At 35.2% G+C, this 57,671-nt stretch carries 53 protein-coding genes, 1 tRNA gene and 1 pseudogene (1 of these 55 running past the window's edge); 26 read left to right on the top strand and 29 right to left on the bottom strand.

Going from position 1 to position 57,671, the window contains the following annotated elements; all coding sequences use genetic code 11:
• A protein-coding gene (locus tag VK161_RS00730) for a YfbK domain-containing protein (protein WP_324212826.1) crosses the window boundary here: on the top strand, nt 1-1,911 show its 3' portion. It extends 279 nt beyond the left edge of the window; only the last 1,911 of its 2,190 coding nucleotides appear in the window; the start codon falls outside the window, past its left edge; the stop codon is at nt 1,909-1,911.
• Nucleotides 1,912-1,914: 3 nt separating this feature from the next.
• Entirely contained in the window at nt 1,915-2,277 is a 363-nt protein-coding gene (locus VK161_RS00725; protein ID WP_324212825.1) for a hypothetical protein, read from the top strand.
• Between the two features lie 71 nt (nt 2,278-2,348).
• On the opposite strand, the gene VK161_RS00720 is transcribed toward VK161_RS00725, so the two are convergent.
• From VK161_RS00720 to VK161_RS00710, 3 genes are all read right to left on the bottom strand, one after another.
• Nucleotides 2,349-2,666: a hypothetical protein gene (locus VK161_RS00720; RefSeq protein ID WP_324212824.1), complete on the bottom strand. Its 318-nt coding sequence runs from the start codon at nt 2,664-2,666 to the stop codon at nt 2,349-2,351.
• A 14-nt stretch (nt 2,667-2,680) separates the two neighbouring features.
• Nucleotides 2,681-6,157, bottom strand: a complete 3,477-nt coding sequence (locus VK161_RS00715; RefSeq protein WP_324212823.1) for a T9SS type A sorting domain-containing protein — start codon at nt 6,155-6,157, stop codon at nt 2,681-2,683.
• 67 nt (nt 6,158-6,224) lie between these two features.
• Nucleotides 6,225-7,856, bottom strand: a complete 1,632-nt coding sequence (locus tag VK161_RS00710; protein WP_324212822.1) for an ABC-F family ATP-binding cassette domain-containing protein — start codon at nt 7,854-7,856, stop codon at nt 6,225-6,227.
• A 237-nt stretch (nt 7,857-8,093) separates the two neighbouring features.
• On the opposite strand from VK161_RS00710, the gene VK161_RS00705 reads away from it, so the two are divergent.
• Entirely contained in the window at nt 8,094-9,320 is a 1,227-nt protein-coding gene (locus VK161_RS00705; protein WP_324212821.1) for an MFS transporter, read from the top strand.
• Nucleotides 9,321-9,848: 528 nt separating this feature from the next.
• On the opposite strand, the pseudogene VK161_RS00700 reads toward VK161_RS00705, so the two are convergent.
• A pseudogene (locus tag VK161_RS00700) lies at nt 9,849-10,517 on the bottom strand (superoxide dismutase); the annotation flags it as partial.
• 104 nt (nt 10,518-10,621) lie between these two features.
• Entirely contained in the window at nt 10,622-11,428 is an 807-nt protein-coding gene (locus VK161_RS00695; protein WP_324212820.1) for an alpha/beta hydrolase, read from the bottom strand.
• 112 nt (nt 11,429-11,540) lie between these two features.
• On the opposite strand from VK161_RS00695, the gene VK161_RS00690 reads away from it, so the two are divergent.
• Nucleotides 11,541-12,782 carry a tRNA modification GTPase gene (locus tag VK161_RS00690; protein ID WP_324212819.1) on the top strand — a complete coding sequence of 414 codons (1,242 nt, stop codon included), beginning with the start codon at nt 11,541-11,543 and terminating at the stop codon, nt 12,780-12,782.
• On the opposite strand, the gene VK161_RS00685 is transcribed toward VK161_RS00690, so the two are convergent.
• The 10 genes from VK161_RS00685 to VK161_RS00640 form a co-directional block, all read right to left on the bottom strand.
• A complete protein-coding gene (locus VK161_RS00685) occupies nt 12,783-12,989 on the bottom strand; it encodes a DUF2007 domain-containing protein (RefSeq protein ID WP_324212818.1) in 207 nt (68 codons plus the stop codon).
• A 116-nt stretch (nt 12,990-13,105) separates the two neighbouring features.
• The gene (locus tag VK161_RS00680; RefSeq protein ID WP_324212817.1) at nt 13,106-13,717 is read right to left on the bottom strand and encodes a DEAD/DEAH box helicase; all 612 of its coding nucleotides are present in this window, start codon (nt 13,715-13,717) and stop codon (nt 13,106-13,108) included.
• Between the two features lie 66 nt (nt 13,718-13,783).
• Nucleotides 13,784-14,947, bottom strand: a complete 1,164-nt coding sequence (locus VK161_RS00675) for a sigma-54 dependent transcriptional regulator (protein ID WP_324212816.1) — start codon at nt 14,945-14,947, stop codon at nt 13,784-13,786.
• 152 nt (nt 14,948-15,099) lie between these two features.
• Nucleotides 15,100-15,507 carry a hypothetical protein gene (locus VK161_RS00670; RefSeq protein WP_324212815.1) on the bottom strand — a complete coding sequence of 136 codons (408 nt, stop codon included), beginning with the start codon at nt 15,505-15,507 and terminating at the stop codon, nt 15,100-15,102.
• A gap of 3 nt (nt 15,508-15,510) precedes the next feature.
• Nucleotides 15,511-16,818, bottom strand: coding sequence for an ABC transporter permease (locus tag VK161_RS00665; protein WP_324212814.1), 1,308 nt, complete (start codon nt 16,816-16,818; stop codon nt 15,511-15,513).
• A 108-nt stretch (nt 16,819-16,926) separates the two neighbouring features.
• On the bottom strand, nt 16,927-17,847 hold the full coding sequence (locus tag VK161_RS00660) for an ATP-binding cassette domain-containing protein (protein WP_324212813.1): 921 nt from the start codon (nt 17,845-17,847) through the stop codon (nt 16,927-16,929).
• A 231-nt stretch (nt 17,848-18,078) separates the two neighbouring features.
• A complete protein-coding gene (gene dnaJ / locus VK161_RS00655) occupies nt 18,079-19,200 on the bottom strand; it encodes a molecular chaperone DnaJ (RefSeq protein ID WP_324212812.1) in 1,122 nt (373 codons plus the stop codon).
• An 89-nt stretch (nt 19,201-19,289) separates the two neighbouring features.
• On the bottom strand, nt 19,290-19,892 hold the full coding sequence (locus VK161_RS00650; protein ID WP_324212811.1) for a nucleotide exchange factor GrpE: 603 nt from the start codon (nt 19,890-19,892) through the stop codon (nt 19,290-19,292).
• 523 nt (nt 19,893-20,415) lie between these two features.
• The gene (locus tag VK161_RS00645; protein ID WP_324212810.1) at nt 20,416-21,321 is read right to left on the bottom strand and encodes a TIGR01777 family oxidoreductase; all 906 of its coding nucleotides are present in this window, start codon (nt 21,319-21,321) and stop codon (nt 20,416-20,418) included.
• A 76-nt stretch (nt 21,322-21,397) separates the two neighbouring features.
• Nucleotides 21,398-21,856, bottom strand: a complete 459-nt coding sequence (locus VK161_RS00640) for a DUF4442 domain-containing protein (RefSeq protein ID WP_324212809.1) — start codon at nt 21,854-21,856, stop codon at nt 21,398-21,400.
• A 223-nt stretch (nt 21,857-22,079) separates the two neighbouring features.
• Here VK161_RS00640 and VK161_RS00635 point away from each other — a divergent pair, with 223 nt between their 5' ends.
• From VK161_RS00635 to VK161_RS00615, 5 genes are all read left to right on the top strand, one after another.
• The gene (locus VK161_RS00635; protein ID WP_324212808.1) at nt 22,080-22,535 is read left to right on the top strand and encodes a DUF4870 domain-containing protein; all 456 of its coding nucleotides are present in this window, start codon (nt 22,080-22,082) and stop codon (nt 22,533-22,535) included.
• Between the two features lie 81 nt (nt 22,536-22,616).
• Complete coding sequence (locus VK161_RS00630) at nt 22,617-22,955, top strand: PadR family transcriptional regulator (protein WP_324212807.1); 339 nt, start codon at nt 22,617-22,619, stop codon at nt 22,953-22,955.
• Nucleotides 22,952-24,688, top strand: coding sequence for a PspC domain-containing protein (locus tag VK161_RS00625; protein WP_324212806.1), 1,737 nt, complete (start codon nt 22,952-22,954; stop codon nt 24,686-24,688). Before VK161_RS00630 ends, VK161_RS00625 begins: the two co-directional genes overlap by 4 nt.
• Nucleotides 24,689-24,690: 2 nt before the next feature.
• Entirely contained in the window at nt 24,691-25,431 is a 741-nt protein-coding gene (locus tag VK161_RS00620; protein WP_324212805.1) for a head GIN domain-containing protein, read from the top strand.
• A gap of 202 nt (nt 25,432-25,633) precedes the next feature.
• Complete coding sequence (locus tag VK161_RS00615) at nt 25,634-26,470, top strand: GIN domain-containing protein (protein ID WP_324212804.1); 837 nt, start codon at nt 25,634-25,636, stop codon at nt 26,468-26,470.
• A 38-nt stretch (nt 26,471-26,508) separates the two neighbouring features.
• On the opposite strand, the gene VK161_RS00610 is transcribed toward VK161_RS00615, so the two are convergent.
• From VK161_RS00610 to VK161_RS00595, 4 genes are all read right to left on the bottom strand, one after another.
• Entirely contained in the window at nt 26,509-26,970 is a 462-nt protein-coding gene (locus VK161_RS00610; protein ID WP_324212803.1) for a hypothetical protein, read from the bottom strand.
• Nucleotides 26,971-26,972: 2 nt separating this feature from the next.
• Nucleotides 26,973-27,941: a SprT-like domain-containing protein gene (locus tag VK161_RS00605; RefSeq protein WP_324212802.1), complete on the bottom strand. Its 969-nt coding sequence runs from the start codon at nt 27,939-27,941 to the stop codon at nt 26,973-26,975.
• Between the two features lie 252 nt (nt 27,942-28,193).
• Nucleotides 28,194-28,670 (bottom strand): hypothetical protein, encoded by a 477-nt coding sequence (locus VK161_RS00600; protein ID WP_324212801.1) that lies wholly within the window; start codon nt 28,668-28,670, stop codon nt 28,194-28,196.
• A gap of 808 nt (nt 28,671-29,478) precedes the next feature.
• Nucleotides 29,479-31,401: a T9SS type A sorting domain-containing protein gene (locus VK161_RS00595; RefSeq protein ID WP_324212800.1), complete on the bottom strand. Its 1,923-nt coding sequence runs from the start codon at nt 31,399-31,401 to the stop codon at nt 29,479-29,481.
• Between the two features lie 148 nt (nt 31,402-31,549).
• Here VK161_RS00595 and VK161_RS00590 point away from each other — a divergent pair.
• A tRNA-Pro gene (locus VK161_RS00590) sits at nt 31,550-31,624 on the top strand.
• Nucleotides 31,625-32,053: 429 nt separating this feature from the next.
• Complete coding sequence (gene trxB, locus VK161_RS00585; RefSeq protein ID WP_324212799.1) at nt 32,054-33,001, top strand: thioredoxin-disulfide reductase; 948 nt, start codon at nt 32,054-32,056, stop codon at nt 32,999-33,001.
• 121 nt (nt 33,002-33,122) lie between these two features.
• On the opposite strand, the gene VK161_RS00580 is transcribed toward trxB, so the two are convergent.
• Nucleotides 33,123-33,521, bottom strand: a complete 399-nt coding sequence (locus tag VK161_RS00580; RefSeq protein WP_324212798.1) for a hypothetical protein — start codon at nt 33,519-33,521, stop codon at nt 33,123-33,125.
• Between the two features lie 216 nt (nt 33,522-33,737).
• Here VK161_RS00580 and VK161_RS00575 point away from each other — a divergent pair, with 216 nt between their 5' ends.
• Nucleotides 33,738-34,112, top strand: a complete 375-nt coding sequence (locus tag VK161_RS00575; RefSeq protein WP_324212797.1) for a helix-turn-helix transcriptional regulator — start codon at nt 33,738-33,740, stop codon at nt 34,110-34,112.
• A gap of 215 nt (nt 34,113-34,327) precedes the next feature.
• Here the strand turns inward: VK161_RS00575 and rho are convergent, their stop codons facing one another.
• Nucleotides 34,328-36,025 (bottom strand): transcription termination factor Rho, encoded by a 1,698-nt coding sequence (gene rho, locus VK161_RS00570; RefSeq protein WP_324212796.1) that lies wholly within the window; start codon nt 36,023-36,025, stop codon nt 34,328-34,330.
• A gap of 183 nt (nt 36,026-36,208) precedes the next feature.
• On the opposite strand from rho, the gene VK161_RS00565 reads away from it, so the two are divergent.
• Complete coding sequence (locus VK161_RS00565; protein WP_324212795.1) at nt 36,209-36,619, top strand: DUF4293 domain-containing protein; 411 nt, start codon at nt 36,209-36,211, stop codon at nt 36,617-36,619.
• Between the two features lie 257 nt (nt 36,620-36,876).
• On the opposite strand, the gene VK161_RS00560 is transcribed toward VK161_RS00565, so the two are convergent.
• Nucleotides 36,877-37,371, bottom strand: a complete 495-nt coding sequence (locus VK161_RS00560) for a metallophosphoesterase family protein (protein WP_324212794.1) — start codon at nt 37,369-37,371, stop codon at nt 36,877-36,879.
• A 135-nt stretch (nt 37,372-37,506) separates the two neighbouring features.
• On the opposite strand from VK161_RS00560, the gene truA reads away from it, so the two are divergent.
• The 8 genes from truA (at nt 37,507) to VK161_RS00520 (ending at nt 48,792) form a co-directional block, all read left to right on the top strand.
• Nucleotides 37,507-38,241 carry a tRNA pseudouridine(38-40) synthase TruA gene (gene truA, locus VK161_RS00555; protein ID WP_324212793.1) on the top strand — a complete coding sequence of 245 codons (735 nt, stop codon included), beginning with the start codon at nt 37,507-37,509 and terminating at the stop codon, nt 38,239-38,241.
• 212 nt (nt 38,242-38,453) lie between these two features.
• Nucleotides 38,454-40,217: an ABC transporter ATP-binding protein gene (locus VK161_RS00550; protein WP_324212792.1), complete on the top strand. Its 1,764-nt coding sequence runs from the start codon at nt 38,454-38,456 to the stop codon at nt 40,215-40,217.
• A gap of 118 nt (nt 40,218-40,335) precedes the next feature.
• Nucleotides 40,336-40,977, top strand: coding sequence for a DUF2238 domain-containing protein (locus tag VK161_RS00545; protein WP_324212791.1), 642 nt, complete (start codon nt 40,336-40,338; stop codon nt 40,975-40,977).
• Between the two features lie 431 nt (nt 40,978-41,408).
• Nucleotides 41,409-42,797, top strand: a complete 1,389-nt coding sequence (lpdA, locus tag VK161_RS00540; RefSeq protein WP_324212790.1) for a dihydrolipoyl dehydrogenase — start codon at nt 41,409-41,411, stop codon at nt 42,795-42,797.
• Nucleotides 42,798-43,039: 242 nt separating this feature from the next.
• Nucleotides 43,040-44,275 (top strand): T9SS type A sorting domain-containing protein, encoded by a 1,236-nt coding sequence (locus tag VK161_RS00535; protein ID WP_324212789.1) that lies wholly within the window; start codon nt 43,040-43,042, stop codon nt 44,273-44,275.
• A gap of 124 nt (nt 44,276-44,399) precedes the next feature.
• Nucleotides 44,400-46,622, top strand: coding sequence for a M20/M25/M40 family metallo-hydrolase (locus VK161_RS00530; RefSeq protein WP_324212788.1), 2,223 nt, complete (start codon nt 44,400-44,402; stop codon nt 46,620-46,622).
• A 77-nt stretch (nt 46,623-46,699) separates the two neighbouring features.
• The gene (locus tag VK161_RS00525; RefSeq protein WP_324212787.1) at nt 46,700-48,079 is read left to right on the top strand and encodes an alpha-amylase family glycosyl hydrolase; all 1,380 of its coding nucleotides are present in this window, start codon (nt 46,700-46,702) and stop codon (nt 48,077-48,079) included.
• Between the two features lie 5 nt (nt 48,080-48,084).
• A complete protein-coding gene (locus VK161_RS00520) occupies nt 48,085-48,792 on the top strand; it encodes a DNA alkylation repair protein (protein ID WP_324212786.1) in 708 nt (235 codons plus the stop codon).
• Here the strand turns inward: VK161_RS00520 and VK161_RS00515 are convergent.
• The 3 genes from VK161_RS00515 to VK161_RS00505 form a co-directional block, all read right to left on the bottom strand.
• The gene (locus VK161_RS00515) at nt 48,789-49,910 is read right to left on the bottom strand and encodes a cysteine desulfurase family protein (RefSeq protein ID WP_324212785.1); all 1,122 of its coding nucleotides are present in this window, start codon (nt 49,908-49,910) and stop codon (nt 48,789-48,791) included. The genes VK161_RS00520 and VK161_RS00515 overlap by 4 nt on opposite strands.
• A 92-nt stretch (nt 49,911-50,002) precedes the next feature.
• On the bottom strand, nt 50,003-50,560 hold the full coding sequence (locus tag VK161_RS00510) for a Smr/MutS family protein (protein WP_324212784.1): 558 nt from the start codon (nt 50,558-50,560) through the stop codon (nt 50,003-50,005).
• On the bottom strand, nt 50,547-50,729 hold the full coding sequence (locus VK161_RS00505) for a hypothetical protein (RefSeq protein ID WP_324212783.1): 183 nt from the start codon (nt 50,727-50,729) through the stop codon (nt 50,547-50,549). The genes VK161_RS00510 and VK161_RS00505 overlap by 14 nt, the downstream gene beginning before the upstream one ends.
• A 94-nt stretch (nt 50,730-50,823) precedes the next feature.
• Between VK161_RS00505 and VK161_RS00500 the strand changes: the two genes are divergently transcribed.
• Both VK161_RS00500 and VK161_RS00495 read left to right on the top strand, forming a co-directional pair.
• Nucleotides 50,824-51,105 carry a DUF2752 domain-containing protein gene (locus VK161_RS00500; protein ID WP_324212782.1) on the top strand — a complete coding sequence of 94 codons (282 nt, stop codon included), beginning with the start codon at nt 50,824-50,826 and terminating at the stop codon, nt 51,103-51,105.
• 18 nt (nt 51,106-51,123) lie between these two features.
• Complete coding sequence (locus VK161_RS00495; protein ID WP_324212781.1) at nt 51,124-51,447, top strand: CCC motif membrane protein; 324 nt, start codon at nt 51,124-51,126, stop codon at nt 51,445-51,447.
• A 57-nt stretch (nt 51,448-51,504) separates the two neighbouring features.
• Here VK161_RS00495 and rocD read toward each other — a convergent pair whose 3' ends face one another.
• The 3 genes from rocD to VK161_RS00480 form a co-directional block, all read right to left on the bottom strand.
• Complete coding sequence (rocD, locus tag VK161_RS00490) at nt 51,505-52,785, bottom strand: ornithine--oxo-acid transaminase (RefSeq protein WP_324212780.1); 1,281 nt, start codon at nt 52,783-52,785, stop codon at nt 51,505-51,507.
• Nucleotides 52,786-52,989: 204 nt separating this feature from the next.
• Entirely contained in the window at nt 52,990-53,697 is a 708-nt protein-coding gene (locus VK161_RS00485; protein ID WP_324212779.1) for a DUF1003 domain-containing protein, read from the bottom strand.
• Between the two features lie 175 nt (nt 53,698-53,872).
• Nucleotides 53,873-54,412 carry a DUF1697 domain-containing protein gene (locus VK161_RS00480; protein WP_324212778.1) on the bottom strand — a complete coding sequence of 180 codons (540 nt, stop codon included), beginning with the start codon at nt 54,410-54,412 and terminating at the stop codon, nt 53,873-53,875.
• A gap of 76 nt (nt 54,413-54,488) precedes the next feature.
• Here VK161_RS00480 and rlmD point away from each other — a divergent pair, with 76 nt between their 5' ends.
• From rlmD to VK161_RS00465, 3 genes are all read left to right on the top strand, one after another.
• Nucleotides 54,489-55,940 carry a 23S rRNA (uracil(1939)-C(5))-methyltransferase RlmD gene (rlmD, locus tag VK161_RS00475; RefSeq protein ID WP_324212777.1) on the top strand — a complete coding sequence of 484 codons (1,452 nt, stop codon included), beginning with the start codon at nt 54,489-54,491 and terminating at the stop codon, nt 55,938-55,940.
• 154 nt (nt 55,941-56,094) lie between these two features.
• Complete coding sequence (locus tag VK161_RS00470) at nt 56,095-56,592, top strand: DUF6452 family protein (RefSeq protein WP_324212776.1); 498 nt, start codon at nt 56,095-56,097, stop codon at nt 56,590-56,592.
• Nucleotides 56,564-57,304, top strand: coding sequence for a DUF6048 family protein (locus VK161_RS00465; RefSeq protein WP_324212775.1), 741 nt, complete (start codon nt 56,564-56,566; stop codon nt 57,302-57,304). The genes VK161_RS00470 and VK161_RS00465 overlap by 29 nt, the downstream gene beginning before the upstream one ends.
• Before the next feature lies 1 nt (nt 57,305).
• Here the strand turns inward: VK161_RS00465 and VK161_RS00460 are convergent, their stop codons facing one another.
• Nucleotides 57,306-57,539: a hypothetical protein gene (locus VK161_RS00460; RefSeq protein ID WP_324212774.1), complete on the bottom strand. Its 234-nt coding sequence runs from the start codon at nt 57,537-57,539 to the stop codon at nt 57,306-57,308.
• Nucleotides 57,540-57,671 lie beyond the last annotated feature (132 nt).

Raw genomic sequence — 57,671 nt, 5'->3', positions numbered from 1 at the left:
GAAAATAGTTCTCAAACACTTCAAGAAGTAGTTGTAACGAGTTATTCAGGAGATTATGAAGATGATGGATACAAAGGGAAAAGTGTGATTGATAAATCGGCCAAGCCAAAACGGATTGAAAGTCGGCCTAATGCTTCATTTATTCAAACTTTAAATGGTCAAGTAAGTGGAGTAAATATTAGTAGCGGAAGTGCAAATCCTGGAAGCCAATCAACAGTTGTAATAAGAGGCGTTGGCACTATAAATCCTAACTCTGAACCATTGTATGTAATTGATGGAATGCCAACAACAAGTTCTGCGATGTCTAATCTCGACCCAAAATTGATAGAGTCAATGACTGTTTTGAAAGATGCATCTGCCACACAGATTTATGGAAATAGAGGGTCAAATGGTGTAATAGTAATCAAAACAAGTAAAGGCTTCACCAAAAAGCAACTAAAAAACTTAGAAAAAGACACAACAACGACTAAACCCACCGAAGTTGTACCTGTTGAACCTAACTATGAAGATTACGAAGCTTTTGTTGAAAATGTATTTGAAAGTCCGAGAATTTCTCCGCTATCTACTTTTTCAATCGATGTGGATAATGCGTCATACACCAACATTCGCCGATTCATCAATAACGGACAAAAAGTTCCAAAAGATGCGGTTCGAATTGAAGAAATGGTGAACTTTTTTAAATACCAATACCCACAACCTGCTGATGAACATCCGTTTTCAATTAATAGTGAATACAGTGATTGCCCATGGAATACCAACAATAAAATAGTTCGTATTGGTTTACAAGGGAAGACCATTGAAAATGAAAGTTTACCTGCATCCAATATGGTTTTTCTAATTGATGTTTCAGGATCAATGGCACAAGCCAACAAATTGCCATTAGTAGTTCAATCGTTAAAAGTATTGACCAATCAATTGCGAAAAGAAGATAAAGTGGCAATTGTAGTATATGCTGGTGCTGCAGGATTGGTATTACCTCCAACTTCGGGCGATAAAAAAATGACAATAACTGATGCTTTAGACAAGTTAAGTGCTGGTGGAAGTACCGCTGGTGGACAAGGAATCACGTTGGCTTATAAAATAGCTCAAGAAAATTTTATTACAGGCGGAAATAATCGTGTGATTTTGGCAACTGATGGCGATTTTAATGTAGGTGCTTCGTCTGATAATGATATGCAACGATTGATTGAAGAAAAAAGAAAATCGGGTGTTTTCTTGACCTGTTTGGGTTATGGAATGGGCAATTACAAAGACAGTAAAATGGAAGTTCTAGCCAATAAAGGCAACGGAAATTACGCTTATATAGATAACATTCAAGAGGCCAATCGCTTTTTAGGTAAGGAATTCAAAGGATCAATGTTTGCTATTGCCAAAGATGTAAAAATTCAGATCGAGTTCAACCCAAGTCTAGTGAAAGCCTATCGATTAATTGGTTACGAAAATCGAAAATTACGACCTGAAGATTTTAAAAATGATGCCATAGATGCTGGCGAATTAGGAACTGGGCACACCGTAACTGCTCTGTACGAAATTGTTCCTGTAAACACAAAATGTGAGTTTTTTGAAGAAGTAGCCGAATTAAAATATACAGTAACTGATGAATCAAAAGCCAAAAATGCTTCTTCTGAATTGGCTACCATCAAGTTTAGATATAAAAAACCAGATGGAGACAAAAGTATCGAAATGGTGAGCACCATTGCCAATTCTGAAATTGATTTAAAAAACGCTTCAAACGATTTCAAATTTTGTACTGCGGTGGCTTGGTTTGGTTTGAATTTAAGAGATTCTAAATTGGTAAAAAACAAATCGATTACCGACATCAAATCATTAGCAAAAGAAGGCTTATCAAATGATACAGAAGGTTATAAAGCTGAGTTCATTCGATTAGTAGAAAGTGGTAATCAATCGTAAACAATGAAAACAAAAATTAGACTTGTAATTCTTATTTGTGCATCCTTTACATTTTCTAACGGAAATGCTAAAGACAATCTAAACACTTTAAAACTAAAACAAAGTGAGTTAATTCAAGCCGATATTAAAATCTATCTGTTAGGTGGAATTGTATCGTCTATTACTCAAAAAGAAATTGATTTTGGAAAAAAATACCATGTGGTTTTCCTTGATTTTGGATGTGTACCACCCAGCAATCTAGAGTATTATGAAAAACAAAATTATAAAGCTTTTGATTTATTAAACATCCAATTTGGACCTAAATGGCAAGAAGAATTAAAGCCAACCACTTTGGGATTTAAAAAATGGAAAGAAAACAATAAATAGTTTAGTTAGGTTAATTTTGGTTAATTGAAAAACCCCATTAAAATTTACTTTTATTGGGGTTTTATTATAATTTATCTACTCAATGCTACTATCAATCGGACTACTGCAATTATTGTTAAAATAATTCCTAAAACTGATTGCCATGTAATCCCACCACTATCATAATCATCTACTTCGGTAGGGTTGCTGTAATTATTATAATTGTTATTCAGTGCATAACTTTCTGCATTTTGCGTTTGCATCACCGCTTCGTTATCAGTAACAAAACTCGGGCATTTATCCTCAAAATCTGCTTTTCTACCTGTTAATCCGCAAACCATTCCGTGCTCGTAATCTTGCTTACGATTTTCACAAATTCTGCATACTTTTACGTATTCTTCTCTTGTCATAAATTTCAATTTTATTAATTCACTATTAATTTCTTGGTTACAATTTGATTTTCTTTATTGATTTTTATCATATAAATACCTGTGCTCAATTGAATTGAATTAAAATCAACTTGCTGCGATTGAGCTTCTTTTTGCATAACTAAATTTCCTAAAACATCATAAACACTTATGAGTGAGCCTTCCAACTGATTTCCTTCCACTGTGAAAGTCCCATTAGATGGATTAGGATATACTTTTAAAGCTTCTTCATTTTCAAAAACTGGATTGGACAATAATGAATTTACTGAAAAACTATAATCAAATCCGCCACCAAAATCGGGTGTAAATGTTTTGATTATTACATCATTCGCATCTAAAAATCGTACATAGCCTGCACCTTGCGAAGTATTAGCCCACCATTGTAAACCGTCTTTTCCAGAATCATTAACCCGTAAGCGATAGCATCCGTCTACTATTTGCGGTGCTTGATAAGTGTATGTATACACCGTATTAGCAGTTGGAAATGTTTTGGTTTCAATCAAAGCACCATCCGAATCGTATAATGAATAATTATTTTGAGTGGGTAAGTTATTGGTTTTTAACTGAATTTTAAAAACGGCTGGCATAACATCAGGCAAACTAAAACTAGAAACAAAATGATTATTATTAGCATACATATCGGCACTGTTATTTGCCGAGATAATTTGGGCATGAAATTTATTATTTACCGAACTTACTCCAACACTCCACAAATCATTTGTTGGTAAAAGAACATCAATCACTGCCATAGAAGCTAAGTTTCCTGTCCAAGTATACGTTTGATGTGTACTTGCATCATTCAACCAATATTCAACCGTAACATTTGTCAAAGCTGTCGCCCCTGTATTTCTAAGTGTTATTTTTGGTCGTTCACACATTGGATTAATTCGCAAATACTCAGCATTCGTATTATTAGGCATTTTCACATCTTCAATTGAAGCATCCAACGAAAAATTAGGCGCACTATACCCTATCACTTGATGCGCAACAATGTAACGATAATCGCCTGTTGGAACACTTGGATTGGAAGTTCTATAATCCAAATTCATTGTTGTTCCGGCTGTTACGTGTGGTGTTAAATCTTGTTCTTTTAGCAAAGTACGTTGACCCGGACACCAACCTTGGCGATTATAAACCCACGTTCCACCTTGCGGAAATATCGGGTTTTCAGAGCAATTTTGAGTGATGGTCCAGTTGAATTTTTGAACACTATTCACTAATATTCTGTGATTTACAGTTCCGCCATTTTGAGCAAACTCTCCTTGCGAACCGTGACCTGTAATGGATGATTTCATTTTAAAAGACGTTGCCTCTGAACTAAAAGGATAGGCAACTGTTGGCATTTTGGTACCGTTGATGATTTCGTTGATATTCGGGCTTCCCAATCGGTATTCTCCTTGCCACAATTGATCGTATTGAACAATGTTACGTGGAGGAGTTCCAACAATGAAGAGAAACTCTAAATCCAATTCTTCTTGCCACACTCCACCCGACATTACCAGACGCTTATTGCCTTTTAAAATTTTCACATAATCGGACATGTCAAAATACCATGATTTACCGTTTTGACCCAAATCAAGACCGATTCCGTAAGGTGTCACAAAAGAAACCAATTCGTTATAAAAAGGGAAACGTTTGAAATAATCCAATTGAGTAATGTTGATTGTTCCTTCGGTCGTTACTGGCAAAGTAGATAATAAAGTTCCGGTCGCACCATCGTATACATTTTCGGCTGCGGCTTCAAATAAATTTACAGTTGACAATAAATTAACCGAATCGTGCAGCATCGGAATTATACCTTCATTAGAGCTTACGGAATAATTTTTTACTACTCTTGCACTTCGTGGGTACGAATAGCGAACCACATTATCAGTCACAGTAAGAGTATAAGTTCCTCTAAAAAATGTAATGTTTGGAACCGTAGTAGATTCGGTAAAAGTAGTCGTCAATTGATCACCTCTTTCGTAATCCCAGGTCAAATTGGTTCCGTTAGATGTTAAGCCGTTTTTTGCATCCAATACCAATTGTCCTGAACCTTCATCTAACTTATAATAGGCAACTAAATTTAAATAATCAGGGTGACTAGCATCTATCGTTTTGTTCTTCCAACTCAAAATAGTCGCAGCACTCAATTCTTTATCCCAAACCAAAAACTCTCTAATTTTGCCTTTATAACCATAAACTGAACCATCGTCAAATTTGCCTAAAACCAAATTCATAATACTGATTGCTTTAGTCTTGTTAGTTCCGGTTTGCCATAAAACACCGTTCAAGTAAATATTCATGATTCCGGTTGTGGCATTTTTGGTGAATGTCCAGTGATTCCAAACACCTTCAATAACGTTGTCTGTTCCGTATGGTTTTTCTATTCGATCAAAACCACCACTTACATAACCACAATCAAAATAAATACTTCCGCCCCAAGGTAAATGCAAATTGAGTTGACGTTGGGTTATATTATCCGAATAGGCATAAACAATACTGTTATCAGTTGGTAATAAATCGGCATTTCCTTTTGCCCAGAAACTAACTGATAGTTGATTATTAATTGAGTTGAAAAATTGGGTATTGATATCAACAAAACCTGAAGAAGAAACATCTATTGAAGCAATATTACTTGCTGATACGGTTCTGATTTCGGTAGTATTCAATCCTAAAAACTCAATATTGGTTCCGTTAGACGAATTGGAAAACGAAATTTCTACTACCAAATTACTCGTTCCGTCCCAGTTGAATGGAGTGTAAAATTGAACTCTATTAGCGCCATTCACGAAAGTGTAATCACTAAAATACACTTCAGAAAAACCAGTAAAATCAATAGTTTGAGCTTGTAAACTTGTCAAAGATGAGTTTTTGATTTTGATTTTTAAAAACTTAGCCAAACCACCCGAATTGGAAACATTGAGTTGAAGAGCATCAATTGCACCAGCTGAAAATCCGGAAGCCAATAAGTCAGAAGCTTTAATTAAAAATTGAGTACGACCACTTTTCTGACTGGTTCTTACGACATCAGATAAAACGGAAGTTCCGCCTCCGACTACATAATTATTTTCAGAAATTACGTTGTTCACTACTATATTTTTCTGAGTAAAATCGTAATGATCAAAAGTGGGTTGTGACGTATAATTGAAACTGGTTCCTGTAAAATTGGAAATCACATAATCGGGTTGTTGGAAAAGCACTTTTTCAATTTTAGTGCTATCGGCGATGAAAGTATTGCACGAATAATCCCATTCGCCACAACCCAAGTTTCGGTCGGTTGGTGTTGAAATCAGAGCGTTTTTGCAACGCATATTGTATTTCAGAATGATTTTCTCAAACGTCAAACTCGGATTGTTTGGAAAACTGATGAGTGTGTCGCGCGTTGTACTGTTGTGATTGAACGCTTGCACTCGGATGGTATCGCCTACATTTTGAGCTGAAACGAAAGAAATAGAAAATAGTAGTACAAGAAAAAGTAGTTTTTCCTTCATGGTAATTGGTTTTAGTTGTGTTAGTTAGAAGAAACCAAATGTAACAAAAAACAATTACCTTTAAAACTTATTTTTCTATCTCACGTAAACTTTCCATTTTTTTATGAGCCAAGAAACCTTTGATGTCTTCAAAATGTTCTTTCACGCGTTTGTGTCCGAATTCGAATACTTTTTCTGCCAAACCATCTAGAAAATCCCTATCGTGTGAAACCAAAATCAACGTTCCATCAAAATCTTTTAAAGCGTCTTTGATGATGTCTTTGGTTTTCATGTCTAAGTGATTGGTTGGCTCATCGAGAATCAAGACATTTACAGGTTCGAGCAATAATTTGATCATGGCCAGACGCGTTTTTTCTCCACCCGAAAGTACTTTCACTTTTTTGGTAGTATCGTCGCCACTGAACATAAAAGCGCCTAATAAATCCTTAATTTTACTTCGGATATCGCCTACTGCTATCATATCAATGGTTTCAAAGACCGAAAGATTTTCATCCAATAATGAAGCCTGATTTTGTGCAAAATAACCAATTTGTACATTATGTCCAATTTCTAGTTTTCCTTCAAAATCAATCTCTTTCATGATGGCTTTAATCATCGTCGATTTTCCTTCACCGTTTTTACCTACAAAAGCCACTTTTTGTCCGCGTTCAATTACCATACTCGCATCTTTAAACACTACGTGATCGCCATACGATTTGGACAATTCATTGACTACAACAGGATATTGTCCGCTGCGTGGTGAAGGCGGAAATTTCAATCGCAATGCTGAGTTATCTACTTCATCAACTTCAACAATTTCAAGCTTTTCCAACATTTTCACACGCGACTGCACTTGTAATGTTTTGGAATACGTTCCTTTGAATCGCTCGATGAATTCCATGTTTTCGGCAATCATTTTTTGTTGCTCTTCATAGGCTTTTTGCTGATGAGCGCGTCGGTCTTTTCTGAGTTCTAAATAATGTGAATATTTGGCTTTGTAATCGTAAATTCTACCCATAGTTACTTCAATAGTACGATTGGTGATGTTGTCTACGAATGCTCTATCGTGGGAAATTACCATTACTGCTTTGGCCGAATTGATCAAGAAATCTTCCAACCACTCGATACTTTCAATGTCCATATGATTGGTCGGCTCATCAAGCAAAATCAAATCGGGCTTTTTTAATAAAATTTTAGCCAATTCAATACGCATTCTCCATCCACCTGAAAATTCAGAGGTTGGACGAGTAAAATCTTCGCGTTCAAATCCCAATCCTTTGAGTACTTTTTCTACTTCAGCTTCGTAATTGACTTCTTCGATTGAATAAAACTTCTCTGACAACTCCGAAACGCGTTCGATTAACTTCATATAATCGTCGCTTTCATAATCGGTGCGAATGGTCAATTGCTCATTGATTTGGTCGATTTCGTCTTTCATTTCAAAAACCTCAGCAAACGCTTTGGAAGTTTCTTCAAAAACAGTAGCGTCGTCTTTGGTTAATAAATGCTGCGGCAAATAAGCAATTATCGCTTCTTTTGGTGCCGAAATACTTCCAGTTGATGGTTTGCTCGCACCCGCAATAATTTTGAGAAGTGTTGATTTTCCTGCTCCATTTTTACCCATTAAGGCAATTTTATCATTTTCATTAATAGCAAAAGAAACATCGCTAAATAAAGTGGTTCCACCAAATTGTACTGAAATATCGTTGACTGTAATCATTAGAAAGATTTTAAGAATTTAAGATTTTAAGAATTTAAGACCTATTATCCTAAAGTCTTGTAGTCTTGTAATCCATTTTAAAAAGGTGCAAAGATAACTTAAATAGCCAATTAGACAATTGGTTTGAATCAAATATTATTGTGTGTTTTTTCATCGAATTATGACAAAATACGATTCATTTTAAAAGACATAAATGCGTACTTTTACATCTCGTTTTTAATCCAAATGTTGCTCAATATGCCACTGATTGATTATCGTTTCTTGGGGAAAATAATTCCGAATGGAAAAATCAAAAAATCGTTTACCAGCGCAAAGTCATCGTATTTAAATCGTGTGCGCTGGGCAACTGCATTATTCTTTTTTGGAATGGGATTTTGTTTTGCTACTTGGGCCAGTAGAATTCCGGATATCAAATTAGCGCTGCAATTAAGTGAAGCCGAATTGGGAACATTATTATTTGCATTGCCTATTGGCCAGTTGGTGGCGATGCCTTTTTCGGGAAAAGTGGTAACCGAATACGGTAGTCGAAAAATTGCCATTAGCGGATTATTCATGTATGCGGTTTGCCTGACTTTATTAGGATTAGCAACAACAAGCTGGCACTTGGCATTGACTCTTTTTCTGTTTGGTTTTTTTGGAAACTTCTGCAATATTGCAGTGAATACACAAGGTGTTTTTACACAACAGTTATTTGAAAAACCTATTATGGGATCGTTTCACGGTTCGTGGAGTTTGGCCGGATTCTGCGGAGCTTTACTTGGGTTAATTGTACTTGCGTTTCAATTGAGTCCTTTTGCGCATTTTGTCATCGTTTTGTTCCTTATAGCCATCTTGATATTCCTTAATTATTCGTTCTTAGTTAAAGTTAAGTCGCCAAAAAAAGAAGAGGAAAAGGAACAATTTTCGTTTTTTAAAATCAAAGATAAATCGCTCATTTGGCTCGGAATCATCAGTTTTTGTTGTATGGCCAGCGAAGGAATTATGTTTGATTGGAGCGGTGTTTATTTTAAAGAAATCATAAAAGCACCCGGAGCATTAGTGATTTTGGGTTATACTTCGTTTATGGTGACCATGGCAATTGGACGGTTTTTGAGTGATGTTTTAGTCGGACGATTTGGCCCGCGAAAAGTCCTAATTGTAAGTGGTTTAATGATTTCATTCGGTCTCTATTTAGCAGTGCTATTGCCGTTTTTGATTCCGTGCACCATTGCTTTTATGTTGGTTGGATTGGGAGTTTCCAATGTGGTTCCGATTGTTTTTAATGCGGCAGGAAACAGCCAAAAAGTACCAACTGGTATTGCGTTGACCATTGTTTCGAGCATCAGCTTTTTGGGCTTTTTAATTGGACCACCATTTATCGGTTACATTGCCGAACTAACTAGCTTAAAGTATTCTTTTGCTATTATTGGTGTTTTTGGGTTGTTTATTTCTGCGCTTACGTATAATTTGAAGATGTTTCGATAGCTTTTTTAGATTTTTAGACAGTAAGATTATAAGACTTTAGGACTGTAAGACTGTAAGATTTTACGATTATTTGAAACTAATTTGTTTTCTGAAAATATAAATAGAATTTACGTGATTTAATGTTTTTGGAAACTGAAAAGCAGGAAATTCATAGTAGAACATCCTGCTTTTTGAATTAAATAAAATACTATTCTAATGCTCGTCTCCAGGTGAACACAAGCCAATTATTTCATGGAAAACATCGTGCAATTTGGCTAATGCAGTTGTAATTTCTTTATCCGATTTTTTAGCTTTTACTAATTTGTCTAACTTTTTACTGTCGACGACTAATTTTTGTATTGCAACAACTACTTCTTTTTTATAGAACTCTGCTGGAATAGTTGATTGTGATAATGCTGCGGCTTTTAGCACCATTTCGCCACTTCGCTCTTTAATTGGTTGTAAATTTCCTTCTTCACTTGGGTGAAACGTTTGCGACATTACTTTATGGAAATCTTTCAACGCCAACCAACCGTCAAATTTACCTTTCTTTTGAGGCAATGCAGAAGCATAATTTTTACTCACTTCATTCCAGTTGATGACATTCCAGATGGCAGTCAAATAGTCCGCGCGTTTGTTTTGATATTTCAAATAATAGGCATGTTCCCAAACATCAATTCCTAAAATAGGTGTTCCTTTATTTTCGGCTATGTCCATCAACGGATTGTCTTGATTGGCAGTCGAACAAACCGCTAATTTTCCGTCTTGTCCCACATAAAGCCACGCCCAACCCGAACCGAAACGTGTCGCTGCAGCTGCATTCATCTTTTCTTTTAACACATCCAAACTGCCAAAAGCATCGTTGATTGCTTTTTCTAAATCGGCTGACGGTTTGGTGTTTTTTTCCGGAGTTAAAATCGACCAAAATAGTTCGTGATTGAAATGCCCACCTGCGTTATTTCGAATCGCTAGACTCAACTTAGACACATTGGCAAAAATCTCATTAATACTCATTTTTTCTGCATCAGTTCCAACAACAGCAGCATTCAAATTTTTGATGTAAGCAGTGTGGTGTTTGCTGTAGTGAATTTCCATAGTTTGTGCATCGATAAACGGTTCCAAAGCATTGTAAGCGTATGGCAATGGTTTTTGAGTAAACTGTGCCGATACCGAAGCACAAATAAGTAATACAACCGATAAAATCTGATTTTTCTTCATTTTTTTTGATTTTTTAAACTATTTATCATTGATGCCTCATGATAGAAAAATCAATGATTCTTGTCTTACAAAGATAAGGCTTTGCTGATTTGAATAGTGTAAAATTATCTTAAAATCTGCTTCAGATGGTGCTGAAAATCGTAATTATCATTGATGCCAAGATGGTCTTCACCATCAAGGATAAAAAGTTGGTCTGAAGGCTTGATGATCTTTTTCAATCGTTGAGAATTGGAAACCGAGATCAATTGGTCTTGATTGCCATGAAAAAGATATATCGGTGCTTTGACTTTTGCAATGTAGCGGTCGGTTTCAAAGTCAAATTTCTTTAGAAAATCAGGAAAAAAAGGTGCTCTTCCTGTTGAAAATTCTAAAAAGTTATAATACGGTGCTTGAAGAATTAGTTTGTTGGGATTTTTAACCGATGCCAAATATGTGGCCAATCCAGTTCCAATGGAATACCCAATAAGAATAATTTCTTTAGAATTGTATTTTGATACTACTGAATCATAAGCAATAGAAATATCTTTGTAAATCTGTTCTTGATTGTCAATTTCGCCTTCACTTTTTCCGAAACCACGGTAATCTAAAAAGAAAATATCGTAACCCAAATTGGTATAAATGGAAGCATTATTTCCCCAATCATCAACTGTACCTGCATTTCCGTGCAAATAAAAAACGAGTCCTTTAGAGTTGGGAGTTTTAAATAACAATCCGTGCAGTTGCTTTCCATCGAAAGAAGGAATGGTAACCTCTTCGAATTTTTCACTGAAATTAAACTGGTGGTTTTCAGAAAGTTTATAGGCACGAAACACCATTTCTTCCTGATTGAAATAAATGTAACTTACGTACAAAAAGTACAGTATCCCGAAAACGGTCAAAAAAGAAAAAAAGGTAAATCGGATGGCTTTCACTGCTAATAATTTTCAATATTTAACTCAAACCTATATAAAAAATTCCTTCAAAAAGATTTTTTTGTAAGAAAACGTATAATTTCAATAAAGTTATATCTTCGCCAAAAAAAAAATGAGACGATTAATCACATTCCTTTCTTTATTAGTATTTACAATCTCATATTCACAAATTAATTTTGAGAAAGGATATTATATTAAAAATTCTGGAGAGAAAGTGGAATGTTACATAAAAAACATTGGATGGTTGAATAACCCTGTTGGTTTCCTGTATAAGAGCAATGTAGAAGATTCAACATTTTCTGAAGAGTCAATAACCAATATTAAAGAATTCGGAATTTATGACGTTTGTAAATACATCAAAGCAAAGGTTGATATTGATTATTCTAGTAAAAATATCAATCAATTAACTATAAATAAAAACCCTGTTTGGACCAATGAAACACTTTTTTTAAAAGTGCTAATAGAAGGTGACGTAAATTTATATTTGTATAATAAAGGAGAGGTAATTCGTTATTTTTTTAAAACCTCTAAAACTGATTCTATAAACCAATTGGTATATCACAAATATCTAAATGAGGAAGACAATACCATTATTGAATTTAATTCATTGTACAAAAACCAATTATACTCAACTTTAACGTGTGATGCTATGACATTGAGCGATTTTGAAAATTTGCAATATAAAAAAGCCTCATTATCAAAAGTTATTGAAAAACATAACAAGTGCAGTGGAATTTCATATACCAATTATGAAAATGCAAGCAATCAAAAAGAAAAAGTTTTTTTAAAATTCAATACCGGTTTGAATTTTGCATCACTTGATATTGTCGATCCTAATCAATTCCTCAACTTAAGCACAGAAATTAAAAATGAATTTATTTTTAAAGTTGGATTAGAGGCTGAATATATTCTTCCATTTAACAATAATAAATGGAGTGTGTTTTTAAATCCGAGTTATCATAAATTCAAAGCTGAAAAAAACTTTGTGAATAACGATGGTTTAGGAATCCATAGTGAAGATGTAAATCACACAGTCAACGTTGACTATTCAATTGTAGAGATTCCTGTTGGATTTAGATATTATTCTTACCTGAACTCAAAATCTAGAATATTTTACAACATAGCTTATGTTTTCAAAATCGATTTTGGATCATCTACTATTAGTTATGATAATGCTAGTACAGTATTAAATTTAAATTCAAGAAACAATTTTGCTCTAGGAATTGGTTATTGCTTTGATAAGTGGAATATAGAATATCGATTAAATACTCCAGGTGAGGTTATTGGAGGATACATTTCATGGTCTGGAAAGTATAGTACAAACGGACTAGTGATAGGCTATACTATTTTTTAATTACAAACTCAATCGAAAGGCCTCAACGATTGGATTTGCTTTGGCAAAATCAGTTTCCTGAATGAACAACTCGACTGCCTTTTGAGGTTGAATACTCGGAAGTACGTTGGCTTGATTATTATTGCGAATGACTGTATTTACGCCAATTGCCTCAATTTTTTGTTGTAAGGCTAAGGCTAAAATTTCGTCGCCTGAAAAGAGTTTCATTAATCCCATTTTAATTGATAATTGATAATGGATAATTGACAATTATCCGGTTTTATGTTTAATTTCTATTACCTATTTTACAATTGTTAATTATCAATTGTAAACTGTCTATTAATTTATTCCATTTCAAAGAAGAGAGGTTCAATCATGATTTTATCAGCTAATGATTCTACTCGTTCGATGATTTCGGAGCAAAAGAAAATGCGTTGTGTTTTTTCGACACTCATCGACAATCGTAAAATAATAGCATCATGACGCAATCGGAATAGTAATTCGGCATCATCAACAATGAACATTTTAATGGTATTCATATTGAAACCAGCCGAAGAAAACATGGCGTTGATTCTAGTTGGTGTTCCGACTATTACATCCATTCCGGTAGAAATAACGTTTTTATCATAGTCGATATCGCCTTTGTCGTGGCAACCAATTACACGTAAATCAGTGTATTTACCAAAAGCTTCGAAAAGACCAACGGTTTCGAGTACTTTTTCCTTGTCTAAAACTACGATTAAGGCGCGTGTGCTCTCACCTACCGCCTTTTCTAAACGCTGAATCACATTCAGAACAATAGTTGTTGTTTTTCCCGTTCCACCTGCCGACTGAATTACGGCATCCGCACCACTTTTAATGGTTGAAAACGTTTCGATTTGCATCTCATTGGCTTCGGTCAATCCGCTGTCAATAAGCGCTTGATGCAGGTTTGGGTTTATTTTTTTTAGTTGCATTTTATTAGCTTTCAGCATTCAGCTTTTAGCAAAAGAAACCTGCTAATGGCTAATTACTAATGGTTATTATTTACTCGCAAATAACTTCACGTCGGTTTCTGAAATTTCGTTTCCGCCCAATATTATCAAGCGTTCTACTACGTTTCTCAATTCGCGTATGTTACCTGTCCAATCGTATTCTTGCAGTAATTTAATGGCTTGGCTGGAAAATGATTTTTGAGCATTTCCTTGCTCTTCGGCTATTTTAGCTGCAAAATGTTCGATGAGCAAAGGTATGTCATCTCTGCGGTCATTCAAAGCCGGAACTTTAATTAAAATTACGGCTAATCTGTGGTATAAATCTTCACGGAAACGACCTTCTTCGATTTCTTTTTTCAAGTCTTTGTTGGTTGCTGCAACAACCCGAACATTAACCTTAATGTCTTTATCAGCACCGACTCTTTGGATCAAATTTTCTTGTAAGGCACGCAATACCTTGGCTTGTGCTGCCATACTCATATCGCCAATTTCATCAAGAAAAATTGTTCCTCCATCGGCCGCTTCAAATTTTCCTGCTCGGTCTTTTACTGCAGATGTAAACGCGCCTTTCACATGACCAAACAACTCACTTTCAATTAATTCTGATGGAATTGCGGCACAATTAACTTCAATTAAAGGAAATTGACTGCGCTCGCTTTTTTCGTGCAATTGATGCGCTACGAGTTCTTTTCCGGTTCCATTCGGACCTGTAATCAAAACTCGGGCATCCGTTTGAGCTACCTTTTCGATCATTTGTTTGATGTGATTGATGGGCTCTGAATTTCCAATCATTTCGTAGTTTTTACTAACTTTCTTTTTCAGAATTTTGTTTTCAACTACGAGTTGTTTTTTATCTAAAGCATTGCGCACTGTATTGAGAAGTCGATTCAAATCGGGTGGTTTTGAAATGTAATCAAATGCACCCAAACGCATGGTATTAATGGCCGTTTCCATATCGCCATGACCAGAAATCATTACAATTGGAATTTCGGGTTTTATTTTTTTTACGGCTTCGAGTAGTTCTTCGCCGTCCATTTTTGGCATTTTGATGTCGCACAACACCAAATCATAATCGGTATTTTTGATTTTTTCAAAGCCTTGAACGCCGTCTTCGGCTTCCTCTACTTGATACGTATCGTTTTCCTCAGAAAGTATTTTGGTAAGCACTCTTCTGATGGATGCTTCGTCTTCGATGATGAGTATTTTTGACATAGGTAGTATTTAACCGCAAAGTTCGCAAAGTTTTTCGCAAAGTTCGCAAAAATTCAATTTAGTTTGTTTATTTAGCCCCGCTTTCCGTCTCCGCCTAGGCGGAGACGGAAAGCGGGAAAAAGGATTGCTGACAAAGCCCAAGCTATTTGCTTCTAACTTCTCTTTTTGACTCCCAATCCGAAATAGGTAATTGCAGAATATTTTTCGTTAGGTTCGCTACTAAAAAACAAGCCTCTTTCTCTATCAATGTAACCTCTTTTCAGGTTAATGATAGCATCACAGCATTTTTCTTTGGCTAACTTTTTGAGTTTTTCCAACATTTCAGCATCATTGGCATACTGTTGACCTTGCACTTCAATTACACCTAGTTTTTCGTATTCAAAGTCGATTTTTTCGCCTTCAAAAAACAAGTCCACCTTTTCTGGAACATAGTTGCATTTTATGTCTTTTTGCGATGGATCGAAGGGAGTAAAACGTTCGGAAGTTGAATAACCATAACCGCATGAATTAAGCGATAGAACGGTAATTGAGAGTAACGATAGTCTAAAAAAAGTATTCATTAATTAATATTTAAGCCATTTGATTAATTCTTTCCAAGATGGTTTTTTACCGTACATCAGAATTCCGACACGGTAAATTTTGGAAGCGAACCAAACCACACCAAAAAATGTACCAAATAACAATACCATTGAAATTGCGATTTCCCACCAAGGCACACCAAACGGAATTCGCATCATCATTACGATAGGCGAAGTCAGCGGAATCATTGAAAATACCGTTGCAACCGTACCATGTGGATCGTTAATTACGGTGAAAAATCCGATGTAAACTCCTAAAATTAAAGGCATTATTATAGGTAAAAGAAATTGCTGTGAGTCGGTTTCATTATCCACTGCAGCTCCGATGGAAGCATAGAACGAACTGTATAAAAAGTAGCCACCAATGAAGTAAAAAATAAAACAGACAATAATAGTCGCAATAGGTAAATTCCACAATTCTTTAATGTACATCTGAAGAGTTCCGCTTGCTTCTTTTTGAGCTAACTCGATGGCTTGTTGTGCTTGTGGACCAGAAGAAGCGCCCATTTGGACACCAAAAATAGAAGATAAAATGAACATTGCTGTTAGCCCAAGTATTGCCCAGATTAAAAACTGAAGAATTCCGGCTAATGAAGTACCGATAATTTTTCCCATCATTAATTGGAAAGGCTTTACAGATGATATAATTACCTCAATGATGCGTGAAGTTTTTTCTTCGATGACACTTCGCATTACCATATTTCCGTATATAACAATGAACATCATGATTAAATAACCAAAGGCTCCACCAATTCCGATTTTGATTTCATTCAGTCCTTTCAATGCTTCTTCACCTGAAGCTTTGGTCAAATTAATAGACACATCGGCTTTGGCTTTGCTTATTTTTAGCGTATCTAATCCTTGTGCTTGAAAATTTTCAGCAGTGATTCTTTTGGCAATTATGGATTCCAAATCTTCGACAAACATCACACCAGGACTATCGTTTGATACGTATTGGATTCCTTTTTGAAGTGTATTATTATCATTTGTTTTGGGGATAAGTAAAAGACCTTCGTAACTTTCGTTTACAATACTATCTTTTAATGTTTTAACATCAACATTGGATAAATTGAGGTATTTGTATTCGTCATCGCTTTTGAAATCATTGGCAAATTTGCCTGTTTCATCGTGAATGGCAATGGTTTTTTGCTCGGCTTTCATCTGACTTAAATAGCCTACAAAACCACCGATTCCGACAAAAAGTAACGGACTCAAAAACGTCATTACAATGAACGATTTGTTGCGCACTTTGGCAATGAATTCTCTTTTTATGATAAGGAGTAGTTTGCTCATTTTCTTTTTGACTGATTAGATTTTGGACTTTAGGGCTGTAAGACTTTAGGATTGTAGGATTTTAAAGACATAAATCTTATAGTCTTACAATCCTACAATCTAAGAAGTCTATTCAGTTACTGTTTTAATAAATATATCGTTTACACTCGGAATTTTCTCTACAAAATGCGTGACTTGTCCGCGTTGAACCAAGGTGTTTAATAGTTCGTTTGGAGCGGCATTTCCGAGGTTGATTTCGAGTTTTAATTCGTCGTTTAATGATTTGAAGTCGGTTGTTGACAAGGTGAATTTTTGTGTTAAATCGTACATCAAACCTTCTACATTGTTGGTTAGAATTCCGACATCGTAACTGTTGGTTCGGTATTGTTTTTTTACATCAGTTAATTTACCTTCTATCAGTTTATTTGATTTGTGAATTAAGGCGATATGATCGCACATTTCTTCTACACTTTCCATTCGGTGTGTGGAAAAAATCACAGATGTTCCTTTTTTGTTGAGTTCGATAATTTCGTCTTTAATCAAATTGGCGTTAACAGGATCAAATCCGGAGAACGGTTCGTCTAAAATCAATAATTTAGGTTGGTGCAAAACGGTTACCACAAACTGTATTTTTTGCGCCATACCTTTGGAAAGTTCTTGAATTTTTTTGTTCCACCAACCTTGAATTTCAAGTTTATTGAACCAATAATCAAGCTGTGTTTTGGCTTCTTGTTTGGTCAAGCCTTTAAGCTGAGCTAAATACAAACACTGCTCACCTACTTTCATGGTTTTGTATAAGCCACGTTCTTCAGGCATATAGCCGATTACAGCCACATGCTCTGGTTTTAATGCTTCACCATCTAGAATAACTTCACCACTGTCGGGCATTGTTATCTGGTTAATGATTCGAATTAGAGAGGTTTTTCCAGCGCCATTCGGACCTAATAATCCGTAAATGCTGCCTTTAGGAACGGTTAGAGAAACTTCATTCAGCGCTGTATAATCGCCGTATTGCTTCACTACATTTTTTACTTCGAGGATGTTACTCATAGATATTGGTCAAAATTCAATGTGAATGTCAAAAATCAATGTCAAAAAATCAAATTGAATCTGATTATTAAAATTAATATTTTGATTGGCAAAAGTACGCAATTAGTAGTCGATTGAAACGAATTGTTACAAAAAACCCACCCTTATTGTGAAACAAGGATGGGAAAAATTGCTATGAAAAAGAAATTACTTGTTACCAAGTAATAGTCAAATGTAAAAATAATTTATTTACTATGAAAACATATCTTTAACTTTTTCAAAAAAAGATTTATCGCTCTTTTCTGGATGAGGGATAAAGTTAGCGTCAGTCAACGATTTCTCGAAGAATTGACGTTGTTCTTTTGTCAAAGTTTTTGGTGTCCAAACGTTTACATGAACGAGTAAATCACCGTTTCCATAGCTATTAATACTCGGAATTCCCTTACCTTTTAGACGTAAAATCTTCCCAGATTGGATTCCTTCTTCTAACTTAATTCGAACTTTTCCATTTACAGCTTCAATATCTTTAGAAACTCCTAATGCAGCTTCGGCAATACTAATGTATAAATCATAATGCAGGTTTTCGCCTTCACGTTTTAAAAATTCATGTTCAAGTTCTTCGATGGCCACAATTAAATCACCTGCAATTCCGTTTCCAGGCGCATCATTTCCTTTTCCTGAAACTTTTAATTGCATTCCATCGGTTACACCGGCAGGAATTTTAATTGAAACCGTTTCATCTTCCAAAATCATTCCGTGTGCATCAGCATTATTTGGTTTGCTTTCAATAGTTTGGCCTGAACCACCGCAAACGTTACACGTTGTAGCGGTTTGCATACGACCTAAAATAGTGTTTGTTACGCGCAATACCTGACCTTGACCGTTACAGGTTGAACACGTTTTGTAACGCACACCTGGTGCTTGAATTTTACGTTTTACTTTTACTTTTTTCTCAACACCATTGGCCACTTCTTCTAAAGTAAGTTTTACTTTGATACGGAGATTGCTTCCTTTCATTCGGCGTTGTCCACCAGAACTTCCTCCAAAGCCACTGAAACCACCTCCACCAAAAGCACTTCCGAAAATATCCCCAAATTGGCTGAAAATATCGTCCATATTCATGTGACCGCCACCGCCAAATCCACCAGCGCCATCAAAAGCTTGATGTCCATATTGATCGTAACGGGCTTTCTTATTTGGGTCGCTCAATACTTCATAAGCTTCGGCTGCCAATTTGAAATTTTCTTCCGCTTCTTTGTTGCCCGGATTTTTATCAGGGTGAAACTCGATGGCCTTCTTGCGATAGGCTTTTTTAATTTCTTCAGGAGAAGCATTTTTGGAAATGCCTAGTATTTCGTAAAAATCTTTTTTCATTTTAATCTCTTTATATTATTAATGGAATAAATTCCATTTTTAAAACGAGATAAATCCCGTTTCTAGTCCAAAGGTTGTACTTGGAAATTTTAATTTCCAAGTACAACCTTTGGAAAACGGATGATTTTGTCACCCAATTTATATCCTTTTTCGATTACGTCTACAATTTTACCTTTCAAATCGTCGGATGGTGCTGGAATTTGAGTAATGGCTTCAGCAAAATCGGCATTGAAATCGTCTCCCACTTTTACCTCAACTTGTTCCAATCCTTTAGAAATCAATGTCGATTTCAATTTTTCATGAATCAATTCAACTCCTTTTAACAACACTTCGTCTTCTGATTTAGAAATTTGAGTCATTGCTCTGTCAAAATCGTCTAAAACTGGCAACATCGCCTGTAGCACTTCTTGATTGGCTGTTTTGAACAAGTCGATTCGCTCTTTGGTTGTACGCTTTTTATAGTTTTCAAATTCGGCAAAAAGACGCAAAAATTTATCTTTTTCTTTGGCTAATTCTTCTTCTAACTTTTGCTCAACGGTTAACTCTTCTGCTGCCTCAACTTCAGGAACGGCTTGGTCTGTCGCGTTTTCTTCCGACTGATTTAAGGTTTCACTTTCGTTCTCAATTACTTCTTTTTCAGAATTTTCAGTATTCATTGTGCTCTTATTTTTAAAAATATTCTTGATGTTCATTTGTTGATTTTGGATTGCAAAAGTACTGCCAAATGTTTGAAAATGTCAAATTGTCATTGTTTTTTTTTGAAGATGTTTTGTTTTCTTCTTTCGAAGACGTTTTGTTATCCACCATCTGAAGATAGTGGAAATTTAATCTGCGATGTAGAAGATTAACCACTATCTGAAGATAGTGGAAATTCAATCTACGATAATTAAGATTTATTTTATGCAAAAGAAGTCTATTCTAGCCCCGATTGAAGCAAGTATCCTTTTTGTTACATCAGATTTTGAGTGCGAATTCTTTAGACAGTAAGGTGCTATTTTGAAGTGCACGTACTAACAAAAAGATACTGCGGAAAGCGGGACAACTGTTCTTAGAAAAAACTAAATGTCTGCTCCTAAAAATTTAATATAATTTTAAGACTATTACGATTTCGTATTCACTATATTTGAAAGTATAAAAGGTTTACGATTGGCTGAAAAGCTCAAGATATTATTAATTCAATGAAAAAAAGTTCCAACAAAATGTTGGAACTTTTTTTTATTTTATAAGGTCTTGTAAGGCTTTTTCGGGAGTGTCAAATTGAAAGTGAAACCCCAGCGAAGTAGCTCTTTTGGGGAGAATATTCTTGTTTGAAAACAATAAAATATGCATTTCTCCCAAAATCAATTTCATCACAAATTGGGGAATATTGGGTAAAAATAGCGGCCGTTTTAACCGTTTAGCAATGAGTTTGGTTAAGTCTTGATTATTGATAGAATTGGGCGCTACGGCGTTTATAATTCCTTCTGTTTTGCTTTGAATGACCCAATAATACAATTGAGCAACATCGGAAAGGTGAATCCACGATTGTATTTGCGTTCCCGATCCAAAACCCGAGCCTGCATACATTTTTATGGGTTTGATCATTTCGAGTAACGCTCCACCTTTTTCTGAGAACACCACTCCGGTTCGAAGTTTGGTTACCTTTATATTGAGGAGTTGAAATTGATCGGCGCTTTCCTCCCATTTTACAACAACATTACCGAGAAAGGAGTTGTCAATTTCTTTCGAGAATTCGTCGTAAACAGCCGAATCACTATCGGGATAAATAGCTGTTCCTGAAGCGGAGATGAAATGTTTGACTTTATTTTGGGTTTTCTTGACCAAATTAAATAATAAGTTGGCAGATAAAACGCGGCTTTCGATTAATTCTTGTTTGTAAGTGTTGGTCCAACGTTTTGAAATGGATGCGCCTGCAAGATGCACTATTGTATCAATACCTTCGATGCAATTTTCGTCGATTTTACCTTCGGCTGGATTCCAGTAGAACCCATAATAATTGGAAGTATTCTTAATTTTTTGAGGCGAAGTAGTCAAATAGTGCACAGTATGATTGTTTTGCAAAAGCAAATCGACCAATTCTTTACCTATTAAACCTGTTGCGCCTGTGATTAAAACTTTCATTATCGACTAAATTGTATACAAAGGTAAAACCTTGCTTTTAAAACAAATTGTTAATTGTATTGGGTTTAACTTTTGTTTACGGAGTTTTTAACTTTACCGTCCATTCAAAATCGAATACTGAAACCTGATCGCCTTTTTCATCAGTTCCGATGGATTGCATCCAAACGGTTTGACCTTCGCCAGTGGTAATAGTTTTTTGAATGGCTGCTTCGGATAAATTTCCGTCGTTGCACGTAAACGTAATTCTGCCCGTTGCTTTTTTGGTAAAAGTTGCTTTATTATTGGCCACTAACATGGAAACATTTTTGCCACTACTTTTTATTTGTGATACAACCAAAGCGCCAGTGGAAAGTTCAGCTGCCATGGCTTGAACAGCAAAATACATCGAATTGAACGGATTTTGATTGAACCATTTGTGTTTGACTTTAGTCACACAGACAGTATTAGAAATGGACTGAACTCGAACTCCACACCAAAATGCAGAAGGTAATTTAAAAAACAAAAATGTATTTAATTTGGAAGGAGAAAGTGTCATGAAGTATTGAATTTGTTGTAAATATAGTGAAATATATAGGTTTTGTCATGTTGTTACAAATGTTAAATAAATGTTAATATTCAGTACTTTGTATTGCAAGGTATCTTTTTTTAGCCTTATCTTTGTATAAGAAATTAATAGCTTATCTATAGTATTGTTAGTTTCGGAGTTTTAATCATCAATCAACACTGTTGTAAAAAAACAGAACTTAAATCAAATCAAAATGAGCACAACCAACGAAAGAAACGTTTCAACGGCAATTCACCTGAGTACTTTAACTCAGTATTTTATTCCGTTTGGGAATTACATTTTTCCAATCATCATTTGGAGTTCTAAGAAAAAGGATTCTGAGTTTATCGATGCCAATGGAAAACAAGTTTTGAATTTTCAATTGAGTATGTTATTGTACTCTCTTATATTATGTTTAATTGCAATTCCGATCATCATTTACGCCGTTTTAAAAAATGTAACATGGAACGAAATACTGAATGACAATCACCATCATTTTCATGAAATGACCATCGGACAATCAACTGGTTTCATTACACTGGCATTATGTGCGGTGGCCGTATTTGGATTCTTAAAGATAATGGAATTCATCTTAATCATTTATGCTTCAGTAAAAGCCTCCAATGGTGAACTTTACAAATATCCTTTAACCATACCTTTTTTTAAATAAAATCATCAAACAATCATCAAACAATCATCAATCAATCATCAATCAAAATGAACAGTTTAATTAAAAAACAAAAATCGAATTATGAACATTGAAAACACAAAAGCCCAGATGCGCAAAGGTGTTTTAGAATTCTGTATCTTATCAGTCTTAAGAGACAACGAAGCATATACTTCTGAAATATTAGACACCTTAAAAAACGCTAAATTGCTTGTAGTAGAAGGAACAGTTTATCCGCTACTGACACGACTAAAAAACGACGGATTATTAAACTACCGTTGGGAAGAATCAACATCGGGACCACCACGTAAATATTATGGTTTAACCGAATTAGGAAAAACATTTTTAACTGAATTAAATGGCACATGGACCGAATTGTCTGACGCCGTGAACATCATAACCAATCAAAAACAAAAATCATGAACAAAACAGTAAATATTAATATAGGTGGATTATTTTTTCATATCGATGAAGATGCATTCCAAAAATTATCAAGATACTTTGATGCAATAAAACGTTCCCTTTCTAATTCTTCTGGTAAAGATGAAATTATGAAAGACATCGAAATGCGTGTAGCTGAATTGTTTACAGAAAGACAAAAAAGTGACAAACACGTTATTAATATAAAAGATGTTGATGAAGTTGTTACCGTTATGGGACAACCCGAAGATTATCGAATTGATGATGATGGTGACGAGAAAACGCAAACTAATTTTTCAAGTCCAAGTGGAAAAAGAAAATTATACCGTGATCAGGACAAAGGTTTGATTGGTGGAGTTTGTACTGGATTAGGTCACTATTTTGGTATTGACGCTGTTTGGATTAAAATTTTCTTCATTATTTTAGTTCTTGCCGGATTCGGAACTGGTATTTTGGCCTACATCATTCTTTGGATTGTAACTCCGGCCGCTATTACAACGACAGAAAAATTAGAAATGACCGGAGAACCCGTTAATATTTCCAACATTGAAAGAAAAGTAAGAGAAGAATTTGAAAACGTTTCTAGCCGTTTGAAAAATGCTGACTTTGATAAAATGGGAAACCAAATTCGCTCAACAACTGAAAGTGCTGGTAACAAAATTGGCGATGCTTTAACTTCAATTTTCGGAGCATTAGCTAAAGTTTTAGGAGCGTTAATCATGGTGTTTTCAGCAATTTCATTGTTTGGAATATGCATCGCTGCAGTAGTTTTGATGTTTTCATCCTCATTACCAGAAAACACTATTTTCAATCATATCTCAACACCAATAGGTTTTGAAACTCCACTTTGGATTCAAGGATTATTATTCTTATTCGCTTTTGGAATTCCGATGTTTTTCATACTCTATTTGGGATTAAAATTGTTAATTACCAACTTAAAATCAATTGGAAGTATTGTTAAATATGGTTTGTTAGCCATTTGGGTTGTAGCTGTTGGGATATTAATTTCATTGGGACTAAAAGAATTTGGACAAATTGCTCACGACGGGAAAGTGGTGAAAAAAGAAATCATCAACATCAATCCAAACGATACATTATTTGTGAAATTCAAAAACAACGACTTTTACTCTAAAAATGTAAACGAACATGATGATTTTCGATTAACACAAGATGAAGCTGGCAATCCGATTATATATTCTAATGATGTACGTCTTGAAGTTATGATTACTGATGAACCAATGCCCTATTTACAAATTGAAAAATTAGCACACGGAAAATCTGGCGCAGAAGCCAAACAACGTGCTGAAAAAATCAAATACAGCTACAAAATTGAAGGCAATAAAATCATCTTAGACAATTACCTTTTAACTGAAATCAGACAAAAATTCAGAGAGCAAAATGTAGAAGTTTATTTGTATTTGCCTAAAGGAACAATTTTTAAAGCAGACAGCAGTGTAAAAAACTTTGATTATTCTGACGACAGTATATTTAACTTACACCACAGCGGAGAATACACCTATAAAGTTGCTGATTCTCAGATAAAATGTTTAAATTGCCCTGTAGATGAAAACGAGCACGGCGATATTGAAACTGAAGAAATCAATCTGATTGAAGAAACTGATAGCTCAAAAACCATTTCAATCAAAGTAAATGGAAAAGAGGTACAACAAATCAAAACAGGTAAATCAAGCTTAGAATACAGCGATAAAGAAGGTAAAATCATTAAAATCAATTAATCATGATCAAAATTATTGCCATTTGTACTAAAGTAGTTGTAAGTATACTGACTGCTTTACTCCTAACCTCATGTAGATACAATGTTGATTTAGGAGATGGAATTGACGGTAACGGTAATGTTAAAACCGAAGTAAGAACCATTAATGAAAAATTTGATAAAGTAAATTCCAATAGAGGCATTGAAGTTATTGTTGAACAAGACTCTACTGCAGAAGTTAAAGTGGAAGCCGATGAAAATCTACTCAAACACATCACAACAAAAGTAGAAAACGGAACCTTGGTTGTCTCTTCGGATGAAAATATTGATTCAGCCGAAAAAATGATTGTTCATGTTAAGACTGCCAAAATTAACGGATTGGAAGCTACAAGTGGTTCAAGCATCTCTACCAAATCAACAATTAAAGGAACTTCTATTCAGGTAAAAACAAGCAGTGGAAGCGAAATCAAAGCTTCGGTTGAATACGATAAAGTAGTGACTGAATCAACCAGCGGAAGTACTCTTACTATTTCTGGGAAAGCGCTCAATGTCACCACTGCAACATCCAGCGGAAGCACGACCAATGCAGGTGATTTATTGGCCAATGAAGTTGATTCTGAAGCCACCAGCGGAAGCTCAACGGATGTTCATGCATTAGTGAAATTAAATGCAAAAGCCTCTAGCGGTAGTTCAATTGATTATAAGGGAAATCCTAAAGAAGTCAAAAAAGAAGAATCGTCTGGTGGTAGCGTATCAGGAATATAAAAAAACAAGAAACATCTCAATGCAAATTGGGATGTTTTTTTTGGGGGAACGAATGGTTTGGCATTCTTGTGATCGCAATTCCTGCTTTTCGTCATGCGCGGCATTTCCTTCAATCAGGGTTAGAATGGCAAACTATTTGATAACAGTTACCAAGTTTAAACCAATATTTGTTAAATTTGCACTCTAATTTCAATGTATTAAAATGAAAAAATCCCTTTTATTAATAGCCTTATTCATTACCACTACAGTAGCGTTTTCACAAAAAAAAGAAAAAGTAAAAGGTTCAAAAATTGTAACCATCGAGCGCAAGCAAATCGAATCATTTGATGCCTTGGAAGTTTCTGATAATTTAGAAATTTTCTTAGTTAAAGGTTCGGAAAATTCTATTGAAGTCGAAGCCGACGATAACTTACATCAAGCCATTGATATTGTTTTAAACGGAAGTACGTTGAGACTTTCTACATTAAAAGACATCACATCCTACAAAAAATTGAGCTTAAGAGTTACGTATACAGATACTTTCAGAAGTATTTATGCCAAAAACGAATCACAAATTACTGCATTATCTGATTTGGAATTGGAAAACATTACTTTGAAATGCATCGATTATTCCAAAGCATTCATCAATGCTAAAACAACCAATTTTGAAATGCAATGCGACGATAAAAGCAAAATAGAACTGAATTTAAAATCGCAAAAAACAACCATAAGTTTGTCTAAAAATGCTAATTTAAAAGCATTGATTACCTCAACCGATTTGATATTTGATATGTACCAAAAAAGTGCTGCAACTATTGAAGGTGATGTTGAGAACATGAAATTACGTTTGGATAACAATGCCAATTTCATAGGAAGTAAATTAGCAACTAATATGGCAGATGTAACTACAGAAGCTTATACCAACGCAGCCGTTAATGTAAAAAACACTCTAACATTAAGTGCTTCTGCCAAATCAGAAGTTGAATTGTACGGCGATCAGAAAATCATTATTACACGCTTTGAAGACAGCGCCGTTTTGAAGAAAAAACCAACGAAATAAAAAATAAAAATCCCGACTACAAAATCGGGATTTTTATTTTACATTTCTTCGAAACTGCTTTTAATTAAAACTTCTCTAAAAATATATCTGTTATTATTTTTTTCACTTAAATCGACTAAAAAAATATGCTTTTTTTGGATTGCATAAAAAGTTTCCCTAAATCCATTTCTTAAGAAAAACTCAATATCTAGTAGAGTTTCTTTATTGCTTCTTAAAAAATTATTATCTAAAATTTTAATCGCTGACTCTTTGTTAATTTCAATATTATCAAAGTTTAGATATTTATCATTATAGAATGATATATTATGATTATCATTAAAAAATGTATATAACAATGTTGTATGATCAGATAATTTACTTAATTTCCCAATATCCACTCTCTCTTGATTGGATTGAGGGTTGAAAATAATATAAATTGTATCCTTGCTTTTTATACTCTCTAAATTTTGAGAAAAAATTAAAGAAGAATTTAAAAATAAAATATAGATTAAATACTTCATAATCAATTGCATGTTTTACTGAACTGGTTACCTCTAATTCTATAGAAATTAAAGTTATATAATTCACTTTCATTTGAATTAATTATTAAGTCAAATGTGTCTGTATTGTGCAAACCTTGCATCGAAAGATATTTATAAAAATCTTGCCAATTCCAATTAAAATTTTGACCATTAGAGTTTACATAAGAACCACTTTCAACGTATTGTATATGGTTTGGTGGTATTAGTAAATCTCTAATTTCAGCAAATATTGTTTGAAATGCTGGAAGCATAAAATCAAACATAAATGCGTGTTCACCTTGACTCAATCCACTAGTATCAACAAAACAATTATCCTGATAAAATAAACTAATTATTTCTTGAAAAGTATTTTGATTGATTTGTGGAATAGAGATTGTAAAGCTACAATTTATTTTTTTAATATTCAAATAAGCGTGAATACATTCATGCAAAATAGTTTTTGCAATTTCAATATTTGAATATGAATTATCAAGAATATTTGAGCTTATTTTAATTTTATTATAATAGTTACCATTATTACTAATTAATTGACATGTCCCCAATGGATATGAAACCACCCCAGTAGAACTTGTAAGACTTAAATTTTCAATAATTTCGAATTGAACGTTTATTTTATTATTATCTCCGAATGTATTCACAAATAAGTTTTTAAAACTTGATGACTGTAAAAGTTTTTCATAAACGCACCTAAACTTTCTTGCAACCGCTGTTGTATCTTGAACTTTAGAAATATCAATATTTGCTGGTGAATTTAAGGAAGTATTAAAGTCCAAATCAAGCTCAGGGTTATTAAGAGATTCACTAACAAAATCCAAAACTACATCCTTACTTTCTTGAGAAACACTATGCAACTCTAAATAATCTACAATATCTGTATTATTATTAACAATTATATATTGTTCATCACTCAAACTATACAAAAAATTCAATACATCTAAATCTTCACTCAAAGAACTTCCGCCTCCTGGTGTAGTCGAACCTAAAAATGAACTTGGTGGTGGAGCTAAATAATATGAGCTAGGATTATTTGGACAAACAATATAAGAAATAATTTCGTAATAGCCATCGTTTATATGACCACCTTCACATGGAACTCCTGGTGGATGGTCTCCTCCATTTGAGCAATTGTGTTGGATTATTTCTACATTATAATAACATGCTGCATCCGTAATGGGTTGTGGTTCTGAATCAATAAAATCAGTTTACGCTCTTATTCCTTGTTCCAAATCAAGTATTTGAACTCTACCAGTAAAATTTTCAACATCTAAAGTTGTAATTGCTGCATCTGGAATGTATTTTGAAAATCCTGCCTCTTCAACTGCACCAGCCTTTTTAATCACAAAATAGAGGAAGTAAGGCTTTTCGTTTGTGTAATTATTTATGAGAAGTGAATAGGTTACATATTCATTCTCTTTTGTCAGTTTTTCAAATAACAACTCATAAGCGTTTCTTGCTTCCGTAAAACTAACTTGTTGTTTAACATCATTGTTGATGAATTGCCTGATAGCTGGATTTTCAATTTCATTCAGTACTTGGGTAAAACTAACTCTTTCTGAACTCACTTTTATTTGCTTACTCTGTTTAATGGGTTCGTCATACAATTCTTTATCACAACTCGAAAAGAAAAAAGTCAAGATGACAGTGGAAATAGTAAATATACTTTTTAAAGTAGTCTTCATAATTTATATGGTTTATAAATTTTAAAAAAGAGCGTAGAAAAAACCTAAATACTAGTTTCTGAGGGCTTACCAAGAATCAAAACAACTACGAAGAGGAATTCCTCTGGAGAAGATAGTATTCCCACTTTACTTCTGTGTAATAATCCGTAAATTTGGTGACTTCATAAAAATGAATTTAAGAGCAAAAACACTCAATATATTTTAGTTTAAATAAGAACGTAGTAATACTAATGTTGTATCCAATGTAAATGTTACACTATTTAAAGCATTATAAAAGAGGGAAAACACCCTTTTTTAGATTAGTTCAAAAAATTAGTCAATTATATATTTTTTGAGTTCAAAAAAAAAGTTGCACATCTTAAATACAATTAAAAAAAATGCACAGAAAACAATATAAACACAACAATATCAATACATTACAATAATAACCTAAGTGTTTTTCAGGCAAAAAACATTTGCTTTTGGACACTCATAAAAAGATGCATTGAAAAAATGAAATTTATCTTTCTATTTAAAGAAGCAAATATATGTATTATTTTTCTTACTAAAAAAACACAAATATTAAATTTTAAAAATCAGTTTACAGCTAAAGTGGATGGTTTTTGAAGACTCTAAAATTTAATTTCAAAATCGTATGTTGATATTTTTTTTCTTACATCACCAAAAAAAGACATTAGCTCTTTTCAAGTACAGTCCCAAACTACGACAATCAGAAAATCATCATTACACGTTTTGAAGACAGTGCGGTTTTGAAGAAAAAACCAACGAAATAAAAAATAAAAATCCCGATTTGTAGTCGGGATTTTTTTTATTCTTTAATAAACGTTCTGGTCGCTATTACTTTATTCGATGAAATCTTAATAAAATAGTTTCCTTGTTTCAAATTGGAAACATCTAGTGTTTCTTTCGGATCGGCTATCATCAAAACTAATTGACCCAAGGTGTTGTATATCCTAATTGATGTAATTGAAACTTCGTTTTTTGTTTTGATTCCTAAAATTGAAGAAACTGGATTTGGCGCTAACTCAAAGTGAGTATCAAATTCGAAATCGTTCTGATTCAATGCTTGAATGGAAGTAACCGCAGTGTTTGTAATGATCGGAGCATTATAATCAAAATAAATACTAGCCGAATTAGAAAAAGAATTTCCAACCACCAAATTAGATTTAGTTCTAATTTTAAAGGCTACATAACCATCATTGGTTTCATCAGCAAACGGCAAATTGATGTTTTCAAAAATAAACTCAACGTTGTTTGAATCCATTCTAGTTACAAAAGAATGACTTCCTCCGATTGGAATCAAAGAACTTACATCAAATTTGGATGCATCTATTACATCCTTCACAACTACATTTTCTGCGTTCGCTGTACCTGTGTTTTCAAATCGGATGATATAATGAACGTACTCACCTATTCCATCGGGACCAATTGTAGCACCTTCAAGGCATGTCTTGTCATTAGGATCAAAAGAATTCACAACGGTTTGGTTTAAATTTGAACTATTGTCTGTTGGATATTCATCGGTCAAACCAACAATTTCTGCAGAATAACTTATGACGCTTCCACCATTAAGAGGCGGAGTTTCAACAGGAGAGTTCAAATTAAAAATCACTAAAAACGATCTGGTTTCAAAAGCTGATAAATCGGTAAAATTCCATGTTAATGAACCGCTAGATTGATTGGAAGCAGCTAATGTTGCTCCCAAGAAGTCCATTACATTATCATCATATGCCAAAGTAATAGCTCCTGATTGTACACTATTACCTTTATTTCTATAAGTTACAGAATAATATGCATCAAAACCCGGTCTTGCTTGATTAATAGGCAAAATAATCACTTCCAAATCATTGAGAGTACCAATGGGTGTGATACAAAAATCTTGAATTACATTTTCCGATTGAGGGGTAAAATTAACTACTATATTCGGAGGCGATATCGAGAAATAAGTTGGGTTATTTACTATCGGTGTGATGGTGTATTCTCCTTCAGAAACTGGAATGAAATACTCACCCGATGAATCTGAAATTACTGTTGTACTGATAACTCCATTTGTAACTAAGAACTTCAAATTAGGATAGGAAGTTGCTGAAACTTCGCAACCATTTCCATCTAAATTTACCGTATTTACACCCGAAACTGCATAAAAATCTCCTCCTGGATTGAAAGTACAATAAGCATTAACCACACAATTGAAATACCCTGCATTAGACAACTGACTTTGAATAAACCCATCATTGACTTCTGATTGATCCAAACAAACATAGGTAAGATTGGGTGTAGAATAAGATTCAAAAGGAATAGGACCAGGTGGTGGTGGACAACAAGTAAAAGTAGTCTGTACACCATTCTTTAAATTAATCCAAGTTAGACTTGAGTTGTACCCACAATGAAGCACAGCAACCATGGTTTCTGATAAATCCAATGTACTGAAATTATTATAAGAACACACCAAATAACCCAAATTAGAAAAGTAATTGATACCTGTCATATCAGCAATTTCACTATTGTCAACAAACAAAGAAAAAACAGTTTGTGCTTCGGATACTTGTATTTCACCATCATTATTTACATCAATTTTAATGCTTTGGTTAAAGGAATTTAAGGCAATTGAATTGGTTGTATCAGCTTGTAATAACTTAGCTTTGAAATTGGCATCGGGTATTGTAATTGTTTGTGCAGAAAAGCGTATTGTAAAAAAGCAAACAATTATAAGTAAGTAATTAGTTTTCATAGTATTATTTATTGCCCAAATATATAAAAAAATTGTACTGATGCTTTCTGAAAACAAAATCATATCGTTTCAAGAAAGTTTTCTCATTATCATTTTGCAAAACGAATATTAGTTCTATATTTGCAGACGCAATTTCGATGAAGAAATTCGGGGTGTAGCGTAGCCCGGTTATCGCGCCTGCTTTGGGAGCAGGAGGCCGCAGGTTCGAATCCTGCCACCCCGACCGACAAAAGCTGAACGAGAGTTCAGCTTTTTTTATGCACAAAACTTTCTGAAAGTTTACTTTCAAGAAGTTTTGTGCATAAAAAAAGAGCACTAAAGCGGAGCGGTAGTGCTTTTGTCGAGCAACTTACACTATACAGGATCACGAAATAATTCTGCTTTTGTAATACTAATAATATAAATAACCCAAAATTTACTTTCAAGAAAGTTTTACACATAAAAAAGAGCACTAAAGCGAAGCGGTAGTGCTTTTGTCGAGCAACTTACACTAAATAATATCATAAAGTGATCCCATCTAATCACAAAAAAAAGGTCGACTTTTTTCTATAGATAAAAATCATTTATAACAAAATAGATTTTTTGTCAGCTACTTTACTTTAAATTATTTCAATAAAAACTTACCTTTGCAACACTTAAAAACAAACTAATTATGTCTGATACTATAGAAAAAGTAAAATGCTTAATAATAGGTTCCGGTCCTGCGGGTTATACTGCAGCAATTTATGCAGCTAGAGCCAATATGAATCCGGTTTTATACCAAGGAACACAACCTGGTGGACAATTAACCACAACTAACGAAGTAGAAAATTTTCCGGGTTATCCTGATGGCGTAACCGGACCTGAAATGATGGTACAATTGCAAGCGCAAGCACAACGTTTCGGAACTGATGTACGCGATGGTTGGGCTACTAAAGTAGATTTCTCGGGTGAAATTCACAAAGTGTGGATCAATGATACTAAAGAAATTCACTGCGAAACAGTCATTATTTCAACAGGCGCATCTGCCAAATATTTAGGTTTACCTTCTGAACAACATTATTTACAAATGGGCGGCGGTGTTTCGGCTTGTGCGGTTTGCGACGGATTTTTCTACCGCAACCAAGAAGTAGTAATTGTTGGAGCTGGAGATTCGGCTTGTGAAGAAGCTCACTATTTATCAAAAATGTGTACTAAAGTTACTATGTTGGTGAGAAGCGAACAATTTAGAGCTTCTAAAATCATGGCTGAGCGTGTACAAAAAACGGAGAATATCGAAATTTTATTGAATACCGAAACCGATGAAGTACTGGGCGACGGACAAGTTGTAACAGCTGTTCGCGTAAAAAACAGAGTAACGGGCGAATTGAAAGAAATTCCAGCTACTGGATTCTTTGTGGCCATTGGACACAAACCTAATACTGATATTTTCAAAGACTACTTGACTTTAGACGAAACGGGTTATATCGTGAATGTTCCTGGAACTTCAAAAACTAATGTTCCGGGTGTATTTGTTGGTGGTGATGCCGCTGATCATGTATACCGTCAAGCGATTACTGCTGCTGGAACGGGTTGTATGGCCGCTTTGGACGCCGAGCGCTATTTGGCTAGTAAAGAATAGTTTTTTTGCCACAGATTCAGAGATTTATATTATAAGTCGTTCATTTCTATGAACGACTTTTTTTAATCCTAACAGGCTTTTGAAACCTGTTAGGTTTGAATTCAACATTCTAAAGAAAAAATCAATCTTCTTTTAAAGTGATTACAGCCGTTTTTTCGATGTTGAATTGGCCTTTTTTGAAAATTTCTCCTTCACAGATTTCGATTTCATAACGCCAAACACCTTTGAGCAAGTTGTATAAAGTTTCTTTTCCATTGTCGGAAATAATGAGTTCCTCTTGTAATTCGTTACCTTCATCGTCTTCACTAAACAAGCGCAAAACAATTTTTTGACCCATCTTGTTTTTAAATGTAATTTTTTTAACGTTTGTAGAATTGGCTTCGGGATCCATGTAAGCGGTTTTGACAAAAGCCAAGCCACCCAATAAAATTTCTCCTCCTTTAATTACGCGATCAAGGTCGGATTGTGCATAACAGTGGCACTGCAAAAGTACCATCATTACTAGAACTACTACTTTCATTTTGATTGGTTTTAAGGTTAAGTAGTAATGATTCCATACTTGCTTTATTTTTAAATTAAAACCATAAAATTGAGAAAAAACAAGAGTTGTTATTAGTAAAAAAGGTGAATTCTTTAGTAAGTTATTACTCATTTAACATAAAAAACTACTACGCTTGATAAAATAATTCGACCTGTTTATCGTTTGCTTTAGTACCATTTTAACACCAAACCAACTATGACAGGAAATGATTTTGGCAACAAGCTCAGACAATTGCGCTTGGACAAAGGTTATTCTCAGGAATACATGGCAGAGCTGTTAGAAGTTTCGCAAAAAACCTATTCCAATATCGAAAACAACAAATCGCCCATTTCGGTGGAGCGTTTGTTAAAAGTGATTCAAGAATATCAAATTGATGCAAGCGTTTTTTTGACCGAAAAATCAAAAGCTACAACGTTACAAACCAATACCGAAAATCATAAAAAAAACACGATAACCTTTTTATCGGAAGAATTGATACTCCAACTCAAAGAACGCATTGAGGAATACAAAATGATTGTACACGAAAAAAACAGACGAATTGAGTTTTTAGAAAATCGTTTGAACACATAATATCCTAACAGGTTTCAAAAACCTGTTAGGTATTACTATTGGTCTAATAACTCAAATAGTTTCTAATTTAGCCCCGATTGTAGTGAAAATAAGCTTTGTCAAAGTTGGGAACTTTGACAAAGCTTATTGTAGCGGAAAGCGGGACAAGTGTACTACTGAAACACCTCACTCCTGCTTCTCAAAAAAAAACCGAACATTGCTGCTCGGTTCCTGTATTAATCATTCATTGAGATTAAGAATTCTTCGTTGTTTCGGGTTTTCTTGAAACGATCGTTGATGAAATCCATCGCTTCTACTGGGTTCATATCGGCCAAGTACTTGCGCATGATCCACATACGGTGAATGGTTTTTTCGTCGAGTAACAAATCGTCTCTTCGTGTAGATGACGACGTCAAATCGATGGCTGGGAAAATACGCTTGTTGGCAATTTTTCGATCCAATTGCAACTCCATATTACCTGTTCCTTTGAATTCCTCAAAGATAACTTCGTCCATTTTAGAGCCTGTTTCAGTCAATGCCGTAGCAATGATACTCAATGAACCGCCGTTTTCGATGTTACGCGCCGCTCCGAAGAAACGTTTTGGTTTTTGAAGTGCGTTGGCATCTACACCACCACTCAACACCTTACCAGACGCAGGTTGCACGGTATTGTAAGCACGAGCCAAACGTGTAATCGAATCGAGTAAAATCACTACATCGTGACCGCATTCTACCAAGCGTTTTGCTTTTTCAAGCACAATGTTAGCTACTTTTACGTGACGATCAGCTGGCTCATCAAAGGTAGACGCAATTACTTCACCACGCACACTGCGTTGCATATCGGTTACCTCTTCAGGTCGTTCGTCTATCAACAATACAATTAAATATACTTCTGGATGATTAGCTGCAATGGTATTCGCAATGTCTTTCAACAACATGGTTTTACCCGTTTTGGGTTGCGCCACTATCATTCCGCGTTGACCTTTTCCAATAGGTGAAAACAAATCGATAATACGAGTAGATATGGTTGATTGTCTTCCTGCCAAGTCGAATTTCACTTCGGGGAAAAGCGGAGTTAAATGTTCAAACGACACTCTATCGCGCACTACTTGTGGATCGTGGCCGTTGATTTTTAATACTTTTACTAAAGGGAAGAATTTTTCACCTTCTTTGGGTGGACGTACTACTCCTTTTACGGTATCACCCGTTTTCAATCCGAATAAACGAATTTGAGAAGTGGATAAATAAATATCATCGGGAGAAGCTAAGTAATTATAGTCGGAAGAACGCAAGAAACCATAACCATCAGGCATCATTTCGAGTACACCTTCACTTTCTATGATTCCGTCGAATTCGTAATCGGCATCGCGGAAATTAGGATTCTTTTTATTTTTGAAATTGGGGTTTTGGTTGCCGTTACCGTTGCCATTTCCGTTTCCGTTATTTTGTTTGAACTTTGGGTTTTGATTCGGATTTTGAGGCTTATCTTCTAAACCTTCTTGCGGTTCTTGTACTTCGGAAGTAGTTTCAGCAGGAATTTCTTCGTTGGTGATTTCTTGAGGTTTTGGAGCTTCTTCTTTAGTAGCTTTGAATTTCTCTTTCTTCTTGAATTTTGGATTCTTGAACGACTTTTCTTCCGTTGGTTTTTCCTCTTGAACTTCGGCTACTGTCTCGGGCTTTTCACTCGAAAACAAATCTTGTGAAGAATCTGATTTAACTTTAGCATCGGGTTTTATTCGGGCTCTTTTAGTTTTTTCTTCTTTGGACGCAGGTGCACTTGGAGTATCGTTAGCTGCCGAAGCGGCTTGATGATCCAAAATCATTTCGATTAACTTTTCCTTTTTTACACCAGCAAATTTTATGATTTTTGCCAATTTGGCAATTTCTTGAAGCTCGGGAAGCTTCATTCCTTTTAGTACAGAACTATCAAACATGAATGTTTAAATGATTTTAAATGATTTGAAAACAATATAAATACGTGGTAAATTATCTTGATGAAGTATCCGCTGTTTATGAAGTCGTTACGGATTTATACTGCAATAATACAACTTTTTTTTTAGTATGCAAATAGTTTTATATAAAAAGAAATTCTATTTTTGTGGCACAATTTTTAGAAAATGATTCAACGAATTCAAACAGTATATTTAATTCTTGCCGTTATTGTAAGCGGAGTTCTCCCTTTTGTTTTTCCATTATGGAAAGAAAATGGTAAAGAATTTTATTTCATGCAGAGTTTAGTGTACAACGCCTTATTTGGTTTGAGTGCGGTTTTGTCGTTGATTAGTATTATTTCTTACAAAAAGAGACAACATCAATTTGTGTTAGGCAGATTGAACATCATATTAAATTTAATTTTATTAGGATTATTTGTATATCGTTCGCTAAATTTATCTGGAGGAACTGCGTTAGTTTCTGAGAAAGGTATTGGGATGTTTCTACCTATTATTTCTATCGTTATGCTGGTTTTGGCCAACAAAGCCATCAAAAAGGATGAAGATCTCGTAAAATCTGTGGATCGATTGAGGTAAACCTATAAACTTAGTTTATTAGTGCGTAAGAATCCGTTTCATTCAGTTGAGACGGATTTTTTTTGTTCGTTCGCTCACTTTTTTGGAACGCGGATGATATTGTTAAGATTATATGACTGTAAGATTGTAAGACTTTAAGATTGTAAGACAATTATATTTTAGTCATTTATTTTGTCTAAGAGCGAAGCGATCTAAAGCCGAAGGCGTATCCAAAAATCTAAAGCGAAGCGTGTCTAAAAATCCAAAGCGAAGCGTGTCTATTTTTTCCCTATCTCAATCACTTCCAAACTCTGAATTTTGTCGCCGTCTATTTCAAATCGCAACATCGTGCGTACTTGATGGAAACCATGAATACCACATGCACCGGGATTCATGTGCAACAAATTCAATTCCTTATCAAATTGTACTTTTAATATGTGTGAATGACCGCAAATGAACAATTTCGGTGGATGTTGCTTGATTTCACTTCGTATCATTTGATTGTATTTCCCGGGATAACCGCCGATGTGCGTAATCCAGACATCAACGCCTTCACACATAAAACGATTATTCAATGGAAATTCCATTCGTGCTTTATCATCATCAATGTTGCCATAAACCGCACGTAGTGGTTTAATTTTTTTAATGGTATCCGTTACAACCAAATCGCCAATATCACCCGCATGCCAAACTTCATCAGCTTGACGAACGTACTTCAAAATAGTATCATCAATATGACTGTGCGTATCGGAAAGAAGAAGGATTTTTTTCATTTAGGGCAAAGTTGCAGAGTTTCAAAGCTCCAAAGTTACAAAGTAAATACTTTAGATGTATCTTAGGAAAACTTTAGATTTTCCCTACCAAAAAACTTTGTAACTTCGCAACTTTGAAACTTTCGAACTTCAACATTGAGATACTTCATCGAATTAGCATACAAAGGAACAAACTACCACGGTTGGCAATACCAACCCGATGCTGCTTCCGTACAAGAAACTTTAGAAAAAGCACTTAGTGTATTATTGCGAACACCAATTGAAATTGTTGGCGCTGGTCGCACCGATGCTGGTGTTCATGCTGCACAGATGTTCGCTCATTTTGATTGTGAAGTACTATTTGAAATACCAACTTTAGTTCACAAACTCAACTCGTATTTACCCAAAGACATCGCCATTTTTAATATTCATAAAGTCCATGATGATGCTCATGCCCGATTTGATGCTACCAAACGTACTTACGAATACCACATTCACACTTTTAAAAATGCTTTTGAATGTGACGATTCGTGGTATTATGGTTTGCCTTTGAACATAGACAGAATGAATGAGGCTTGTAAAATCCTGTTCAATCACATTGATTTTGAATGTTTTTCAAAAGTAAACACCGACGTCAATACCTTTAATTGTAAAATTCACGAAGCGCATTGGCAACAAAACAATGACAAATTAGTTTTTACTATAGCAGCCGATCGTTTTTTGCGCAATATGGTACGCGCCATCGTTGGAACCATGATTAATATTGGTTTAGAGAAAATATCATTGGAAGATTTCACCCAAATTATCGAAAGTAAAGACCGCAACAAAGCCGGTTTTTCGGTTCCAGCTCACGGATTGTATCTTACGAAAGTGGAATATGAATATATTTGAGAAGTATGAAATACGAAGTGGGAAGTATGAAAATAGATGGCAGAACGCAGAAGGCAGAATTTAGAACATAGAAAATAGATTTTTTAAATTTTACCAATTTCTTAAATCTATTTTTGAAAACATAAATAAGCAAGTTAAAGTAAAAACTTTGAGCACCTTGCGAAAAAACCTAACGTCTTTGTGGTTAAAAAATGAGCAAAGCGAATTAAAAAATGAAAGCAAAAGCATTCGACACTAAATTATTCAGTAAAATTCTACTCTACACCAAACCTTATAAAAAAAGGTTCTATGGTGTAATCTTATTTGCTGTACTATTGGCGGTATTTGCTGCAGTTCGACCTTTGCTTTTGGCCGATGCTGTTGACGAGTACATCAAACCCAAAAACCATTTTGGTTTAGTTCAGTACATTCTCATAATGGGATTGACGTTACTTTTCGAAGTGTTTTCCCAATTCTATTTTGTGTATTGGGCCAATTGGCTCGGACAAGACATCATCAAAGACATTCGAATTAAGCTGTTCCAACACATGCTCAACTTCCGCATGAAGTATTTCGATAACGCACCCGTTGGTCAACTTGTTACGCGTTCGGTTTCCGACATCGAGCAAATTGCCAAAATCTTCAGCCAAGGCTTGTTCATGATCATCAGTGATTTAATGAAAATGGCCGCATGTCTTGTTATTATGTTTTATATGAACTGGAAGTTGTCGTTTATTGTGGTGGCAGCGATGCCAATTCTCATCTACATTACACGCGTTTTTCAGAAAAAAATGCAAATCGCTTTCGAGGAAGTCCGCAGTCAAGTGGCCAACCTCAACACTTTTGTACAAGAGCGACTCACCGGAATGAAAATCGTGCAACTCTTCAACCGCGAGCAAATCGAACACCAAAAGTTCATCGACATCAACGAAAAACACAACAAAGCGTGGCTCAAAACCATTTTATACAACTCCATTTTCTTTCCCATTGCCGATATTATTTCGTCGATAACATTAGGATTAGTAATTTTTAATGGCGGAATTCACATCATCAATGGCGATAGTTTTACAACTCAAGGCCAAATGACGGCGTATATTATGTTTATTGGATTTCTATTCAGTCCATTGCGTCAAATTGCCGATAAATTCAATGAGATGCAAATGGGAATGATTTCGGCCAACCGCGTATTCGATATCATCGAAACTCAGGAAGACGTTCAGCAAAACGGAACTATTCCAGCTCATCATTTCAAAGGTGATATACGTTTTGAAAACGTTCGATTCAGTTATTTAAAAGGAGAAGAAGTACTCAAGGGAATTAATCTTGATGTCAAATCCGGACAAACGATTGCCATTGTGGGTTCTACTGGCGCAGGAAAATCAACCATCATCAACTTGCTCAATCGTTTTTACGAAATTGATTCAGGTGAAATTTACATCGACAATCACAACATCAACGATTTCGAGCTCCAAAGCCTACGCCGACAAATTGCTGTTGTTTTACAAGATGTTTTCCTTTTTGCTGATACTATTTTTCACAATATCACACTGCACAATCCTGCAATTTCTAGAGAAGATGTTATTACAGCAGCTCAAAAAATTGGCGTACACGATTTCATTATGAGTTTGCCCGATGGTTACGATTACGATGTGAAAGAACGAGGCGTAATGTTGTCTTCGGGTCAACGTCAACTTATTGCATTTTTGCGTGCCTACGTTTGTAATCCTAGTATTTTAATCTTAGATGAAGCGACTTCATCGATTGATACGTATAGTGAAGAATTAATCCAAAACGCTACTCAAACCATCACCAAAGGTCGAACTTCGATAGTCATCGCACATCGCTTGGCTACCATTATCAATGCAGATACAATTATTGTAATGGACAAAGGTCAAATCGTTGAGCAAGGCAATCATACTGAATTACTCAATAAAGCAGAAGGTTATTACAAAAACTTATACGAATCACAGTTTACAGTCGATAGTGAAAACGTCTAAAATGAGTTCATGACTGGATTATTCGAGCTCAAATTGTAGAAATTTTAAAATTTTCTCCAATCTGAGTCTCCTTTTTTAAAAAAACAATGTATCTATGTAGTCCAAAAATACTAACAAAATGACATTCTCTCTCGCAATTTCCAATCATCGCACACCATTAAAAAACAATACTTGGCTTAAAATTTTCATCGGATTCTTTCTCGCTTGTTGGATCAATTCCTACATCGGGAACACCGACACTGCCAACTGGTTTCTGGAAAATACGTTGGTATTTCTGTTCCTCGGTTTTATCATTTTTACTTACAAAAAATTTCAATTCAGCGATTTAAGTTACTTACTCATCTGCGTTTATTTATGTCTGCACGTTTACGGTTCTAAATACACATATGCCGAAAATCCGTTTGGCTATTGGCTTAAAGATTACCTCGATTTATCGCGCAATCATTACGATCGTATTGTGCATTTTAGCTTCGGATTCCTACTTGCCTATCCGATGCGCGAAATGTTTTTGAAATGGTTGAAATTTCCGTCGTGGGTAGCGTGGACATTACCCATCGAAATCACACTTTCCATCAGCGGTTTCTACGAACTCATCGAATGGGCTGTGGCTGATATTTTCTTCAAAGCCCAAGGCGATGCGTATCTGGGAACACAAGGAGACATTTGGGATGCTCAAAAAGATATTTTCTTAGCCTTTTCAGGCGCAATAATTGCCACAACAATTGTAACGTTAATTAAGAAATTAATCCATACAAAGTAAGTCATTACGAGCGAAGCGAAGCAATCAGAAGCCATTCCTGCTTTTCGCTCCACGTTTTGGCACTCCAAACTATTTTATTGGCGCCAAAAAGCGCTTCCGTTGGTCGCGTTTTTAGCACCATAAAATTACGTTTTCCGTTACCAAAAGCGTTCCGCTGCAATCAGGGCTAGAATTGAGTAATTCTAAAAACACGAATAATACTATTACCTTTTGAATTGCATTTACACTTACTTTAACTTTAAGAGATATGAATAATTTGTGATAATCCGTGTAATTGTGTTAAATTTTGCTTCAATAAACTTCTAATTACAACAATCATTTTTCAAAATATTTCCGTAAATTTGCAACTTCAAATTAATATAGAAAATCTTTTTTATGAAATGAGCTTTAGCGAATTCCATTTTTACCTTTAAAAAAAAAATTATTAAAAAATGAAATACGATATTATTGTTTTAGGAAGTGGTCCAGGCGGTTATGTTACTGCTATTCGTGCCTCACAATTGGGCTTTAAAGTAGCCGTTATTGAAAAAGAAAGCTTAGGCGGAATTTGCTTGAATTGGGGTTGTATCCCAACCAAAGCATTGTTAAAATCAGCCCAAGTTTTTGATTACCTAAAACATGCTTCCGATTATGGGTTGACTGTAAAAGAATTCGACAAAGACTTTAGCGCAGTAGTAAAACGTTCACGCGATGTAGCTGACGGAATGAGTAAAGGTGTTCAATTCTTAATGAAAAAAAATAAAATTGATGTGATTGATGGTTTTGGTAAAATCAAACCAGGCAAAAAAGTTGACGTTACTGCAGCCGACGGAAAAGTAACCGAATATTCAGCTGATCACATCATCATTGCAACAGGCGCACGTTCACGTGAATTGCCTAATCTTCCGCAAGATGGCGTAAAAGTAATTGGTTACCGCCAAGCAATGACGTTACCAACACAACCTAAAAAAATGATTGTAGTGGGTTCGGGTGCTATTGGTGTTGAGTTTGCGCATTTTTACAATTCAATGGGAACTGAAGTGACTATTGTTGAATTCATGCCGAACATTGTTCCAGTTGAAGACGAAGACATCTCCAAACAAATGGAACGCTCCATGAAAAAAGCAGGTGTGAACATCATGACGAATTCATCAGTAGAAAAAATTGACACTTCTGGAAACGGTGTAAAAGCCTATGTAAAAACCGCAAAAGGTGAAGAAGTTTTGGAAGCCGATATTTTATTATCAGCGGTTGGAATCAAAACCAACATCGAAAACATCGGTTTGGAAGAAGTTGGAATTGCAACAGACAAAGACAAGATTTTGGTGAACGCTTACAACCAAACTAATGTTCCTGGTTACTACGCTATTGGCGATGTAACTCCGGGGCAAGCTTTGGCTCACGTGGCTTCTGCGGAAGGAATTAACTGTGTAGAAAAAATTGCTGGTTTGCATGTTGAACCAATCGATTACGGAAATATTCCAGGTTGTACCTACGCTACTCCAGAAATCGCTTCAGTTGGTTTGACTGAAAAAGCAGCAAAAGAAAAAGGATACGAATTGAAAATTGGTAAATTCCCTTTCACAGCCTCTGGAAAAGCAAAAGCAGCTGGAACTCCAGACGGATTTGTTAAAGTAATTTTTGATGCCAAATACGGCGAATGGTTGGGTTGTCACATGATTGGCGCTGGCGTAACCGATATGATTGCTGAAGCTGTTGTGGCTCGTAAATTAGAAACTACTGGTCACGAAATCTTAAAAGCAGTTCACCCACATCCAACGATGAGCGAAGCAGTTATGGAAGCCGTAGCTGATGCGTACGGAGAAGTAATTCATTTATAATTTCTAGATTCTAAGATTTTTAGATTACAAGACTATAAGATTAATCCGTTTGGTGAAAACTAAACGGATTTTTTGTTTAACAACCTCTAACATACTGCAAAACAACTGGATAACTTAAGTTGTTTTCCTACAAAACAATAAAAAATTTGCTAATTTTTGTCAAATACTGCTAATTTGTTTAATCTTTCTTTAAAATAATTAAACAATTGATATATTTGTACATCAATCAAAATCAAATTATTATGAAAAAGAAATTCGCAAAAATTGTTTTTATTGGACTTACCTCTTTATGTTCAACCGTAGTGAGTGCTCAAGAAGAAATCAAACTTATTGGTTTCACTTCCAATGGTCAAACCATCGATAATTTAGTCAAATGGAATGCAGGAGAGACTAGTTATCTTGAAACAAACCCAGTGGATTACATTGGCGTTTTGGTGGGTTCGTCGGTGTATAACTCAAAAATTGGAGAATACTATTCGAGGGTTTTAATCTCAGAAAATGAAGACTATATAAGTAAAATGCTAAAGTACCAGACGCTCAACAACTCATTTTTATTGACTGATGTTACCAGTGTTTACAATGGCTCTGCCGAAGTAGACATGCAAACTGGTTTACTGTATTCGTATGATGTCGATTTGGAATATAATGTTTTTTTAAAACGATATAATCCTGAAACAGGAACTTCGACAAATATGGGCTTTTTTGGCATTGATGACTTGGGAATACTCTACCCTGATGGCAGTTGTTTTGATTCCGACAATACAGTATATTATTTTATAACACAAACAGAAGATGGAAAAAAATTAGTGAAGTCAACCATAACTAATGATGGTTATTCGTATACACTAACTCCTCTAATCGGACCTACTATTACCGGAAACATAGGGTTAGAATACAGCAATGAAGAAAATAAAATTCATTTAATATATCCAGAATTTAATGCTGAAACAGGTACTTCGTCTTTAAATGTAGGAATTGTAGATAGCGAAACTGGAGAGATAACGAATTTAACTACTATAACTGAAGTAAGTGGACTTCAGTTATTCAATAGAACATACGACCAAGCAACTGAAACTTTAGTATTCATAGCCAACGATCTTGAAAACCAACAACGATTGTATTTGTACAATACAATAACCAATCAATTAGTAAATGAACCTTTACCTGAAAATCTTCTATTGGAAATTGAAGCCGATAACTATGAGTATGCACAAGCTCGTTATGGCGCATTAGGAATTACTGAAAACTTCTCAAACTCTTTATCGATTCATCCTAATCCAGCCAAAGATTCTTTTACAGTACAGTTTGACGGTTTAAATTCTGACTATGAATTGTATGATTTAGTAGGTAAATCGGTTCAAAAAGGAACCATTCAAAGCGGACAAGAAATCAACGTCAATCAATTAAACAAAGGAGTTTATGTTCTCAATATAAAATCGGAATCCTTTAATGAAAAGAAAAAGGTTGTTATTCAATAAGATGAATTCTTTTAAAATAAGATCCGTCCGCAAGACGGATTTTTTTATCATTCATATTTACTAATTTTTAATCACTCGCAAAAAACTGATTTTAGTATATTTGTTCGAACTAAAATTTAACCTGATGATATCTTTCAAAAAAAAATTTCAATTAGTTATCATAATTAGTGCTTTACTAACAATAACGGAATCAAATGCACAAGAACGCAATCTCAAAAACATCAAAAAACTAACTTTCGGTGGTGACAATGCGGAAGCGTATTTTAGTCCGGACGGTAAAAAATTAACCCTTCAAATCACCAACACCGCTTTTGGCGTGCCTTGTGATCAGATTTTTATGCTTGATCTGAATGACCCTGAAAGCTTGAAGCCAATTTCAACAGGAAAGGGTCGAACCACTTGCTCGTACTACATGCCCGATGGTCAACACATTTTGTATGCTTCAACTCATGAAGGCGGTGAAGCATGTCCAACTCCACCCAAATCAAAAGACGGAAAATACGTTTGGGCAGTTTATCCTGAATACGATATTTATATTGCTAATCTTCAAGGTCAAATTGTAAAAAAACTTACTGATTCTCCTGGATACGATGCTGAGGCAGTAGTTTCTCCCGACGGTAAAAAAATTGCTTTTACCAGTACTCGTAGCGGTGATTTGGAACTTTGGACAATGGACATTGATGGAACTAATTTAAAGCAAATTACCTCTGGTTTAGGTTATGACGGTGGAAGTTTCTTTTCTCCCGATAGCAAAAAACTGGTTTTCCGTTCTTCAAGACCTAAAACAGAAGAAGCCATTAAAGAATACAAAGATTTACTTCGTGAAAACATAGTGGCTCCAACAGAAATGGAGATTTACACATGTAATATCGATGGAACTGATCTAAAACAAATAACCAATTTAGGCAAAGCCAACTGGGCACCTTTCTTTCATCCTTCAGGAAAAAAAATCATCTTTTCTTCCAATCATCATTCTACTCGCGGTTACGATTTTCAATTGTACATGATTGATGCCAACGGAGAAAATTTGAAACAAATCACTTACGAGAGTGAATTTAATGCGTTCCCAATGTTTTCTCCCGATGGAAAGAAACTAGTTTTCTCGAGTAATCGTCAACAAGAAAAAGCACGTGAAACCAATGTATTTATTGCGGATTGGGTAGATACCGATGATACAGAATACGCCAATTCAACCGAGCTCAAAAAACACATTTCGTATCTGGCTTCCGACGAATTAAAAGGGCGTTTAACAGGTTCAAAAGAAGAAAAAATAGCTTCAGACTATTTATCAAAACAACTGAAATCATTAGGATTACAACCCTTTGATAAAAATAGTTACATTCAAAATTTTGATTATAAAGTACGTTTAAATCCGCACGATTCTCTTGATACCAAAGCCAATTCAGGTAGAAACGTAATTGGTTATTTAGACAACAAAGCCTCAAAAACAATTGTAATTGGTGCGCATTACGATCATTTGGGATTGAACGAACACAACAACTCTACCAAACCCAATTCTAAAGGCGAAATTCACAATGGTGCCGACGACAACGCATCGGGTGTAGCAGCAGTTCTAGAATTAGCAAGAATATATTCTAAAAACAAAATCGTTGAGAATGCTAATTATGTTTTTGCGTTATTTTCAGGAGAAGAAGACGGTCTGATTGGTTCCAAAAAATTGGCCGAAACCATTAAAACTAAATATCCAAATGTAGTGACAATGCTCAATATGGATATGGTAGGACGATTGAACGACAAAAAAGAAATGACAGTTGGTGGCGTTGGTTCAAGTCCGATTTTTACCCAATTGGTCGAAAAAAATAAACCTGCTGGATTCAACATTACTTTAGATCAAAGCGGAGTCGGACCTTCTGATCATACTTCTTTTTATTTAAAAGACATTCCAGTATTGTTTTTCTTTACTGGAACGCACGCTGATTATCATAAACCTTCTGATGATGAAGATAAAATCAGTTATTATGGTGTCAAAAATATAACGGATTATGCTTTTAGAATTATCAGTGAATTGAGCAATCAAAACACTATCGAATTCACCAAAACTAAAATGAATGCCGAAAAAACGCGTCCGAAATACAAAGTAACTTTAGGTGTAATGCCCGATTATACTGATCACGGCGATGGTTTACACATTGATGGTGTAACCGATGGAAGACCAGCTCAATTAGCCGGAATCATGGAAGGCGACATCATCACCAAAATCGGAACTTGTGATATTAAAGAAGTGTATTCTTATATGGAATGCTTAGGAAAAATCAATGCTGGCGATGAATTACCCGTGACTTTCAAACGTAATGGAGAAACAAAAACTGTAACTGTAAAGTTTTAAACCAACTTTTGAAATAGTAAATCCGCTCCGATTCAACCGAGCGGATTTTTTTTTTACTTTTATAAAAATTAATTTTTATGAAATTGTCAAAATGCCTAATAGTTACTCTAATTGTAACTTCTTTTTTGAGTTGCAAAAAAGATGAAAAATCAACAGACAATCGCTACCAACCCAAAGAATACGTCGAGCTACAACATCCGGAATGGAGTAAAAATGCCACTATTTACGAAGTAAACGTACGTCAATTCACCAAAGAAGGAACGTTTAAAGCTTTCGAAAGTCATTTGCCTCGACTAAAAGCAATGGGAATTGATATCATATGGCTGATGCCGATTCATCCGAATGGAGAGGAAAAACGAAAAGGCACTTTAGGAAGCGAATATTCGGTAAAAGATTATTATGGCGTCAATCCGGAATACGGAAACAAAGAGGATTTTAAACGTTTGGTAGATAAAATCCACAGCATGGGGATGTATGTGATTTTGGATTGGGTAGCGAATCATTCCGCTTGGGATAATCCGCTGGCCAAAGAACATCCTGATTGGTACAGTAAAACTCCTGAAGGCAATTTTCAACCTACACCATGGTACGATTGGGGCGATATCATCGATTTTGATTACAACAATCCCGAGTTGAGAAAATACATGACCGACGCCATGAAATATTGGGTAAAAGATTTTAATATTGACGGTTATCGATGCGACGTGGCCGGATTCATACCCGTTGATTTTTGGGACAATGCTAGAGCCGAACTCGACGAAATCAAACCTGTCTTTATGTTAGCCGAATGGGAAGCTCGTGATTTGCAGAAAAAAGCGTTTGACATGACCTATTCGTGGAGTTTGTGGGATAAAATGCACAATGCAACTGTGGGCGGAAAAGGTATTGGTGGATTGGTCGAATACATGGCACACGATGAAAGTACACATCCGAAAGATGCGTATCGCATGACTTTCACCGAAAATCACGATAAAAATTCGTGGGAAGGCAATCAGTTCTCTAATTTTGGTGATGGTTTGGAATCGTGCATGGTGTTTTGCACTGTCGTGAATGGCATGCCGTTGGTGTACAGCGGACAAGAAGCGGGATTGGATCGCTCGTTGAAATTTTTCGATAAAGATGAAATCGAATGGAAACAACATCCTTTTGCTGATCTGTATAGCAAATTATTTGCCTTAAAACACAAAAATAAAGCGTTGTGGAATGGTAAACATGGCGGACAAATGATTCGGATTTTTAATGATAAAATGGATCAAGTCATTTCGTTTTCACGAACCAAAGACAATGACCAAGTGATTCCGATTATGAATTTTAGCGAAAAACCAGTCACCGTACAACTCGATTCAAAATACCAAAAAGGCGATTATACCGAGTATTTCACCAATAAAAAAGTGAGTTTAAAAGGTGATGATATCTTTGAGATGAAACCTTGGGAATATTTGATTTTAATAAAATAACAATCATGAATGCAACTGAAATTTTAAAAGAATTGGAAGGTTTTGCCGATGCGCAAACCAAAAAAACATTAATGACACACGGGGCGCAAGAACCGTTATTTGGTGTCAAAATAGCCGATTTAAAAAAGATTTTAAAAAAGACAAAAAAGAACCACGAACTCTCTTTGGAATTATACAAAACAGGAAATTCTGATGCGATGTATTTGGCGGGTTTAATGGCTGATGAAACCAAAATAACTGAAAGCGATTTAGACGAATGGGTAGAAAATGCGTATTGGTTGTACCTCAACGAATATGCTGTTCCATGGGTAGCATCAGAAACGCCTTTTGGATTCTCTATTGGTCTAAAATGGATTGCCTCCGAACATGAAAATACGGCTTGTGCTGGTTGGGCTACTCTTTCCAATTATGCCTCGGTTCGTCCTGATGAAAAATTAGACATAAAAAAATACAGTGAACTATTGGATTTTGTAGAGAAGAACATACACTCGTCTCCAAATAGAGTCAAACGATCGATGAATGCGTTTGTAATTGCTATTGGATCATTTATCAAAGAACTCAACGAAAAAGCATTGGAAACTGCCAAAAACATAGGAAAAGTAGAAGTGATTTTGTCGGGAACCGCTTGTAAAACTCCGCTAGCAACCGAATACATCAATAAGGTTGTAAATGCGGGAAAATTAGGAAAAAAACGAAGTACGGCTCGTTGCTAAACACTTTTTAATCCATCAATCAAAGCATCAATATCCTCTTTGGTATTGTAATGACTGAATGAAATGCGTAAACTTGGTTTTTTCAAATCTTCCTCTGCCAAAATCTCTGCCAAAACGTGTGATGGTTTGACACTTCCGCTTTGACATGCACTTCCTCTGGAAACGGCTATTCCTTTCATATCCAAATTGAATAAAATCATTGAGGTTTTTTCCTCAGAGAAAGGTAATAATACGTTTAGAATGTTGTAAAAAGTATCGTATCCGTTGATTTTAATCTCTGGAAAATTGGTTTGCAATTGAGCTATACAATAGCTTTTTAATTCCGAAATAGCCGAACGTTCTTCTTCCAGTAATTGATATCCTAGTTCCAATGCTTTGGCCATTCCGACCACTTGATGTACCGCTTCAGTTCCGGCCCGAAGACCTTTTTCTTGCTCACCACCAAAAAACATCGGTTGCAACGCAATTCCTTTTTTGATGTAAGCAAAGCCAATTCCTTTTGGTCCGTGGAATTTGTGTGCACTCGCCACTACAAAATCGACTGGAAGTTCGTGCAGATTAAACTCGGTTTTCCCAATCGATTGTACTGTATCACAATGAAACAAAGCATTGTATTGACGGCAAATTTGGCCTACCTTCTCGATATCCAAAACAGTTCCGATTTCATTATTCACGTGCATCAACGTCACTAATGTTGGTTTTTCATCCGAAAGTAATGAAGTCAAATGCGAATAATCAATAGAGCCATTAGGTAAAACATTCACATAGTCAACAGCAATACCAAATTCTTTATTCAATTGTTGAACCGCATATAACGTAGCATGATGCTCAATTTTAGTAGTAATCAACCGCTGAATTCCTAAATCTTTCACGGCACTTTTCAGAATCCAATTGGTAGCTTCAGTAGCACTTGAAGTAAAAATAAGTTCCTGAGAGGTACATCCTAAGCATTTGGCAATGGTTTTTCTAGAAGTTTCCAAAGCGGTTTTAGCACTTCGGCCGTAACTGTGAGTGGAAGACGCGTTTCCAAAATCATTTTGTAAAACTTGAACCATTTCATCAATTACTTCTTGACGTAAAGGAGTAGTAGCCGCGTTGTCTAAATATATTTTCTTCATCTATACAGAACCAGTTTCAGTACTATTTTTTACCAAAACTTATTTTTTAAATTTTATTGAGGTTACAAAAATACGGATTTCTTATCGTTAAATTAGCGCACATTTTGCTTAAAAAAAACTTCTGTTGCACCCAAACCATATTTCTGATAATTGCCATCTTGAAATGAAATTTGTTCGTAACGCTTCAACATAAAGTCGAGTTCTGCTTTCAAAATTCCTTCACCAACACCATGTATAAAAACGATTTTCGGAATGCGATTTTTGATGGCAAATTCAACATGTCTTTTTGCTGTATCCAATTGAATTGTAAGGATGTCAAAATTGGATAAACCACTTTTATTTTTAACTAATTTTTCGATGTGTAAATCAAATTCTGGAATCCCTTTTTCAACTTTTTCTAATTTTTTTTGGAGTTCTAACTGCTTTCTTGAGAGTTGAGCGTCATTATTTCTCTTAAGTAAAGCTTCAGTTTTATTAAAATTATTTAACTCATTGGAATTGTTTATTTTAACCAATTCGTTGACAAAATATGTCATCACGAATTTATCATTAGTTTCGATGGTAATTTCATTATTTTTAACCTCAATCACTACTCCATCTACAGCTTCATCCAAAACCGAAACCTTATCTCCTATTTCAAATTTTTTCATCGTCTTCATCTTGATTTTTACTTGGTGTTTTTGCGCTTAACTTCATCATTCCAAACATGAAAATTACAATTGCCAAACCCGTAATTATTTTGTTAGGATGTTCCCTATTCTGTTCGTAAAAAGCAATAAAAATTGCTATTGCCATCAACGGAAATAAAATTTTCTTCATCTGATTTTTTTTGTTTCTTCAAAAATAGAAAACTTAAATTAGATAACTGTTTTAAAAAAATTATTTGTAAAATTGTAGACGAAACAAAACAAGTATGGAAGACTACATGATTCCGTGTATGAATAAAAAACTCTTCGGAGTAGAATGCATGGGTTGCGGTACACAACGTGCGATTTGGCTTTTAATTCAGGGCGATTTTGTTGGCGCTTTTAAAATGTTTCCCGCGATATACACATTGATTGCTTTTTTCATTGTTCTATTATTACACTTTTTTCATAAAGGGAAAAACTACAACAAGGCTATTATGATTTTAGGCATCACCAATGGAATCATAATGATTGCTAATTATGTTTATAAAATTTTATTCATATACTAACCAATTTAAATCTTAATTATGGAAAAACGAAAATTACCCAACGAACAAGGAGTTATGGTATTAGGTCTTGCTTCCTTTGTAGGATGTTGCTGCACAAGCGGAATACTGGGTGTTATTTTAGCTGGAATCGGTATTTACTTAGCCAATAAAGACGAAAAAACCTACCTCGCCAATCCTGATGTATACAATTTAGGATCTATGAACACCTGGAAGATACTCAACTACATTGGCATGGCCATCAGCGTTCTTACTCTAATATACTCCATCTACATGAACGTAACGGGCAAAGATATCGAGCAACAAAAGCAATTAATGGAAATGTTAAAACAATTTCAAAAATAATTTCAAATAAAAAATCCGCTTATCTCTAAGCGGATTTTTTTTGTGTTTATTTCAATTTTATCGTTCAAATTCTTTCAACGTATTTACAATAATCGAAACACATTCTAACAGCTGCTCTTCATTCATTACCAAAGGCGGAGCAAAACGAATAATATTTCCATGCGTAGGTTTTGCCAATAAGCCATTTTCAGCCAATTTGAGACAGATATTCCACGCCGTATCGCTTTCTTCTGTATCGTTGATTACAACCGCATTTAAAAGTCCTTTTCCACGCACCAATGTTGCGATATTCGATGTTTTTATATACTCACCTATTTGCTCTCTAAACAATTTACCCAAACGACGCGCATTTTGAATTAACTTTTCGTCGTTTATTACCTCCAGAGCAGCAATTGCAACCGCACCAGCTATCGGATTTCCTCCAAAAGTAGAACCGTGTTGACCTGGTTTGATGACATTCATAATGTGATCGTTTGCCAAAACCGCCGAAACCGGATAAGCCCCACCAGAAAGCGCTTTTCCAAGTATTAAAATGTCTGGAGCAATATAACTGGATTGTTTTTCGCATTTATTTTCACACGTACAATTTCCGCAAACTGCCAATATTGAACCCGTGCGCGCAATTCCGGTTTGCACTTCATCAGCAATGAATAAAACATTGTGTTTCTCACACAACGCTTTTGCTTTAGCTAAATAATCCTCACTCGGCACATAAACTCCTGCTTCACCTTGAATAGGCTCAACAAGGAAACCAGCAATATTTGGAGACGAAATAAGAGCATTTTCCAAAGATTCAATGTCGTCGTAAGGAATTCTAACAAATCCTTCAGTATAAGGCCCGAAATTCTTTCTCGCATTGGCATCATTCGAAAACGAAATAATAGTAGTGGTTCTACCATGAAAATTCCCATCACACACAACGATTTGAGCTTGGTTTTCAGCAATTCCTTTTTTCTCGTACGCCCATTTTCTGCATATTTTCAGAGCGGTTTCTACAGCTTCAGCACCCGTATTCATTGGTAATACTTTGTCGAAACCAAAATAATCAGTAACAAATTGCTCGTAAACACCCAGTTTGTCATTGTAAAAAGCACGCGATGTCAACGTAAGCGTTTGCGCTTGCTGCACCATGGCTCCAATAATTTTCGGGTGACAATGACCTTGATTTACAGCAGAATACGCCGAAAGAAAATCGTAGTACTTTTTTCCTTCAACATCCCAAACATAAACACCTTCACCTCTACTTAAAACTACTGGAAGCGGATGGTAATTGTGAGCGCCGTATTTATCTTCTAAAGCAATAGCTTCGGCTGAACTCATTTTTTCTAAAACTGACATAATTTTTTCTTATTGATTTTTGAAATCGCAATTCCTTCTTACGGAGAGAAATCATCCGTTATTTTTTTACAAAAATAAAGAAAATTCAAAAAACAAATCTTTAATCCCAAATAAATTAAAAATTTCAGATTATAAAATTCAAAAAATTGCGATTTATGTGGTTTTGATTTTAAAAAATTGAAACTTTTTTTTTGGTTTATTTTTTTATGATTTGGAATTTACTTTTTCCAGTATATCATTCATCATTTCAATCTGCACTTTCTGAATTTCGATTAATTCTTGTTGCTGATGCATGATCAAATGATCCAATTTTTCGTCGAGCATTCTGATTTCCAATTCTGATTTGAGGTTAATCATGTAATCCTTTTTAGCGCGCTCACGATCTTTCTCTTCTTGACGATTTTGGCTCATCATAATTACGGGTGCTTGTAATGCCGCAATACACGACAAAATCAGATTCAAAAGTATGAACGGATACGGGTCAAAACCTTTATTCATCAGTATGAAAACATTTGAACCAATCCAAATGGTAATGAATACAAAAAACGAAATAATGAACGTCCAACTTCCGCCAAACGACGCTACTTTATCGGCTATGACTTGCCCAAATGTTCTATTATCAACCTCATCTTCAACTTTAGATACAAACGACTTATCTTCATTAAGTGAATGCATTACACTTTTATGTAAATCGGTCAATTCGCCTACTTCACTTTTCAAAAATTTAGCAATGTATTTTTCGCGGTATACATTCAACTCACTTTCAGCAATGAACTGACTTTTATCAAAATCCGGATGATCTTCTTTAATTAAATTAAAAATAGTTACTCGAATGGTTCGACCTGATACTTTTTCTTTCTCGGAAAACTCCTTGCCTGAAATAGCGCTAACAAATGTTGACTTTGAATTCATAATGAAACTTTTGGCTAAGGTACAACTAATGAAATCACAAAATACAAGTATCAAATTTCAAATAAATTAAAAACTTCAAGCTATAAATTCAAAACATCACGATTTTAGAATTTTAAATTTTAAAAATTGGAACTTATCTGGATTTTGTTTTTTGGGATTTGGAATTTACCACGTCTTACCCGAATAACTCTAACAATTTGTTGACAGTGTTCCAATTGCGAGTAGTCGAAACCACATTCATGCTTTTTTCAATCCACTTGTTGTCCAATTTGGTGTTGGCGGGCGAAGTATCGTATTTGAGGTAAATGCGCCGGCCGTCGAGTTGGATTTCGTCGGGTTTGATGAAATTGAGGTTGAGTTGCGTAATCATGTTTTCAGGCAATTCTGAAGAAACAAACGAAACGTACAACTTTTTCAAATCAACTCCTTCTTCGTTTAAAAACAGATTTCGATCCAAACACGCTTGCAAATCTCCTTTTCCAATCACCAAAACCGGAACGTCATGACCAAAGGATTTGTAAATCTCATTTCGAATGAGCATACCTACTTTTCCTGGGTTTTCTTCATTCGTACTGACAAACACATTTCCGGATTGTATGTACGTACTAACATTTTGAAAACCAATGTTTTCTAACGCTTTTTTTAAAGCATCCATTTTAATCATTTTATGACCGGATACGTTGATGCCGCGAAGGAGTGCGAGATGGGTTTTCATGGTGAATTTTTCTACTAATTTATATTTTTTTCTTAAACTCTCCTAAAAAAACTATTCAATCCCTTATTTTTGCGCCATGAGTAGAAAAAAGACCGACCGTATTATATTTGAACACGTTGCTGTTTTGGATGCTGGCGCCAAAGGTGTATCCGTAGCTAAAGCACCCGATGGAAAAGTAATTTTTATTCCAAATGTGGTTCCAGGTGACGTTGTAGACGTGCAAACCTTTAAAAAACGTAAAGCTTATTACGAAGGAAAAGCCATTAATTTTCATTCGTTTTCCGAGAACCGAATCGAACCGGTGTGCCAACATTTTGGTGCTTGTGGAGGTTGTAAATGGCAAAACATGAAGTACGAGCAGCAACTTACCTACAAAAACAACGAAGTGTTCAATAATTTAAAACGCATCGGTAAAATTGAATTGCCCGATTTTGAACCGATTTTGGGTTCAGAAAAGCAATTCTTCTACCGCAATAAAATGGAATTTGGGTTTTCAGACACGCGTTGGATGACCAACGAAGAAATGGATAAAAGAAGAGCTGCCGAGCTTGACTCGGTGAATAACGCCGACATTCATTTCGGTGCAACTCAAAATGCACTCGGCTTCCACATTCCGAAAATGTGGGACAAGATACTCGATATTGAAAAATGCCATCTGCAAGAAGATCCATCCAATGCGATTCGAAATTCCATCAAAGAATTTGCGACAGAAAATGGCATGACGTTTTTCAATGCGCGTAATCACGGTGGTTTATTGCGAACATTGATGATTCGCACTGCTTCTACGGGTGAAATTATGGTATTGATTCAGTTTTTTGAAGATAATAAAGCGCAACGCGAATTGTTGTTGGATTTTGTTTTTGAACAATTCCCACAAATCACTTCGTTGCAATACGTCATCAACAGCAAAGCCAACGACACCTTGTACGATCAAGACATTAAATTGTACAAAGGACGTGACTATATTTTGGAAGAAATGGAAGGCTTGAAATTCAGCATCAACGCCAAATCATTTTATCAAACCAATTCCGATCAAGCGTACGAATTGTACAAAATCACTAGAGAATACGCAGGCTTAACTGGAAATGAAGTTGTATACGATTTGTACACCGGAACAGGAACTATCGCGCAATTCGTCTCCAAACAAGCCAAAAAAGTAATTGGTGTAGAAGCCGTTCCCGAAGCAATAGCGGATGCAAAAGAAAACGCCAAACGCAATGAAATAACTAATTGCGAGTTCTTTGTGGGTGACATGAAAAATGTGTTCAACGAAGCGTTCATCGCACAGCACGGCCAACCCGATGTAATCATTACCGATCCGCCACGCGATGGAATGCACAAAGATGTAGTCGAACAAATCCTTAAAATTGCACCAAAAAAAGTCGTGTATGTGAGTTGTAACTCGGCCACACAAGCACGTGATTTGGCTTTAATGGATGAAAAATACAAAGTAACACGTGTTCGACCCGTTGATATGTTTCCGCAAACGCATCATGTGGAAAATGTTGTACTTTTGGAACTGCGTTAATTTTAGAAGGCAGATTTCAGATTTCAGAAAGCAGAAGGCAGAGAAAATAATATTAGATTAAAAATACAAAATCAGCGCAAATCAGTAAAATCCGATTTATCCGCGTGCAATAAATAATAGCAAAGCGAATAACTAGAAAACCGAATTGAATTTTATGAAACAATTACTATTTATCCTATTAATCACCTTTACACTTTCGAGTTGTGAGAAAGACGACATTTGTGATCCTGCAACTTCGACTACACCCAGTTTGGTGATTCAGTTTTACGATGCTGATAGTCCGAATAACGTTCAAACAGTGACTAATTTAAAAGTAATTGCACCCGGATTTACCAATGCTGTTTCAGGAACTTCTGGAGTGAGCAAAATAACCATTCCACTAAAAACATCTGGAGACTCCACTTCATTTGAATTCATAGAAAATGGTGGTGACGCGGACACTACTGATGATAATACTGACGTCTTGCAATTTACTTATACTCGTAAAAACATCTATGTATCGAGAGCGTGTGGTTACAAAGTGAATTTTGATTTGACCAACACCAATACCAACATTTTGACTGCAGATACTGATAATTGGATCCAATCTATTGTAATTGCACAACCTAACATTGAAACCGAAAATGAGACACACATCAAAATTTATTTTTAGTCTTTCGATCCTTTTGGTTTCATTCATTGGAACTGCTCAAGAAGCAAAAAAGAAAGATTCAATTGCTCCCAAGACGGAGAAATTCGGAATTCGAGTGGGTGTTGATTTATTCAAATTGACACGTTCGTTTTACGAAGACGATTACCGCGGAATTGAATTGGTGGGTGATTATCGTTTGACAAAAAAGTACTTCATTGCTGCAGAACTTGGAAACGAAAGTAAAACGGTTGACGAACTCAATCTGAATTTCACTACCGAAGGTACGTATTTGAAAGTGGGTTTTGATTACAATGCGTATGAAAACTGGTTGGACATGGAGAATATGATTTACTTGGGATTGCGTTATGGAGTCAGCTCGTTCAGTCAAACATTGAATGGATATCAAATTTACAATTCCGATCCGTATTTTAACGAAGGTGAAATTTCGTATCCAGGAGAAAAATTCGAAGGATTATCAGCTCAATGGGCCGAAGTGGTTGCTGGAGTAAAAGCAGAAGTATTTAAAAACGTATATGTTGGGTTCAGTATGAGATTGAATTACCTCATTTCGAACAACAAACCCGAATCGTTTGATAATTTATACATTCCTGGCTTTAACCGAACCTACAACGGAAAATTTGGAGCTGGATTCAACTACACTGTTTCTTATTTTTTACCGTTGTACAAATCAACCGTAAAAACCAAAGAGGTAAAAGATGCTAAAGGAAAATAGCCTAACCTACCTCTTTCGCGTCTTTTAAAAATAACCAACGCATGTAAATCCCTTCTTTACCATTTACAACTCCAGCTTGGAATTTAGGAGCAATTAATGTTGCCACTACAAACGACGCTAACGGACGCATGATTCCAGTTAACGAAGTATAATCGATTACAACATAACGGAAAAACACGTAGAGTATTCCGAAACTCAATAAGTTGTATAAAAGTGCTTTATTCTTTTTTGACATTTTTTTATGTTTATGGTTTGTTGTTTATGGTTTGTTGTTTATGGTTCTATTTTCTGCTTTCTGCTTTCTGCTTTCTGCTTTCTGCTTTCTGCTTTCTGCTTTCTGCTTTCTGCTTTCTGCTTTCTGCTTTCT

The organism is Flavobacterium sp. (genome assembly GCF_035299245.1).
Taxonomy (GTDB): domain Bacteria; phylum Bacteroidota; class Bacteroidia; order Flavobacteriales; family Flavobacteriaceae; genus Flavobacterium.
Note: the sequence above shows the minus strand (reverse complement) of the source record. Positions and strands in the feature narration are given on the sequence as shown.

Excerpts from the sequence above, each read along its gene's own strand:
- VK161_RS00725 (WP_324212825.1), top strand. The coding sequence starts at position 1,915 with ATGAAAACAAAAATTAGACTTGTAATTCTTATTTGTGCATCCTTTACA.
- VK161_RS00720 (WP_324212824.1), bottom strand. The coding sequence starts at position 2,666 with ATGACAAGAGAAGAATACGTAAAAGTATGCAGAATTTGTGAAAATCGT.
- VK161_RS00715 (WP_324212823.1), bottom strand. The coding sequence starts at position 6,157 with ATGAAGGAAAAACTACTTTTTCTTGTACTACTATTTTCTATTTCTTTC.
- VK161_RS00710 (WP_324212822.1), bottom strand. The coding sequence starts at position 7,856 with ATGATTACAGTCAACGATATTTCAGTACAATTTGGTGGAACCACTTTA.
- VK161_RS00705 (WP_324212821.1), top strand. The coding sequence starts at position 8,094 with ATGCCACTGATTGATTATCGTTTCTTGGGGAAAATAATTCCGAATGGA.
- VK161_RS00690 (WP_324212819.1), top strand. The coding sequence starts at position 11,541 with ATGAGACGATTAATCACATTCCTTTCTTTATTAGTATTTACAATCTCA.
- VK161_RS00685 (WP_324212818.1), bottom strand. The coding sequence starts at position 12,989 with ATGAAACTCTTTTCAGGCGACGAAATTTTAGCCTTAGCCTTACAACAA.
- VK161_RS00680 (WP_324212817.1), bottom strand. The coding sequence starts at position 13,717 with ATGCAACTAAAAAAAATAAACCCAAACCTGCATCAAGCGCTTATTGAC.
- VK161_RS00675 (WP_324212816.1), bottom strand. The coding sequence starts at position 14,947 with ATGTCAAAAATACTCATCATCGAAGACGAAGCATCCATCAGAAGAGTG.
- VK161_RS00670 (WP_324212815.1), bottom strand. The coding sequence starts at position 15,507 with ATGAATACTTTTTTTAGACTATCGTTACTCTCAATTACCGTTCTATCG.
- VK161_RS00665 (WP_324212814.1), bottom strand. The coding sequence starts at position 16,818 with ATGAGCAAACTACTCCTTATCATAAAAAGAGAATTCATTGCCAAAGTG.
- VK161_RS00660 (WP_324212813.1), bottom strand. The coding sequence starts at position 17,847 with ATGAGTAACATCCTCGAAGTAAAAAATGTAGTGAAGCAATACGGCGAT.
- dnaJ (WP_324212812.1), bottom strand. The coding sequence starts at position 19,200 with ATGAAAAAAGATTTTTACGAAATACTAGGCATTTCCAAAAATGCTTCT.
- VK161_RS00650 (WP_324212811.1), bottom strand. The coding sequence starts at position 19,892 with ATGAACATCAAGAATATTTTTAAAAATAAGAGCACAATGAATACTGAA.
- VK161_RS00645 (WP_324212810.1), bottom strand. The coding sequence starts at position 21,321 with ATGAAAGTTTTAATCACAGGCGCAACAGGTTTAATAGGTAAAGAATTG.
- VK161_RS00640 (WP_324212809.1), bottom strand. The coding sequence starts at position 21,856 with ATGACACTTTCTCCTTCCAAATTAAATACATTTTTGTTTTTTAAATTA.
- VK161_RS00635 (WP_324212808.1), top strand. The coding sequence starts at position 22,080 with ATGAGCACAACCAACGAAAGAAACGTTTCAACGGCAATTCACCTGAGT.
- VK161_RS00630 (WP_324212807.1), top strand. The coding sequence starts at position 22,617 with ATGAACATTGAAAACACAAAAGCCCAGATGCGCAAAGGTGTTTTAGAA.
- VK161_RS00625 (WP_324212806.1), top strand. The coding sequence starts at position 22,952 with ATGAACAAAACAGTAAATATTAATATAGGTGGATTATTTTTTCATATC.
- VK161_RS00620 (WP_324212805.1), top strand. The coding sequence starts at position 24,691 with ATGATCAAAATTATTGCCATTTGTACTAAAGTAGTTGTAAGTATACTG.
- VK161_RS00615 (WP_324212804.1), top strand. The coding sequence starts at position 25,634 with ATGAAAAAATCCCTTTTATTAATAGCCTTATTCATTACCACTACAGTA.
- VK161_RS00610 (WP_324212803.1), bottom strand. The coding sequence starts at position 26,970 with ATGAAGTATTTAATCTATATTTTATTTTTAAATTCTTCTTTAATTTTT.
- VK161_RS00600 (WP_324212801.1), bottom strand. The coding sequence starts at position 28,670 with ATGAAGACTACTTTAAAAAGTATATTTACTATTTCCACTGTCATCTTG.
- VK161_RS00595 (WP_324212800.1), bottom strand. The coding sequence starts at position 31,401 with ATGAAAACTAATTACTTACTTATAATTGTTTGCTTTTTTACAATACGC.
- trxB (WP_324212799.1), top strand. The coding sequence starts at position 32,054 with ATGTCTGATACTATAGAAAAAGTAAAATGCTTAATAATAGGTTCCGGT.
- VK161_RS00580 (WP_324212798.1), bottom strand. The coding sequence starts at position 33,521 with ATGAAAGTAGTAGTTCTAGTAATGATGGTACTTTTGCAGTGCCACTGT.
- VK161_RS00575 (WP_324212797.1), top strand. The coding sequence starts at position 33,738 with ATGACAGGAAATGATTTTGGCAACAAGCTCAGACAATTGCGCTTGGAC.
- rho (WP_324212796.1), bottom strand. The coding sequence starts at position 36,025 with ATGTTTGATAGTTCTGTACTAAAAGGAATGAAGCTTCCCGAGCTTCAA.
- VK161_RS00565 (WP_324212795.1), top strand. The coding sequence starts at position 36,209 with ATGATTCAACGAATTCAAACAGTATATTTAATTCTTGCCGTTATTGTA.
- VK161_RS00560 (WP_324212794.1), bottom strand. The coding sequence starts at position 37,371 with ATGAAAAAAATCCTTCTTCTTTCCGATACGCACAGTCATATTGATGAT.
- VK161_RS00550 (WP_324212792.1), top strand. The coding sequence starts at position 38,454 with ATGAAAGCAAAAGCATTCGACACTAAATTATTCAGTAAAATTCTACTC.
- VK161_RS00545 (WP_324212791.1), top strand. The coding sequence starts at position 40,336 with ATGACATTCTCTCTCGCAATTTCCAATCATCGCACACCATTAAAAAAC.
- lpdA (WP_324212790.1), top strand. The coding sequence starts at position 41,409 with ATGAAATACGATATTATTGTTTTAGGAAGTGGTCCAGGCGGTTATGTT.
- VK161_RS00535 (WP_324212789.1), top strand. The coding sequence starts at position 43,040 with ATGAAAAAGAAATTCGCAAAAATTGTTTTTATTGGACTTACCTCTTTA.
- VK161_RS00530 (WP_324212788.1), top strand. The coding sequence starts at position 44,400 with ATGATATCTTTCAAAAAAAAATTTCAATTAGTTATCATAATTAGTGCT.
- VK161_RS00525 (WP_324212787.1), top strand. The coding sequence starts at position 46,700 with ATGAAATTGTCAAAATGCCTAATAGTTACTCTAATTGTAACTTCTTTT.
- VK161_RS00520 (WP_324212786.1), top strand. The coding sequence starts at position 48,085 with ATGAATGCAACTGAAATTTTAAAAGAATTGGAAGGTTTTGCCGATGCG.
- VK161_RS00515 (WP_324212785.1), bottom strand. The coding sequence starts at position 49,910 with ATGAAGAAAATATATTTAGACAACGCGGCTACTACTCCTTTACGTCAA.
- VK161_RS00510 (WP_324212784.1), bottom strand. The coding sequence starts at position 50,560 with ATGAAAAAATTTGAAATAGGAGATAAGGTTTCGGTTTTGGATGAAGCT.
- VK161_RS00505 (WP_324212783.1), bottom strand. The coding sequence starts at position 50,729 with ATGAAGAAAATTTTATTTCCGTTGATGGCAATAGCAATTTTTATTGCT.
- VK161_RS00500 (WP_324212782.1), top strand. The coding sequence starts at position 50,824 with ATGGAAGACTACATGATTCCGTGTATGAATAAAAAACTCTTCGGAGTA.
- VK161_RS00495 (WP_324212781.1), top strand. The coding sequence starts at position 51,124 with ATGGAAAAACGAAAATTACCCAACGAACAAGGAGTTATGGTATTAGGT.
- rocD (WP_324212780.1), bottom strand. The coding sequence starts at position 52,785 with ATGTCAGTTTTAGAAAAAATGAGTTCAGCCGAAGCTATTGCTTTAGAA.
- VK161_RS00485 (WP_324212779.1), bottom strand. The coding sequence starts at position 53,697 with ATGAATTCAAAGTCAACATTTGTTAGCGCTATTTCAGGCAAGGAGTTT.
- VK161_RS00480 (WP_324212778.1), bottom strand. The coding sequence starts at position 54,412 with ATGAAAACCCATCTCGCACTCCTTCGCGGCATCAACGTATCCGGTCAT.
- rlmD (WP_324212777.1), top strand. The coding sequence starts at position 54,489 with ATGAGTAGAAAAAAGACCGACCGTATTATATTTGAACACGTTGCTGTT.
- VK161_RS00470 (WP_324212776.1), top strand. The coding sequence starts at position 56,095 with ATGAAACAATTACTATTTATCCTATTAATCACCTTTACACTTTCGAGT.
- VK161_RS00465 (WP_324212775.1), top strand. The coding sequence starts at position 56,564 with ATGAGACACACATCAAAATTTATTTTTAGTCTTTCGATCCTTTTGGTT.
- VK161_RS00460 (WP_324212774.1), bottom strand. The coding sequence starts at position 57,539 with ATGTCAAAAAAGAATAAAGCACTTTTATACAACTTATTGAGTTTCGGA.